Origin of the sequence: Chryseobacterium sp. YR221 (assembly GCF_900176315.1) — a bacterium.
Classification (GTDB): domain Bacteria; phylum Bacteroidota; class Bacteroidia; order Flavobacteriales; family Weeksellaceae; genus Chryseobacterium; species Chryseobacterium rhizosphaerae.
This window is the reverse complement of sequence record NZ_FWXM01000009.1, coordinates 57,672-115,342: the sequence shown is the minus strand read 5'-3', so window position 1 is coordinate 115,342 and position 57,671 is coordinate 57,672. Positions and strand designations below refer to the sequence as shown.

Genomic DNA, 57,671 nt, shown 5'->3' with positions numbered 1-57,671 from the left:
GATTTCTTTCTGCTGGTTTTGAATCTATATTTCCAAATCCAACTGAGGTATAAGAAGCATTTGCGTTAACTGTTGCAAAATCTCCCATATTGAAATTTAAGCTTGCATTCCCAGCATATCCTCCATCATTTTCAATTTCAGAAAGACGGATTTCGTTAACCCAAAGTACTCTGGTCATTGCTGCTTGTGTTCTATCAGCATTCCTTACCCCAATCATTATCGTTGTAATATTTCCTAAACTAGGGCGACCTTTAATATAAATATCTTTAAAACCTCCTTCATTAGCCTGCTTAAATACAGGGTCTGACGTTCTATCTGTCAATTTTATAGCTGAGTTCTTATCTCTTCTAATCTTTGCATCCACAAAATTCTGGATATCAAAATTTACTTCGTTTTCCATCGGCCAGATTTCCATTGGAGCTGTTGCAGAAACAGGAGTAATTTTTAGAGACGCTTCATATTCATAATAGTTATCTGTGGCATCACTTCCAAAACGGATGAAAAATTTAGTTCTAGGATCTATTGTTCCTTCAGCCTTATCTCTACCCCCAGGGATATGAGTATGAACAAAAAGTTTAAGCTTCTTATATCTTCTCATGTCCAATGTGGTGTTCTTAAACACCCCTCTCGCTTCAGCCTGAAGTTCGGTCGCTTTCATATACAAAGAAGCTTCATTCTGTCTTTGTGCTCCTGCATTTCCACTCAACACCTGTCTGTCGATCCCCGGAGGCAATACATAAGGAGGCTGGTTCAATGCATTCTCTTCAATATTAACACTTCCTACTTCAAAATTATCATTTAATGTAGTACTTCCTCCAGTTCCTTCATCTGGATTTTCTACAAGGGGGCTGGCAATTTTATTTGGATACTTTCTCCAGTCTGATCTTACAAGATCCATTGTCCCAAATCTTAATGTAGAAGTTTGCTCAAATCCTGTTAACATTAATCTGGCAAATCTTACATTATTTAAAACGGAGGTTTCATGTGCTCCTTCACTAGGATCAAATTTAGACACCGGAATTCTGAAAAGGTACCATTTTACATCCGAAGACTGTCCGTTCTGGAAGTTGGCTTTTACCGTCTTTACATCAACGATATTGTTATCTCCCAATGTAAGACTTGGCTTATCCAGTTTTACAACATATTGGTTATAGTTTTCAGTTTGATCAAGGTTATAATCTCTGTTGATATCTTCAGCATCCGGTGTTTGTGAAGCTACATTTAAAGAGTTTGCTTCAGAGTTTCCGTCCGGGTTTCTGAAATATTTATATCGCTGAACCAATGAAGCGGCCTGGCTTCCTGTAAACCGGTCAGACATAAAGAACACGAAGTCATCTAATGCTGGGTCAGATGCATTAGTTACCGGGTTCACAAATGTATTTCCAAATTTCATGGACTCCTGATCAGAACTTAATCCATCATATCCTACATCCTGTGCTTTTCTGTTTTCTCCTTCGGTAGAGAATGCATACAGAATAGGTGGCTGCTTTGGCTGTGTTCCCCAGTTTGAGTTGGTCGTTGTAGATGGAGTTGCCGGAGTCGGAAGTCCATTTTCATACTGCATTTTTCCATCTTTCAGTACATCTTCAGAAACATTTCCTAAATGCAGTAAAAGCTTGGGATTCGCTCCCAGTTGGTTACCATCTGCATAAGGATCCATCATCCAAAACTCAACATACTCAATATTTGAGTTTACAAAGTTAGAAACACTGATCGGTCTCATGATACCGGCCCATCTGTTTTGTGCCAGTTCAGTGGCCTGATTTACGTTATAAGGACCTCTTTCCTGAGGATAGTATGAGATATCAAAAGTATTTGTAAAGGTTTGTTCTCCTGCTACAAAATCCCTGTTATTATAGATCTCGGATAATTGAACTCTTCTTGAAGCGTGATTGGATACAGACTGTGGGGTAATCCCTGCAGGTGTTCTTCCCCCTACTCCCCAGAATCTCGGATCAATATTATACCAGGATAACAGACCTCTTCCGTAGCCGCTGGTCAGATCATCATTAAGAGGAGGATTGTTGAACGGAGCCACTGTATTTTTCTCTGGCCTTGAGGCTAAGCTCCATGCAGCAGGTTCTTTTAGGGATATTTTAGAAGTCGTTTGTTCAAAGTCATCAATATAGGATTGATCATTGGTTCCTTTATTTAATCCCGGAAGTAAATAAGCTCCCTCCATTCTAAAGTTTACGTTGGACGGTGCCTCTGTTTTCACCAATGGCAGTTTATCTGTAAGCCTTGTCAGGAATGGCACCTGATTGTTGTACATCAAGTTGATCCCCGCCATTGTATTATTAACAGCTTCCTGTCCGTAATTTACTTTCTGAGTAAGTGGTGATTCTGAATAATTGACAACTGTGGCTCCTAAAATAAAGTTTTCATTAAACCTTCTTTCTAAATTTAATCCTAAGAATCTTTTTCTTTGGGTATTAAATGTCAATTGGTTTTCTAATGAAATATTAATGGCCTGCCCGGACTGCTTCACATTTTCATTAATGATCGTCACAGTTCCCAGCATATAGTCTACGGTATAGTCTACTCCTTCATTCAACTGTACTCCATTGGCAGAAACTTTTACAGATCCTTGCGGAACATTGACTGCTCCTAAAGAAATACCCTGTCCCTGTGTTCCTTTGTAACGTCCTTCCATTGTATATCTCAATGCTAAGTTACTGGAAAGGGCATCCTGTTTCTGTTTATCATAAAGATCATGGAAAACATACTGAGGATCATTACTTCCGATCTTTGTTTGCATATAATCTCCAAACGGCTGTACTTTAGTAAAGATAATTCTTCCTGTTTCCGGTCGGATTGTAATGCCTGTTGCAAAGTCAAAAATACCATCACCTTTAGAACCGTCCTGATTATTCTGGACATCTCCGTTCATATTCAAACGGTCCCAGTTCATTAATTTCAGTAAGTTCTGATCCTGTACCTGGGTACCTGGAAGATAGTTTACTTTACCTCCTGTTTTAGGATCCCTGTAATATAAATTCAGAATAAATCCGTCCTGTGCAACCTGCCCTGCATCTAAAGAATAAATATTCTTCATCATCAGCTTCCACATTGGTGATTGGGTATTTACCTTATTGTTTGGTCTTAAAACCTTGGTAATCAAAACGGGGCTTTCTTCAGAAAATTCCCCTACTTTATATACTTTATTACTTCCTCCTACCGTATAGGAATAAGAAACCGCTAAAAGCTGGTTCTCGTTAAGTTTCTGGTTTAAGGAAACGTATCCTAATTGCGGTTGTAATGTATATTCATTGGTATTTAGTCTTCTCGCTTTTGTATTGAAAATAAATTCTTCACCATTGTCATAAGGTGCTGCACTTCCCGGGAAAACCTGCCCCTGAAAAATAGCACCATAATTTTTACCAGGTTCTCTGGTCCCTGCCGTAGTACTCACAGCATTATATAACCCATTCAGAGAGTTGTCTGGTAGGATTGCTCCACCAGCACCTTCTCCCAGGTCTCTGATCCCGATAATACTCTTTTGATAAGCCAGATTGCTATTTCCCTGATCCAATACCCAAACTTCCATTCTGGTAATATTGATCGTTGAATTAATCTGTGGGTAATTGGCTAATGCATCATCATACTTACCCAGGAAATAATGTCCTAAAAAGTAGTGTTGGTTATCTTCATAGTCGATGGCATTGACTTTAAAGTTATTCATTACTCCACCGCCCTGTACTACGATATTTCTGGCTTCACCTTGTTGCTGGGAAAGGACAACTGTTCCAAAGGTTTTACCCAGCTGAAATTCAGCCTTCACCCCAAATAAAGATTGTGACCCACGGATCAAACTTGTTGAAAGCGGCATATTTACGTTACCAAATTCAACCCTTTTGATGATTTTATCTTCGCCACCTGCATTAGGTTTATCCACATTTCCAAGGCCTTTGCTCTGAAGATCCTTCCAGTTTCCTTTAGCCTGCCATACAAGGTTCATCCTGTTTTCAAAAGCAAAACCACTTTGGGTATCATAATTGGCTTTTAACTGAAGGTTTTCTCCTACTTTACCCAATAATCCCAGCTGAATTCTCTGATTGATATCAAAAGTAAAACTGGTCCTGTTTTGAGGCAGAATCATCGGGTTATCTATTTTTTGGTAAAGGCCGGCAAAATCAAGGGAGGCGTATCCTGTAGGAATGATTTCAATCTTATTTCCTCCGAAAATAGTTTCAAAGAGTCTGTTATTGATCTGCACTGAAGGGATAAGCCCTTTCTTACGCGCGTCTGTTTTATCTTTTCTGAAAAGGAGATTGTATTTTTCAGATTTTTCCTTATAATATGCTCTGGTCTGAGTGGCCAGCATATATTCTTTATATTCTTCAGGAGACATAGCTGTGGGAGGTCCTGTAATGGTATTCCCAACTTTAGGATACACATAGTACATCCCGGTTTTTATGTCGTAATAGGCTTCATACCTTGTAGGGTCGGCCACTTCATATTCTTTTCTTATGATTGCTGTATCCTTCTTCTGCTGTTGTGCAAAGGCACTGACAGACATACAAAGAAACGACAGGAACAAAAATATGTTAAGATGCTTATTATTCGCCACCAAATGTTAAATGTTTTTTAAAATTTGTTTTACCAATTCTTCAACCGAGATGCTTGGATCTTGTTTTAATATTTTATCAGCAATCTTCTCGCTCATCCGCTTAGGAATCCCTAAAACTTCTAATGCAGATAACGCTTCTTCCTTAATTTTATTATCTACCCATGCAGAAATATTCTCTGCAGGATCACTGAATTTCTGGACTTTATCTTTAAGATCAACAATAATTCTTTCAGCCGTTTTTGCTCCGATACCTTTTGCTTTTTGGATCAAAGCACTGTTCTTTGAAAGTACCGCAGAAGCAATCTCATCAAGGCTCAATGTTGATAGCAGAATAAGGGCTGAAATAGCTCCTACTCCATTAACGCTTATTAACAGATTAAACATTTCTTTTTCTGAACGAGTGTTAAATCCAAAGAGGAGATGAGCATCTTCACGGATGATCTGCTGAATAAATAAGAAGGTCTGCTGATTCAAAACCAGCGTCTGTGAGGTCATTAAACTGATACCTACATAGTAACCAACTCCTTGTACATTAATTACTGCGTAGGTAGGCGTAAGTTCCTGAACGGTGCCTTGTAAAGAAAATATCATTATTAATTTTTAAAACTCCCAAATATAGCAATTTAAACTAATTAATATTTTCATTTCACGTACGAATGATTTTTAACTTAAATTTTGAAGTGGAATTCAATCATTTGTAAGAAAAACAAAAGATTTGAAAAAACGAAAACTTCACCTTAGCCTCTGCCATGATTTCCAGGCAGTCCTATCATGTTCAGCCCTAGTTATTTACCACCAAATCTCTAGTTGAAGTCCATAGGATATTCCATGATTTTTATTCAGAAGCCGGGTATTGAAGTCTGACACCCCTGTTATCCCCATGAAGCTATCAGACCAATGGGCATAGGTAATAAACGGTCTTACTACCGGTCTTGAATAATATCCGTAATCCCAGGAAATCTGAGGGGAAAATGTTACTTTCTGTAAACTTCCTTCTATTGCAGACCTGTTATCTTTCATATAATCATTTCCGGCTTCCACTGCCAGATTAAAATGTTTGTTAATATAATACAGATATCGAAAGCCTATGCTCACCCAGTTTTTTGCCACTTTATTATCGAGTACCACTCCATTTTCATTGGTATTGCCAATCCCAAAATCCTTGTACTGATAGGTAAGTGATGCCTGTATTGCATGTCTCCGTTTATCATCATAAACAAAATTATTAATGATATCCAATGAGTTGGCATGATCAAGATTATACATTCTTTTTCTGCCTGTAAAATCTGATACCGTTTTTCCTGTATAAAAATTATCTGTAATTGAACTTCCTTTTCTGAATATTATGGTAGAAGTATGGGTAATATTCTTTTTGGAATACGTCCACCATCCTCCAACTGCGTATCCAAAAGATTTTGGAGTATCCTCTATTTCATTTTCGGTTTTAATGCTATACTGGCCAAGGAGGTTAATTTTCGAGTGTTCTGAAACGGGAATATCCAAATACCTAAGATCAGTTACATAAGAATGAGAATCATTATTTCCATATTTAAATCTTATGAATGCAGCATTTAAGTTACCGGAATTTTTAATCTTATAATTCTCCATCCCAATACCTACCTGTGAATTTTGCGCTGAATTAAGCCAAAAATAATCCAATAATTCACTATTCCGACGATCGTAATATCGTTTTCCTATCCATAGATTGGCATTTCTAACTACGTTATTTATTTTTCCATATAACTGGGTGGTCTGAGGAAACTGTTTATAATCATCACCTCCATAAGGAATAAATTTCGCCATCATATAGGTTACTTCATACATATTTACAGAATCTTTATTTTTATACCGGTAATTAAACTGGAGTTCTCCATAATGATTGGCTTCATTACCCATTCTGAATTTATGTATATTTTCCGGAGTTGTAAAATTGACCATTTGATTTCCGTCAGTGCCTCCTATTCCTGTTCTTATGTACCCATTGATGGATAACTCATGAGGGTTGAAATTAAATTTTTGTGAATAGCACAGGGATCCGACCATCAGAAGCAGAGGTAACCCCAACGTTGTGAATGTCTTTTTTTTCATAGTGTTTCTTTACTAAAAAGAATCAACTAAAAACCATACAGATCTTTCAACAGCATAAGGCTAACTGTTGTCTTGTTTCATAAAAAAACAAAGAATTTTACCGGAAAGGATATGTCTAAATATCGGGATATTCCAAAACCAATCTTTGGTTCGGCAGTAATATTCTACCTTTCATGTATAATTCCGGAATCAAAAAGGGGATCTTTTTTCATGCATCTGTATTTGTTTTTAATCTCTCTTGTGTTTTTAATACCTCCTAAGATATTAAATAAACCCAACACTCCTCAAAAAACCAATGACAACTCATTAGAAAACTAATATCAATGAATATTTTGAACTATTTATCACAAAAACCGATACATAAATTAAGCTAACCACAAAAAACAGCAAAAAGACAAACTTACTTATCTGCGTAAATAATAAAAATCCATGCTCCTTAAATAGCAGAAATACTCATCTCGCACGCAAAAGCCAAACTTTATATTTCTTTCCATAAAAAAACCAGACGAATATTCGTCTGGTTCTATACCGGTTTTTATAAAAGCCTTAAATATCTTAATTATTACGCCTTCTTCTCTCTTCTCTGTGCATCAAGAACAGCAATGGTAGCAAGGTTCACAATCTCATCAACGCTTGAACGCATCTGAAGTACATGTACCGGTTGCTTTAATCCCATTAAGATAGGTCCTATTACCTGCGCTACCTTCATACCTCTCAGAATTTTATATGATAAGTTGGCACTTTCAAGATTCGGGAAGATGAATGTGTTGGCAGGTGTTGTTCCTAATTTGGAGAAAGGATAATCACTTAAATGATCTGCATTCATCGCAAAATCCGGCTGAATTTCACCATCTACAATCATCTTAGGATATTTCTCATGAAGGATACTCACAGCCTTAGCTACTTTCTTTGAAGTATCAGAAATTGCTGCGAAATTTTCGAATCCAAGCATTGCAATTCTAGGTTCGATAGCAAAAGATTTCACGGTAAATTCTGCCATTTTAGCAATATTCACAAGATCTTCTGCTGTAGGATTCTGGTTGATAGAAGTATCTGCAAAGAAAATAGGTTTCTTTTCAGAAAGAATCATCATCATTGCTGACACTTTATCTACTCCTTTATCTTTTTCAATAACTTCCAAAATAGGACGCAATACTGAAGTATAGTTTTTAGAGAATCCTACAATCAGACCATCGGTATCTCCATGCTTTAGCATTAGAGGTCCAAAATAGTCTCTCTGACGAACGTATCTTTTCGCTTTGTACTCATTCATCCCTTTTCTCTGACGAAGTTTCCAAAGTGTTTCTCTGTATTTCTTTCTGTTTTCTTTCTGATCATCATCACTTGGGTCAATGATTGGAATATCCAGGTTGATTCCAAAACGTTCCATTTGCTCCTTGATGTACTTTTTGTCTCCCAGAAGGCTTGGGTAAGCAATTCCTTCTTCATAAAGAATTTGGGCTGCTTTCAGTACATTATACTCTTCTGCATTTCCTAGAGTGATTCTTTTCGGATTAGATTTTGCACGGCTCTGCATCATTCTTACCAATCTCTCATCTCTTCCCATTCTGTCTAAAAGCTGGTGCTCATACTCTTCAAAATCAGTAATTGTTTTTCTTGCAACTCCACTTTCAATCGCAGCTTTTGCCACAGCGCTGGATACTTTTGTGATCAGTCTGTTATCAAAAGGTTTTGGAATGAAATAATCTCTTCCGAACTGCAGACTCTGAACGTTATACGCCAGAATAACAGCCTCAGGTACCGGCTCTTTCGCCAAATCAGCAATAGCGTGTACCGCTGCCAGTTTCATTTCTTCATTAATTCCTGTAGCCTGAACATCTAATGCTCCACGGAAAATATAAGGGAATCCCAGTACATTATTAACCTGGTTAGGATAGTCACTTCTTCCTGTAGCAAGAATAACATCTTTACGGGTCTCAATAGCAAGATCATAAGCAATCTCAGGATCCGGATTAGCCAATGCAAATACAATTGGATTTTCTCCCATACTCAATAACATTTCAGGGGTCATCACGTTTCCTTTAGACAAACCAACAAAAACATCAGATCCTTTTACAGCATCTTCCAATGTTTCGATATCTGTCTGAGCAATAAAGTCTAACTTTTCAGGAGTAAGATTTTCTCTTTTATGGTTGATAACTCCCTTACTGTCACACATCAGAACATTTTCTTTTTTCAGTCCTAATGAAATATAAAGCTTGGTGCAGGCAATAGCCGCTGCTCCAGCTCCATTCACCACCATTTTCACTTCATCAATCTTTTTATTGGCAATCTGCAAAGAGTTAATTAATGCAGCAGCAGAAATAATAGCTGTTCCGTGTTGGTCATCATGCATCAAAGGAATATTCAATTCCTCTTTCAGCTTTTGCTCTATATAAAATGCTTCCGGAGCTTTAATATCTTCAAGGTTGATCCCTCCAAAAGTAGGAGCAATACCCTTTACAATTTCAATAAATTTATCCGGGTCTTTCTCATTGATCTCAATATCAAAAACATTGATATCAGCAAAGATCTTAAACAAAAGACCTTTTCCCTCCATTACCGGTTTTGAAGCTTCTGCCCCAATATCTCCCAATCCAAGTACAGCAGTACCATTAGAAATTACAGCCACCAGGTTTCCTTTTCCTGTATAATCATAAACCGTTTCAGGTTTTTCGAAGATTTCCATACAAGGAACTGCTACTCCGGGAGAATATGCCAATGACAAATCTCTTTGAGAAGAGTGCGGTTTTGACGGGATCACTTCAATTTTCCCTTTAGGTTCTGCTTTATGATAGTCTAACGCGGCCTGACTAAAGTTCTTTTCGTCGCGATTATTGTTACTTGACATAGGTTTTATTTTTTGTTAGAGTATATATTTAATGTGGTAATCTACTAAGCTTTCAATTGGTTTCTGAACAACATGTCCCACATTTAAATTAAGTTCTGTAGCAACAGAACGTAGAATATTTTCGTAATAATAAGCAATGGAGCCAATAAAATTAATCTCAGCTTCATTCACTTCGTGATAAGGAAGAACCTGGTATTCGAAGAAATTTTTCATTTCTTCAAAAACCATATCCCTTAGATAAGGATGATCTTTTCTATCCACAACAAATTTATTGAAATGAGCCAAATAAGCATTTGGCCTTGGAGCATGATACATATTTTTCAATGCATCTTCTATGGTCAGCTGATAATCTGATTCAAATTCACGGTGAAGGTCTGCGGGCAGCTTTTTCATAAAATACCTGCGCACCAACTGTTTTCCAATAGCGCTTCCACTCCCCTCGTCCCCTATAAGGAAACCAAGAGACGGCAATTCAATTTTAAGATTTTCACCATCAAAAAAACAAGAGTTTGACCCCGTCCCCAGAATACATACAATTGCCGGTTTTCCGCTATATGCAGCATATGCAGCTGCCATCAGATCTTCCCTGACAATAATTTCTGCTTTTCCAAAGACTTTCTTGAGTTCGTTTTCAATGGTTTCACAGTTTTTCTGTACTCCACATCCGGAACCATAGAAAAAGATTCTGGTAATTGAATTTCTGACCGATATTAGATTGCTGTTTTTCTCTATTTCAGGAGCGATAAGTTCTTTGTTGATAAAATTCGGATTAAAGCCGATGGTTTCTGTTTTCAGAAAGACTTTTTTAAAGTCATCAAGTATTACCCAATCCGATTTGGTAGAACCACTATCTACAATAGCAACCATATTTTAGATTTTAATTTAAGGATGCTAAATTATGAATTTATCTTCAATTAGCGTTTAAAACAAGCTGGAAGCTGTCTAAAATCACTAATGTTTTATATCAGTTTTTTTTTCGTTGAATTGCAGAAGCCAGTCTTCGATCTCATCTTCCAGATAAGATGTCTGTAAAACCATTGCATTGATAAAATCATCGGGAACAGGCTCACCACTGGAATTTTCAAGATTCCAAAGCTCATTAGACATATTTTCATATTCGGAATACACTCTTTTGAAGCGGGAATTTTCTCTCTCAAGAGCCTCAATATTTTTCTGTTGAAGCTGGAATTTTCTGTATTTGTTTTGACGTTTCATACAAATATTATTAAAATTTGGGTCATTAAATATGGGAGTAGTATGCTTTCAACCACGCATTACAAGATAGAAAAAACCATCAACACAAGAAGTTGAAAATGAATTTATTATCAGGTTATTTTTACACTGTTTTGAATAATAAATTTAGAAATAAATTTTATTAAAAAAAATATTTTAACATCTTTTTTCAGTGTTTAACATATAGTTATAAATTTGCACTTCATATTGTGAAGCATTAAGATGATCAGCGGAAAAATCTTTCCCTGATAAGCAATATTATAGTAAATTACAGCCATAATATTCTAATAGCTAACACGATATATAAGTTTTTTTAAATGAAAGAAATACTCATACGTCAGAAACAGGTTTTGTTTTTCATCATAGCAGGAGGACTCAGTGCTATTGTAGAAATTGGCAGCTTTAAGGTGTTCAGTACCTATCTTCCACAATTTCTTGCCAGAGAAACCAATTTCCATGGCATCCATTATCCCTTAAGTAATATTTTTTCTACCAGCTGTGGAATCATTACCAATTACTTTCTCAGCATCTGGTTTGTTTTTGAAAGAGGAAAACACTCCAAGAAAAAAGAGTTTGCTTATTTCATGGTAGTTTCCTTTATCTCCACTTTATTCAGCTTAGGTTTTTTCCAGATATTTTACAACTTTGTATTTAAAGATAATATCAATTTAATTTTTTATACCTTAAGCCCTGAAATGATCAGTAAGATTGCTGCTATTCTGCTGGTTTCTATTCTCAATTATTCTGTAAAAAAGAAAGTAATTTTTAATGGTTAAACTGTGACAAAAATTTTAAATTATCTCTGGAGATTCTGGCTGCTGTTACTTGCATTTATCTTAACAGTTACGATGGGAATCCCTGTTTATATTTTATCATTCAATAAAAAGCATTATAAATATGCTTATAAATTTATAAGGATCTGGTGTTTCGGAATGTTCTACGGAATGGGGTTCAGATATGACCTCATAAAACTTTCTGAACAGAAGAAAGATAAAAACCAACAGTATGTTTTCATCTCGAACCACACTTCTATTATGGATATCATGCTCACCTGCATTCTTTTCCCGGATCATCCGGTTTGTTTTGTAGGAAAAAAAGAGCTTGTAAAGATTCCTATTTTTGGTACCATCTATAAAAGAATATGCGTCATGGTAGATAGAACCAGTGCAAAAAGCAGAGCAGATGTATACAGGAGGTGTGCTGAGAAAATGCAAGAAGGAAACAGCATTGCTATTTTTCCTGAAGGCGGGGTTCCTGATGATACCAGTATTATCCTGGACGAATTTAAGGATGGAGCATTTATGTTGTCTTCAAAATACCATTCTCCCATTGCCGTATACACCTTTATAGGCCTTAAAGAAATGTTTCCTTTTGACAGTTCTCAGGGCTACCCTGGAAGAGTAAAGGTCTATTTCAATGGAATTATACAACCCACAAATTCTCCAAAAGATTCAAAATCAGAAGCTTATCAAGAAATTAAAAAAACCTTATTGGAGCATTCTATTTAAAAGAAATAGTTATATTTGTTTGCGAAATTTTCAATAAAATATGTCAAAAACCAATCAGCCGACTAATTACCCGGCGCTGTACACACTTGTACTTGTATTTTTTTTCTGGGGTTTTATTGCTGCCGGCAATAGTATTTTTATCCCTTTCTGTAAAAACTATTTTTCTCTTGACCAATTTCAGTCTCAGTTAATAGATTTTGCATTTTATACCGCTTATTTCCTGGGAGCATTACTGCTCTTCATATTCAGTACTATAAAAGGTACGGATATAATTGGTAAATGGGGATATAAAAAGAGTATTGTTTATGGGCTTCTGCTCTCTGCCGTTGGTGCAGCCATCATGATTATTGCCGTTAAAAGCAATGTATACTACGGGATGCTTATAGGGCTTTTTGTGGTTGCATTAGGGTTTTCGATTCAGCAGACTGCTGCCAATCCTTTTGCCGTTCTGCTGGGAGATCCTAAAACCGGAGCAAGCAGACAGAACCTTGCGGGTGGGATCAATTCCTTTGGAACCTCTATAGGACCCATTATTGTAGGACTGGCACTGTTCGGAACGACAGCTACTGTAGATGATGACCAGATTAAACATTTGGCTCTCGATAAAGTTATTTTGCTATACACAGCAGTGGGAGCTCTTTTCTTAATAGCTGCCGGAATTTTCTATTTCTCAAAGAAACTTCCTGACGGAATCTCTACAGAACCTATGGAAAAAGCAGGAAAAGCCAGAAAAACATTGGTTGTGATGACTATACTGGTCATTCTTTTCTTCATTCCTGTGTTCAGCAGTTACAATTCTGAAGAAGCTAAAAACATTGAAATACTGGGTAATGAAATCACGGTATTGGATCAGACTGTAGAAAAAGAAACTGATGCTGCAAAAATCACAGCATTCAAAAAACAGATCAGTGATAAAAAAATAGAACTGGAAACCATCAAACACCCATTAGAAAAGAAGAGAATGCTTTATCTTGGAGGGGCTTTACTTGCCGTTGTGGTTTCTCTTTTATTTGCTAACAGCAGTGCCAAGAAAAATGCTGAAGGCTGGGGTGCCATGAAGTATCCACAGCTTGTATTGGGAATGATTGCTATTCTGGCCTATGTGGGTGTAGAAGTTGCCATTGGAAGTAACCTTGGAGAACTTTTAAGCATGCCTGAATTTGGCGGACATCAATCTTCTGATCTTGCCCCTTATATTTCTATGTACTGGGGAAGTTTAATGATCGGACGATGGACAGGTGCCATTGCTGTTTTCAACCTTAATAAACAACAACAGACTATTGCGACAATCATTGTTCCTTTTATTGCATTTTCAGTGATTATCGGAATCAATACGATTGCACAGAAAGATATGTCGCATTTATACTATTATGCAGTTTGTGTAGCCATTCAGGTAGTATTATTCCTGATCAGCAAAAACAAGCCTGCCGTGACCCTTATTATTTTCGGTCTATTCGGAACTGCGGCAATGATTACCGGATTACTTACAACAGGTAATTTTGCGATCTATGCATTCCTTTCCGGAGGCCTTGCCTGCAGTATTATGTGGCCTTCTATTTTTACCTTAGCCATTACCGGTTTAGGAAAATATACGGCTCAGGGTTCCGCATTCCTGGTCATGATGATTTTAGGAGGAGGTATTATTCCTCCGCTACAGGGGAAGCTTTCTGATATTATCGGGATTCACAGCTCGTACATTATTCCAGTATTATGTTTTGTTTACATTACAATATTTGCTTATTTGGCTAAAAAATCTTTATTTAGACAAGGAATTAATGTTGACGTTTTAGAATCCGAAGGTGGTCATTAAAAATATATACACATATAAGAAAAAGAGATTTTGGGCAGGTTTATTACTTGCCCAATTTCTTTTGTTTTACTGTTTTTCAAAATCGAAACTGATGATTTCTTTTTTTGAAAAATTTTTTGAACTTCAAAAGCCACTTCATCAGGTCCTTTTCAGCTGGCTTCCTTTCTCTGCAGGAGATATTATTTATGGGGTACTGGGTATATTTCTTCTGTATTACTTCGGTTCACTATTCAGGAAGAAAACCCGGAATAATTCCATGATCAAAATTCTGGGAATCATCAATATCTTTTATTTTACCTATCAAATATTCTGGGGAATGCTGTACTTCCAAACCCCTATTATTAAAAAGCTATCAAGCCAGGATACTCCGCAACTGAATAAAGCTAAAATACTGGCTTTAAAATACCTTGAGAAGTGTAAAGCAACCCGACAGCAGGTAAAAGAAGATCGTAAAGGAGTATTCATAATTACCGATCTGAAATCTCTGCAGCAGGAAATCCTCTTTCAGCAAACGAAACTCCCTACCTATATTTCAGATAAAAAAGCTCCTCAGATCCTCGATATTAAGCCCAGTCTGTTTAAAAATATAATGAGTTTTACAGGAATTCTGGGTTACTATAATCCTTTTACAGCTGAAGCTCAGTATAATTCTGAATTGCCCTCTACATTCATCCCCTTTACAACCGCCCATGAAAGCTCTCATCAACTTGGGTTTGCCAGAGAGCAGGAAGCCAATTTTGTGGGATATTTAATAGGAACACAGTCAGACAATACCGATTTGCGCTATAGCACCGAATATTTCACGTTAAAAAGCCTTTTAAGATTCATTGTAGAACAAGATCCTGATTTTGTAAAATCTGCTCTTCAAGGCTATTCTCCTGCGATGAAAAGAGATCGAGCCTATGAAAAGGCTTTTATCACCCGTCACCAGGGTTTGTTGGATGATTTTTTTGGACTTACCAACAATTTATTCCTGAAAAGTAATCAACAGGAAGGTTCGGTTACCTATTCTTATTTCATAGATCTCCTCTTAAATTACGAAAAATAATTACATAAAAAAAGAATCGTATCAGGCGATACGATTCTAAAAACACAAATGATGAAAAAAAATTTATTACCTTGACTTGTTCCCTCATTCAAGGCGATGTAAAAGTACAATATATTTTATAAATACAAAAACATTTACTCCCTTTTTTAAAACTTTATGAAAACTTTATGATTTTTTAAGTTTTTTTGAGTCCAATCTCACTTATTATTAATTAGAAATAATCCCCTTATCCGATAGCAAAACACCATTAAAAGCAGCCACAGACTGTAAAAAATCCACAAAATTAAACATTTGTTTAAAGATAAAATATTCGACTTATTACCTATTTTTCATACACGAAAAATTAGAGTTATTATCCAAAAACTGAAAGTATCTCAAAAAAAATGAAGCTATTTATCCTCGAAAATCTTAAACGGAAATTTAACTATTTTAACGTTTAATTCCCCGGAATCGTGTCATTATTAAAGATATTTTGCTGCATGTATAATTAAAATGATAATGATAAAAAATAAGTGCCGGAAGTCACGGATAAAACAAAAAATAACAAATCTGATAGCGTACAGACGCATTTAGAATTAAAAACAAGGTGTTGACAAGAGGGGAACCAATTCCACAAATAAGATAGTATGTTTTTCTGCCAACAAAATATTGAAAGTCAAACTAAATCCTATAACATTCGGTTATATCTCACTAATAAAAGAAAAATATTTTTGTTTATTTAAAACATCTATGTATTTTAGATAAAAATATTAATATGATTTTTGACAAACTAATTAACTATCTAAAACTCGATAAACAGGAGTTTATTTTCCAGTTCAATTCCCACCCTAACTACCCTTCAGCACTGGCTTTCAGTGATACTTTAAATTTCATGGGGGTAAAAAATGATGCTTATGAGCTGGATAAAGAATATTGGGACGAATTGCCTGAAGAATTTATTGCCATAGTCGAAAATTCTTTTTCGTTAGTGAAAAAGTCAGGAAATAGTTATTCAGTTTATTCAGAAAAATCAAAAACGATTGATAAAGACGAGCTTTACAAAAACTCTACTGACTTTGTACTTTTATTTGAAAAAACTGTAGCTGCAGAAAATAAGCTTACGTTTAATTTCAAACCTATCCTCTATTTTATTTTTGCAACGGTTCTTATTTACTCTTTTTTAAGTCAGACCATCTACGAGGCATTATTTAACCTGCTTTCTCTTGCCGGAGTATATATATCATTGGAAATCTTTGACCAGAAATTCGGAAACACCTCTGCTGTTATTGGAAGTATATGTGGTGGAGCGTCTACTGTACAGACCGCAAATTCATGTGATAAGATTATCAAACAGGATAAAACCAGTATTTTAGGACTAAAATTTTCTGATTTTTCATTAATCTATTTTGCAGGACTTGCCGTATTAGGTCTTTTTCTACCCGCCTCAGCCTATATTGTAAAAGGATTTACCTTTGTTTCAGTACTTGCCATAGCTTATTCACTGTATATACAAGCATTTGTAGAGAAAACATTTTGTAGGGTTTGTTTATTGATTATTTCTGTACTGGTTGGACAATTGGTGATCAGCAGTATATTTTTCCAAAATCTGTCTTTTGGAATTGGAGCACTTTTATTAACCGTTATATTATGGGTTCTTATTTTCTCCGCCGTTTTATACTTCAATAACCTTCTTGAACAAAAAGAAAATCTTCAAAAATCAAATGCTAAAAACCTTAGGTTCAAAAGAAATTATGACCTGTTTAAAAGCCAACTGCTGGAAAATGAAAAAGTAACATTTCAGGATACTCAAACTTTCTCGATAGGACAAAAAGATTCAAAACTTCGTATTTCCATAATTTCCAATCCTTATTGTGGCTTTTGTAAAGATGGTCATAAAATAATGGAAAGCCTTCTGAAAAAATATCCAAACGATATCTCTGTACAAATGAGGTTCAATTATACACCTGAAAGAGCCAATGAAAAATACACTCAGTTAATTTCGGACCTGACCCATATCTACCATAACAAATCGGAAAAAGAATTCCTTCATGCAGTGGAAGAATGGTTTGAAAGCAAAGATGAGAATAAGATCAATCTATTATCCGGAGGAGTTCCTACTTCTGAAAATCTGAATCCATTAATCGCGATGTCTGCAGAAAATAATAATGCAGGGTTGAACTTTACCCCTATTTTTCTTATCAATGGTTATCAATTCCCGGACAAATATGATCGTGAAGATATCTGGTTTTTCATTGATGAATTAATAGAGGATGAAGACTTTTAAACTAAGAAATACAATTGAATTAAAAATTTCACTATCTTAGGAAAAGAAAAATAACGTTCTAAAAGCTACATGAGAGCTGCAAAATTAAAACTAATAATATGAAACATATAAAGAAAAATCTAATACCTCCAGAACGAGGAATTGCCCTGGACTGTGCATTAACACAGGTTTTGGCATGCTATAACGGATCGAAAACAGACCCATCCAAAAAAGCTGCTACAGATACGTGCAACAAATGGTGCTATTTCTAGTGATCCATTTTATTGAGTTAAAACATTGAATAAAGTAAAAAATGTCGTCACCTTATGACGGCATTTTATAATGAGTATTAGTTTTGAAGAAATTTCCTTTTTATAAGCAACCAGATGCCAAAGACTGCGGCCCTACCTGCCTCAGGATTGTAAGCAAATATTATGGCAAAAGCATATCGTTACAGCAAATTCGTGCCCTTTCTGAAACCACCCGTGAAGGAAGTAGCCTTCTGGGGCTAAGCGATGCCGCAGAAAACTTAGGATTCCGTTCCTTAGGTGTACAAATAGATTTCAATACCCTTACACAGGAAGTTCCATTTCCCTGTATTGCCCATTGGAACAAAAATCACTTCGTTGTTATTTATAAAATTGATAAAAATAACAAGGTTTATATATCCGATCCCAGCTATGGGCTCATCACCTATGAGCGTGATGAGTTTATCAAATTCTGGATTGGTGAAAATGCGAATGAAAATACAGAAGAAGGTATTATCCTTATCCTAGAAACAACACCCACTTTTTTCCAGACTGAATTTGATATTGATCAGAGTAAGGCCAGCTTTTCTTTTCTTTCCAGGTATCTACTTAAATATAAATCACTGGTTATTCAGCTGGCAGTAGGTCTTCTCGCAGGAAGTTTATTATCACTGATTTTCCCGTTTCTTACCCAAAGTATTGTAGATGTTGGGATTCAAAATCAGGATATTAATTTTATTTATCTTGTACTTACCGCACAGATCATGCTTTTCCTCGGAAGAATGGGAATAGAGATGATCCGAAGCTGGATCCTGCTCCATCTCTCAGCCAGAATTAACATCTCCATTATCTCAGATTTCTTTATCAAACTGATGAGACTTCCTATAAGTTTCTTCGACACGAGAATGACTGGAGATATTATGCAGAGAATTAATGACCATCACAGGATAGAACAACTTCTTACAAGTTCTTCATTAAATACCCTGTTCTCATTAGTGAATCTTATCATCTTTAGTATAGTTTTACTTTTGTATGACTACAGATTATTTCTGGTTTATTTTGTAGGAGCTATATTATACATTGGCTGGATCAGCTTCTTCCTTAAAAAGAGAAAAGAGCTTGATTACAAACGATTTTCTCAGGTTTCTCAGGAACAGAGTAAAGTAATTGAGCTTATCAACGGTATGCAGGAGATTAAAATGCATAATGCCGAAAAACAGAAAAGATGGGATTGGGAGTTTTTACAGGTAAAACTCTTTAAAATAAGAATAAAATCTCTGAGTCTGGAACAGTGGCAGTCTGTAGGAGGAAACTTTATCAATCAGATAAAGGATATCCTGGTGAGCTTCCTTTCTGCAAAATTGGTTTTGAGCGGAAACCTTACTTTAGGGATGATGCTTTCTGTACAGTATATCATCGGACAGCTTAACAGCCCCCTGCTTCAGTTGATTGATTTTATAAAACAAACCCAGGACGCCAAGATCTCTCTGGAAAGATTGGGTGAAATTCATGATAAAGACGATGAAGAGGATAAAAATGAGCAGTATGCTACAGAAATTCCCCATAAGGATATTGAGGTAAAAGATATTTCCTTCAGATATATTGGTTCTGATGTTCCTGTTTTTGAAAATTTAAGCCTTCGCATCCCCTTCCAGAAAACTACTGCCATCGTAGGAGCCAGTGGAAGCGGAAAAACAACCCTGCTTAAATTATTAATGAAGTTTTATGATCCTGACCAGGGAGAAATCAGAATAGGAAGTACGAGTTTGAAAAATATCTCACCAAGACATTGGAGAGACCATTGCGGAGTGGTGATGCAGGAGGGATATGTTTTCAATGATACCATTGCTAACAATATCGCTGTAGGAGAAGATCATATTGACAAGAAAAAACTAAGACGTGCTGTAGAAATTGCAAATATCAAAGACTTTATAGAAAGTCTTCCTCTTAGCTACAATACAAAGATAGGAAATGAAGGAGTTGGGGTAAGTGGTGGCCAAAAGCAAAGGCTCTTTATCGCAAGAGCAGTATACAAGTCACCTGAATATATTTTATTTGATGAAGCAACATCAGCACTGGATGCCAATAATGAGAAGATTATTATGGAAAATCTTGAGCAGTTCTTCAAAGGTAAAACTGCAGTAGTGATAGCCCACCGACTGTCAACCGTAAAACATGCCGACAATATCATTGTTCTGGATAAAGGAAAGGTAGTAGAAGAAGGCAGCCATGCCGAGCTTGTAGATATGCGGGGAGAATATTACAGACTTGTTAAAAACCAACTGGAATTAGGAAATTAATAAAACCCTAAAAATTGTTTCTCTCGGAACATTGATGAAATTTTACTTTAAAACATGAAAGAAGACATTTTAGACAATATAGAACTTCGCTCAGAAAGCGTACAGGATATTCTGACCCAGCCGCCACATTGGATGATACGTTGGGGTAATACCATTATTTTTGTTATTCTCCTGCTCATTCTTGTGATGAGCTACATTATAAAATACCCGGAATTTGTTCCGGCTCCCATTATTGTAACTTCTCAAAATCCTCCGGAAAAATTAGAGGCAAGGACCAGTTCCAAAATTGAAAAAATCTTTATTAAAGATCATCAGGAAGTAAAGAAAAATGATCTTCTGATGGTGATGCAGTCAGCTGCTAATTATAAAGATGTACTGGAGCTGAAAAAGCTGGTAGATTCTACTGCCCCTAATCAACTCTACTCTTTTCCTCTTTCTGTAACTTCAAGATTTAAACTTGGAGAACTTCAAGGGGATTATAATAATTTTGCAAAAGCATTTCAAGATGAAGAGCTTTTTACAAGACTTCAGCCTTATGCACCGGAAAACCTGGCCGCTAATCAGAGTATTCTTGAAAACAGAGGAAGAATATCTACCCTGAAGCAACAAAAAAATCTGGAGCTAGCTAAATATGACCTTACTAAGAAAAACTTCCAGAGATCTCAAGAGCTTTTTAATCAAGGGGTAATTTCTTCTTTGGAGCTTGAAAATGAAAAAATAAAATATATTCAGGCCCAACAGAACATTGAAAACCTTAACATTTCCATATCTCAGATGGAAGAAGGCATCTCCAATCTTAATAAGACCAAAAGCGGTACTGCCATCAATACGGAAAAAGATAAGATCACCTATTCTTCTCAAACCCTACAATTATTTGAACAACTACGTAAATCTTTAAAACAATGGGAACAAAATTTTCTTGTGATCTCTTCTACGGATGGTATCGCCAGTTTCCAGCAGTTTTTCGGAGAAAATCAGTTTGTAAAGGTAGGAGACCCTATCCTATCTATTCTTCCGGAGAATAAGGAAAAATTAGTCGGTAGAATGTCTGTTCCTACAGTAAATTCCGGAAAAATCATTCCTGGAGAAAAGGTTCTCATTAAACTTGATAATTACCGTTTCCAGGAGTATGGTATTATAGAAGGTAAAGTTCAGAATATTTCCCTGATCCCTGATGATAAAGGTAACTACTACGTAGATGTGGTTTTGCCCAAAGGATTAAAAACAAGCTATAACAAAACGCTTACTTTTGATAAAGAGCTTAGAGGAAGTGCTGAAATTGTAACTCAGGATTTAAGACTTATTGAAAGGTTCTTCTACCAGATTAGAAAATTACTTGGCTACCAAAGCTAACCATAAAACTAAACCCGCAGATGTGCGGGTTTAATTTTTATAGACTGTGTAAATATTAAATTTATTTCTTAGGCTTCACTTTTAAAAAGATAAAACTATAATCTGTCGGTATACTGGTACCAATCACAGGAGCATTTTTATGACAGTCCATACATTGTTTGCTCTGGGCGTAGGTTTCCATAGTTGTATTTGAGATTTGGTTGGGTTTTACCCCTCCTTCCATAAGTGGAGTCTGCGTGTTATTATCTTTATCCGCAACCGGATTTTCCGGCCATTGGATATTGACAAGCTGATAGTATTGCCATACCGATTTCGGGTTACTGGCCCTGATCAGCTGTTGCATCTGGGCATTCAGTTTTTGAACACTCTGACTTATTCTATTGACCCTTACCACCTGAACCGGTTTATTTAAACTGTCTTTTCCGGGAACCGGAGACTGATTGGCCGGATCTTTACTGTTTGGATTGTAAAAGCTATACTTTACAGAAGGATCAGCAGGTCCGGGGCCGGGAGCATTATTGACGTGTTCAAAAGTCATCCAGTTCAGCTGTGGAGACTGTGGAGTTTTACGGATAATATGCAAACCGACCAATCCGAGATACTTTTGTGTATATTTCCCATAGATAGGTTTCTTCCCGTTAAATCCTTTAATTTCCGGCACCATAGCTTTGGATATTTTATAGTAATTTTTCAGGGAGTCCAATTGATCGTCAGGAATTACGCGCCATGCTGCTTTTAATTCTATAGATTCATTAGGCAGCCAGACTCCATTATTTTTTGTACCAAAAGCTTTCAGATTATCATAATCATAGAGTTTATTTTGCCGGATAAAATCACTTTCAAGGTTATTTATTTTAATTTCATACCAGACTATATTTCCATTCTGATCAGTAAGCCAGGCTCCTTCAGCCTGCATGATTTCATCTACATTGCTACTGCCTACTGCTGCTCTGAGGGTAGCCTTAGGAAGACTTGAAATGATATCCGTAAATTTATTGATCTCATTAATTCTCTTTATATAGCCTGTTTTACTTTTAAGATTCCATGCTAAAGGGGGCTTAGGAGCAAATACATCATCAATACTTAAAAAACTTTCCCATACTGTAGGGCTGTAATCCCCAGGCATCCCATAATTGGCAGCTGTTGCTGTAGTATCCGGAATACCGCGTTGGGCAGAAGCGATCCAGTTTAATGCTATAAAATTTTTCCAGGCAAAACAATTCAGCACTTCCTGGGAACTGTGGGCACAAGTAGAATCTGCAGCCAGTTCATAACTAATTGCAGGTGGATTACAATAAGCTCCACAGAAAATCGTTTCACTGGTTACTTTCTTCGAAAACCCCGTTGCAGAGTTTAGCTTTTTATCCTTTTTACTGGATTCACACGAGACTATACTCACTATGGCAAGTGACCATATTAAAATTAAAGCTTTCATTTTAATATCTTTTTAACCTGTTCTATTTGCTGGCTGGAAAGTAATGTACGGTTTGGAGTACTATCTGTTTTAGGTAACGAGCCTGCTGCCACCACTTCCAATACTCCTGATAATGCAAATCCAGGATCTGAAGCATTATTATACAGGGTAAGCGGTTTTTCTCCCAAAGCCACCCCACCATCTGTTGTTATACTAATGAGGAAAAGCTGTGTATCTTCATCCAGATTCTGGAAATCCGTTACTGCAACTGTAACCCCCGGGCCAAAATCAAAACTGGTTTGCTGAATGGCTCCGTTAGCCAGAACTGCAATTCCTTCTGTGGTCGTTCCAGCCTCAACCTGAGTAATGCAGGAAGTCAGGTTTGAGAAAGTGTTCAGTTTATTGTAAAGGCTGGCTTGTAGCAAATTATTATCCAACAGATATTGCACACTCGGAAATGTGGTGGCTGGTATTCCCACCGGAGGAAATTTTTCAGGCTGTTGCCCCTGTGCAGGACTCAATCCTGTACCGGCAAGCTGCACAAAAAAAGTATCTGCAATCTGGGAGCCCCATTTTAGCGGTTTCTTATTCACCAATATATCACTCAGTTTAAAGTTCGCATCAGCAGGTACAGAAAACCTTGTATGAAGCAACATATTATTAGGATAATAAGTAATTCCTTTATTCTTCAAAGCACCTCTTACTACAGTGTAACAGTCTTCAATTTTATAATTGGCTGTAGCTGGCATTTCAAATTGATCAAAATGAGGGATCTGTCCATACAATGCAATTGGGTTCGTTAAAGATACCTGTACATTATGGTTATACACCAATGAGTTTACGTTCTGCCCAATACGGGGATCACTGTTTCTGTAGATCTGTCCATACTGAGCTGCACAAATCAATGTATTCGCATCTGTTATTACCTTTCCATTTACCACTCTAAGTATGGTAGCTGCTGCCCCAAGATATATTTCTGCTCCTAATGAATTGGGAGGGCTCGTAAGATGCACTGCCCCACCTCCTGAAGAAGTAGCATCCGGTCCATTATTCCATTTATTGATCGGGTTATAAGCAGGAAGCCCGGTTTCTCTTACAATAACAGGATTTCCATGACTGTCCAGCAGATAGAGATCTTCTTTCTGAACATTTTCATTATTAAGAATTTCCTGATACAGGGACACTACCGTATCCGGAGAGATTTTCCACATGTGGAACCAATATTCCGGATTCTCATGTGTAAAATTAACAGCAATGATATCTCCACTCTCGTCTCTTGTTACAGACCATTCGCAATATTCATCCTGCCATCCTCTGGGTCCCGAAGGTCCGAAAGCTTTAGTTCCTGTATCAGTAGGATCACACGGGTTTCTAGGAACCGTAAGCTTCATATTATATTTTTGCCCAAAAGCAATAGGACCAATATCTGCCAGTTCATGTAATTTATCCTCATAATCCTGCTTTCCAAATTTATCGGTAAAAAGAGTGGTAAAATAGTGATTGATTCTGTTTGGGAAAGCATTCCATTGTATAGGAACCGTATTATTTTCATTAGGTATCGAAGGAGTGACCAATGGATTGTAATACCAGCTTCTGGGATGATCATACGTGCTTGACCATGGATTTCCCATTATCGAATTTACTGTACAGTATTTAACGTAATTACTCCATGCATTATGAAGCTTTTCTCTCAAAGCCGGATTGTCTTTAAAATCTTTTTCTGCCTGATAGGCTGGGGTGTCAAATGTTTTCATGGTGTTAAGTTTTATTATAGTTTTTATCTTGAATAAATTATTTTAATCTAAAATATGCAGATAGTACATGACGAGTAAAACCTGAGATTGGTTTTCGGAGGATCAATAAAAATGATTATTGATATTTCAAAGCTAGAAATTATCTGTGGAAATAGATTACGTATTTCTACCCATTTTCTCCAATCCGTGAAAAATACGATGCCCGAAAAAATAAATCAGTTTACTATTTTACGAGCCCTGAAAACATGTTTGAAATAATTGAGACTGACAGCCAAAGTGGCAATGATAAGATTCCTGAAAGTTGTATGGAGAAGTATTCGGTGAAATGATGAATTAATCAGTAAGCAAATTGGATTTCGTTGGTATGTGCTATGCCTTTAAAAATAGAAAGCATCTCCATACAGCAACATTTTGCACTATCCCCAACTTTTGTGTCTGATCTCAAATACTGAGAAAAAAAAGAAGAAAGTATATATAAAAGAAAAACGGAAAAGTAATGATTACTTTTCCGTTTATTGTAGCGAAGACGGGAATTGAACCCGTGACCTCAGGGTTATGAATCCTGCGCTCTAACCGACTGAGCTACCTCGCCTTTTTGGTGGTGCAAATATAGAAAATATTTCTTTACCTCCAAAATTATTTTAGCTTAAAATATTCTAAAACATCGCCAACATGGTCTGGTTTGTTGATTATCTTATTGTTAGCATCTAAAATAAAATACGTTGGTGTTGCATGAATATTGTAAGTATCTACATAAGTACTGTTCCATCCTCTCAATTCTGTATCATTGATCCAAGGAAAAGCAGCAATCTTTGTGGAATAAGAATTCTTATCAACATCTAAAGATAATGCTACAACCTGAATATTTTTTGATTTCAGATCATTGTATTTTTCCAATAGCTTTGGAAGTTCACTTTCACAGTGAGAACATGTGGACGACCAGAAGATAATAATTTTCTTATCAGCTTTTACGTCATAAAGTGACTTAGCATTGGTATTGGCCGGTGCCTGGAATTTATAGTTAGGGAAAGCAGCTCCTATTTGAACATTCGCATTAGATTTTAATGTAGAAGCCAGCCTGTCATTGATGGTACATTTAAGATTTTTGGCAAGTCCCAGGTACTTATCCTTAAACTCATCCATTTGGTATACATCGAAGATATCTATCAATTCTGATAAAACAGTCTGCCCTCTCGGAGTTTCTACCTTTAAACGATCTAAAAGCTTGTCTACAGATCCGCCAACATTTGTGTTACCCCCTGAGTTCAGATAGGCAACCAATACAGGTCTCAGTAAAGAAGAACTTTCAAGCATATCATTGGATTTATCCAGGAAATTGATGATATCATCCGGATTAACCTTTTTAGCAGGATCGGATGAATTGGACAAGAACTTACTATAATTGCTGTTGTAATAAGAAATAAACGGGTGATTTGCTGCATCAACAGAAGATGAAGTACCCGTAAGTCTACCGATCTCTGCATTTAAAGCTTTTCCAAACTCAGTATTATCCTTATAATATTCTTTAATCTGAGTTAAAGCAGGAAGAATAAGCTCTTTCTTTTGTGAACCTTCCTGTTGTTTGCTCATCAGCTCATTGGCTTCATCCAGATAGAAAACATCTTTGATTTTATTATTCTGGATATCCAGTTTTACACTGATATTTTTATTTTCAGAAATGAAATTGACCGCATTATTACTACCTGGGAAATAAACTTTCATCATCCCCATATAATTACTGGGATATTTAAAAGTCCACGTATTATTCTTACTTTGTTCTTTGGTAACAATAATATCCTTTGAACCGTTTAATGTATATAGAATAGCATCCTGATCTTTAAAATCTGCCGATGCCTGTACTGTAACAGTAAATTGAGCCTGCAGAGAAAATGCGGCTAATACCGCAGATAATATATAAACCTTTTTCATATAGTAAAAATAAAAAAACTCTCTGACTAATCAGAGAGTTTAATATTATTTTAATAAAATTTTATGCTTTTTGATTTTTGTACTTCTTTGTAAAGAATACAATAAATGTAATTGCTATAGCAGAAAGTACATATACATACATATCGATTGGTGAGGATGGCGCTCCTGTACCATTTCCTCCATTTCCTCCTCCTCCTGGTATCGGGGGAGCAGCATTCACCAATAATATGGCGAAGAGAAAAAAAGCGGATGCTAGTTTACTAATAGTTTTCATATTGATTATTTTAAGATTTTTGTGTTAACAGTTTCACCCTTGTCAGAGACAATTTTTACTATGTAAGAATTTTTAATAGAGTTATTAAGCTCGATTACAAAATCCCTAGATGCATCAACCGCTTTTTTAGAGATTACCAGTTTACCGCTCATATCATAAACTTCAATATCTGCTTTTTTCCACTGTGGATCAAATCTAACAATATAATTTGTAATTGACGGATCGTATACCACCAATGTTCTTGATGTTGATACCGCTTTCTTATCTTTATCTATAGCTAAAGTAGCATCGTTAGGCTGCCCGTAATATAAATTTGCTTCTTCATTGGTAACAGGAACAATATCTCCCTGCTTAGCCTGTAGTATACTTCCGTTTTCTGCTTTATAGTAGAAACCGATACCTGAAGATAACTGGTGAGCTCCTGCAGGAATTAATTCTGCATTTTCTCTTACCTCAAATTTATAATACTTAACTTTATCCTGATAGTAGTTTACTAACTTAACATTTTTACCTTTGAAAGTATCTTCGTTCGCTTCATTGATATACAACCAATAGTTTGTATTGTTATTATCATACCCTCCAGTTAATGCTTCTTCAAAAGTACCGATGATATTCTTACCGGCTGAAGCCTGTACTGTAGTTGCTGTAGAAACCTGATGACCTGTTGTAAATTCCGGAGAAACTACATAATACGTTCTTGCAATTTCATTTTGATTCGCATCAAGACCGATAACTCCAAGTTGTTTAATAGTTCCTCTGTCGTTAGCATGTCTTGCAGCTCCTACACTATAATCAGTACCCGCTGCTCTTGCTGTTTCTTTAAATCTTCTTAAAGTATTAAAGTTTAAAGTCTGAGCAGTGTTGTTTCTTAACTTCATTTTGAATGACTGCATAGGTTTGATAACCACCAAATCTACGTCTCCAACTGCCGGAGCTACACCGTCACCTGTAGGGAAGAAGGTAACCACTCTGGAATTGGTAGCATAAGTTGAACCATTCGGAAGTGTGTTAATTGTACCCGGGTTATATTCAACACCCCAGATATTTGTCACAGCATTCCCGTCAGAACCCGTAGGACTCTCGGTATATCCTATTCTGGATAAATCGATATTAGTTAAGAATGGATTTCCGAACTGGTAGAAATTTTTTCCAAATGTTCCCGTCCATGCAGAAGTAGTAAATTCAAATGAATCGTCCAAATACGTATAGTACTTTTCACTATACGCGTTGTTATTACTTCCGTTTGGTCCGAAGTTCACATTCGCTGCAGCATTTTGCAGCGGAGTAGCACTTGCAAACTGGGCATAAGGTACTCCGTTGATGGTGTACACATTCCCTGTTGCAGGAGCACTTGCACTCCAGTCATTGTTGGTCACTTTCAACATATAGTAACCCAAACCGTCAGTGGTAGTTGTTGCTAAGTTGGTGAAGTGATTGGACACAGCTGTTGTGTTATCCCATTTAAGAATAGGATTACCATATCTTGCTGTATTAAAGGTTTTACCAAGTTCAGTAGATAATGTACTCAACGCTTTACCATAAAAAGGCAATGCTACTTGTTGAAAATAACTTGGATTAGTAGAACCACCATGATTTGTAGTTCTATACTCTTTACTTACAACACCTGTAATATTGGATTGGGATAGTCCATCAATGTACAGCTGTCCATAAGTAGAAGTTGCAAAGGAAGCTGGAGTGTTCAATCTTAAAACAATATTTCCACCATCGGTTTTAGCTCCGCCGGCAGCATCAATCGTTTTAAAAGCGTCTCCGGTTGCTCCTACAACCATAATATTCCCGTGTACATCCAAAAGGCCATTACCTCTGGTTTGTACACCACCACCGCTATATACTAGGGTGCCTTCGCTCACATACATATTAGCGTTAGTGTCTACGTGACATAAAACATTCTGCGCCTGAACAGAATAGCTAACGGCTAAAAGACCTATAGCAAATAAACTTTTTCTCATTGTATAAATTATTTGTGTGTTAATACAATCTTCACCCGCAAAGGTATATTTTTTTTCTTAAAAAAAAAAACATTTTATCTATTAATCAAAATATTATCTCCTGTTAACACAATATTTTTCTCTTCTCCAATCGAGAACATATAGTCCTCCAAAACCTTTTCAGTTGTTCCTCGAAGCCCTCTCGCTCCCAAGCCTTTTTCCATGGTTTCCTCTACAATTTTTTCAATTGCGCCTTCTGTGAAAACCAAATCCGTGCCATCCATCTTAAAAAGCTCCACAAATTGATTCACAATTGAATTTTTTGGCTCATTCATAATTCTTACCAACGTCTCTTTTGTGAGTTTATCGAGATAAGTGATGATTGGAAATCTTCCTAAAAGTTCGGGAATTAATCCGAAAGATCGAAGATCGACAGCATTAATATTTGTTAATACATACTCATCTTCATCTACCTTATTGATTTTTTCAGAGCTGAAACCTATGGCCTGCTTATTCATTCTTCTTTCGATGATCTCTTTGATCCCGTCAAAAGCTCCTCCGGCAATAAATAATATATTCTGGGTATTCACCTGGATATATTTCTGGTCAGGATGCTTTCTTCCTCCCTGTGGTGGAACATTGACAATACTTCCCTCCAGCAGCTTTAGTAATCCCTGCTGTACTCCTTCTCCTGAAACATCTCTTGTAATACTAGGATTATCTGATTTTCTTGCAATTTTATCAATCTCATCGATAAATACAATTCCTTTTTCTGCCTTTTCCACATCATAATCTGCCACCATCAGCAGTCTTGATAAGATGCTTTCCACATCTTCCCCTACATATCCTGCTTCTGTAAGAATGGTAGCATCTACGATACAAAACGGAACATTAAGTTCTCTTGCAATGGTTTTTGCAAGAAGCGTCTTTCCTGTACCCGTCTCCCCTATCATAATAATATTGGACTTTTCAAGCTCTACTTCTCTGTTTTCATCCTTAGCATGAAGGAGTCTCTTATAATGGTTGTATACGGCTATGGAAAGCTGTTTTTTTGCCTGATCCTGTCCAATTACATACTGATCCAGAAATACTTTGATTTCTTTCGGCTTTTTAAGCTCCTCCATATTATCTGCAGGTGAATATTCTGTTTTGGAAGCACCGTCTTTTACGATAGTGTGCGCCTGCTCTATACAATTTTCACAAATAAAACCGTTCTGCCCAGAAATCAGCATCTGTACTTCATTTCTTTTTCTACCGCAGAAAGAACATTGGTTTGAATTCATAATATATATATAATGTATATGTTAAAGAAAATCGTAAAAAATTTCTTTTTTACGATTTTATGTTTTTAAGAATTAATAATTGAGTTTTGAATCTCTGTATATTCTTCGTTCGTTAATTTTAATCTCTCATTTCTAAAGTTCATATCCTCCATCTTATTTAAAGGGATGAGATGGATGTGGGCATGAGGTACTTCTAATCCTACTACTGCTACTCCTACTCTTACACATGGAACTGCAGTTTTGATCTTCTTGGCTACCTCCTGGGCAAATCCCCATAGGTTTTTGTATTCTTCACTTTCAAGATCAAAAATCAAATCCACTTCTTTTTTAGGAACTACTAAAGTATGTCCCTTCACCAAAGGCATTGCGTCTAAGAATGCTATAAAATTTTCATCCTCTGCAATTTTATAAGAGGGAATTTCGCCGTTGATGATTTTTGTGAATATAGTGCTCATTTTGTACGAAGTTAGCGTTAGATATTAGAAGTTTAGAAATAGAAATTTTATATCAGACTATAGAGAAATGTCTAATACTTCAAAAGACAGTTTGTTTCCGTTTGGTAAAGTAATTTCTGCAGTTTCGCCTATTACTTTTCCTAACAGACCTTTTGCGATAGGTGTGTTTACAGAGATTTTTCCTGTTTTAAGATCGCTTTCATTATCAGGCACTAATTTAAATACCTGCTCTTGTTTTGTAGCGTTGTTCTTAAGCTTCACTGTTGTTAAAATGGAAACTTTTGATGTATCTAGTTGACTTTCGTCTATAATTTTAGAAGTTGCAACAGCATCTTTCAGCTTTGAAATTCTCATTTCAAGCATTCCTTGCGCCTCTTTAGCCGCATCATATTCAGCATTTTCAGACAAATCTCCTTTATCTCTTGCTTCTGCGATCTGCTGAGTTATTTTTGGTCTTTCCACAGTTTCCAACTGTTCCAGCTCAGCTTTCATTTTCCCTAGTCCCTCCTTGGTTACATAGCTTGCCATAATTTTCGAAATTTAGTTTTAGTATAAAAAAATAATCCGACATTTGCCGGACAATGTTTTACGTGTTATAATCGTTTAACTTTTACAAATATATAAAAATTTAAATTGAAATGAAAAAAACTTTCTCAATAATATCTATTTTCACCTTATTGATTTTCAGTATTTTATCTATAAACTCATGCGGAAGCAGAGAAGATACGGTAAGCTGCTTTCCCAATAATCCAATCAATGTCAGTTTGAATTTAAACCTGCCGGCTTATAATAATTTGAACTACGATAATGGCTGGATTTATGTAAATGAACAACAATCCGGAACCAGAGGACTCATCGTTGTTCGTGTGGGAAATTCCTTCAAAGCATATGATAGAAATGCCCCTCATATATGCCCGGATAATAACACCACTCTTGAGGTAAAAGACAATATTGCTATTGTATGTCCAAAAGATAATAGCAGATGGATTTTAAGAAACGGTCAGCCTGAATCGGGTTCTAAAACCTCACTTCCTCCCAAAACGTATCCTTTTAATTATGATACTGCCACTAAAGTTTTAAATATTTACTACTAAATAAAAACCGCAATCTCTTGTTGCGGTTTTTTATTTAATCCGGATATTTCACGGCTTTATCCAATTCTACCGGATTATTAAAAGACCTCATCTTTTCTCTTTCTCTTTTCTCGGCAGGTTTTAATTCTTCTTTGCTTAAGATCGTTCCGTCATCGAGTAACAGCTTTTTCCCTTCCGGAATGCTTAGTTTTCCGTTAAAAACATATTTAAAAGGATCCTGATACAATTCTAATTTTAAATGACCCAGTTTTTTGTAATTTGTTTTTATAGCGTTACTCTTACGTCCTTTCAATGTATGGCTTTGGTAATTATCCGCAATTTTTTCACTTTTAATCAGTTGAAAAAAATAATTTTTACGGGTATCATATATTTCTATAATCAGCCCCGGTAAACCATTGAATTTATAAGGCCCATAGGACAATGGAATTTCCGGAGTAAACCAGGCAATCCATTTTCTTCCGCCAAAGTTGGTTTCTGCCTGTTGTACCTTTAATTCATTGATCTGTTTTGTATGATCGGTAATTTTCCAGTCAAGGGTAACAGCCTCTTCTATTTTATAAAAATTGACGTCTCCTATGTATTCATAATTTTCATACAGAGGATTATTTAGTTTTTTAGTAAAAAATGGAGTCAGCTTAAATCCTTTAAAACCATCTTTTCCGGTACTTGCGAATACTGAATCATTAATATAATCAATCCGGTTATAATAAGCAAGATCTTCTTTGGTAATATCTAAAATATAATTCTCTCGGGTCATTTCCTGAGAGGTGGAGTCTTTTTTGTAGTCAACCGCATAAATAAACCGATCATTCTGGGCATACAACCAACATTGAGTACCGAATAACAGTAATGCAATAATCTTTTTCATAAATAATTCAAATGTTTAAAAAAATTCACTCTTGTCAATAGTTTTTTTATCTCATAAGGCCACCTGTCATCTGGTGCTTGTTTTATTGATTCAGCTCTTGATTCCCGCGGGAATATGTTCCTTAAATTGATAATGAAAGGCAATGATATGAATAAAATCCAGTATTTTTACAGATAATATTAAAAAAAGAAGAGAGAAGATTTTGACATACTGAAGTTAAATCTGTAATTTAGGATTTTACAAAAAAAGTGATTAAGATCGGGAATATTTCATTCCTATCTTTTTTAGCAAAACACAATTATAATTAAAAATGAAGATCGTTATACAAAGAGTTTCTGAGGCCCGTGTAAAAGTAGATGGAAAAACCGTTGGAGAAATAGGAAAAGGATTAATGCTTTTGGTGGGCATTGATGAAAATGATGAAAAAAAAGACGCCGACTGGCTTGTACAAAAAATCCTAAATCTCAGGATCTTTGGTGATGAAGAAGACAAACTTAATCTTTCTGTAAAAGATATTTCAGGAGAAATCCTCTGCATCAGCCAATTTACACTGATCGCAGATTATAAAAAAGGAAACCGCCCTTCTTTTATCAAAGCAGCCAAACCGGATAAGGCCATTCCTCTATTTGATTATTTTAAAGAAGAAATAGCAAAATCAGGATTAAAAACGGAAAGCGGAATCTTTGGTGCTGATATGAAAGTTTCACTGATCAACGATGGTCCCGTTACCATTGTTATGGATTCAATCACAAAAAACTAATGACCTTGATGAAAAGTAAACACCTACCTATTATTTACCTGGCCATTACTGTTTTATTTGTCATTGAAATCATTTTAAGCTGGAAGCAATATAGTTTCGCTGGTTATTATACTGATAAATTGATTAATTGGGCCTGGCTTGCGATGACTGTATTTATGATCATAAGATTCTGGAAGAGAAAAACAGCAAAAGCTTATTTTACACTGCTTGTTTCTGTCATTATTTTAAGCATACTACCTATGATGATTCCTTTCTTTGGGATCGTCTATTATTTTTCAACTATCGATGATTATCAACAGATTGAGCTTAATGACAGCTACAGAATTGAGAGAACAAGGCCTGGAGCTTTAAACAAGCCCCAAATTTATATTTACAAAAAAGAAGGTATCCTTGAAAAAAAAATCTACAAAACCCCTTATTTAGAAGTTGTAGAACATGTTATTCAAAACCCTCTCAAACGTGAACCCGGCCAAAAAGATCCTCAGATCCAACAGGCAAAATTAATCAGCAGCAATAAAGACAGTATTGGAATTGAGTATCAGATTATGGGTAAAAAGCACATATTTTATCATAAAAATCAAGAAGACGATGAGTTTTATAATTGATCACATTATATCGGGAATCTGAGTATTTTGCTTTGATTTACCAATCTAAAAAACACCTTTCGGCTAGGTCGAAAGGTGTTTTTTTTATTATATAATTTTTATAAACTCTGTTATATACTCTAGTATAGCCTGAAGAGCCTAATCATCTATTTAAAATAAAATTTTCTTTTAAATAAATTCACAATACTGTGATTTTGTTTTTATTTTATTATTATTTTTACCATAAACAAACTTAATTCACAACCATTTAACAAATATTTTATGAAAACAAAAATTAGTCTTTTAGCATTACTGCTCTCCTGCTCTGTTTCTTTCGGTCAGCATTCTTCAGATCGGGGTACTCATCTTAATTCAAATATTTATGTATGCTTTTCAAAAGGTATTACCTCAGAGAAAGTGGCATTTGATAAGAATCCGGATTTGGAAAAATTCATCACTGAAAATAAAATTTCCTTTACGTATGATCTTGGTTTCAGCGATACGAAATTGGATGAAATGGCAAAAAACAGCAGAATGAATGGTTTTTCCGGGGAGTCTGTGGAAAAACTGAAAAGGATTTTTAAAGCCGATGTTCCGGTTCAAAATGGAGATACAGCTAAAAAGCTCATTCAGATTCTTGAAAGGTTCCCTGAAATAGAATATGTATCGGTAATGAGTAGTGAGCCTATTGAGCCTCCATTGGTTAATACATTTGTAACCACTCCCAATTTAGAAAGCTTGCAGACTTATCTGACCGATAATCCGGGAATCAACGCCACCTATGCATGGTCCAGAGGAATTACAGGGCAAAATATCCGAATTCGTGATGTTGAATATGGTTTTTATAAAACACACGAAATGCTGGCTAATCAAAACGCTATACAACTGGAGCCCGGATACAGTCCCAACTCCGGTTTATCAAATAATAACTACCGTGATCACGGAACGGCTGTGGTAAGTATTTTAGGATCTGTAAAAGATAATATCGGACTTTCCGGAGCGGCCTACAGCGCCTCTGAAATAAAGGGATATATGGAATGGACTACTGTAGGCTACAACAGAGCTTCAGCAGTAAGCAGATCGATCAATGCGTCTCAGGCCGGTGATATTATTTTATATGAAATGCAGACAGGAGGAAAAGATAATCAATATTGTCCTGCAGAATATGATAGCGTTATCTGGGATCTGACAAAAGCAGCGACCGATTCCGGAATTATCATTATTGCAGCAGCAGGAAATGGAAATCAAAACCTTGATGATCCCTTCTATGCAGCTTATAATGCAAGAGGAAACAGTGGGGCCATTATTGTAGGTGCAGGCTCTCCTAATACTACCCACTCGAAACTAAGTTTCAGTACCTACGGAAACAGAGTGGATGTACAGGGTTGGGGAAGCAATGTACTGGCAGCAGGATATGGCTCATATCAAAAATATGACAACGACAATAACAGGACTTATACTTATTTTAATGGAACAAGTTCCGCAACTCCTGTAGTGGCTTCGGCAGCAACACTGATCCAGTCTTATTACTACCAGAATACGGGCCAGTACCTAAGCCCTTCAGCTATGAAAAACCTTTTAATAAGCACAGGAATTCCTCAGGGAGGGACAGTTGTCAACCAAAAAATAGGTCCTTTACCTAATGTAAAAAATGCTATACTGCAATTGGAAAGTACCCTGCGGGGCACAATTAAAAGCCAGCTTCCTTTAGAAATTAAAATTTATCCAAATCCAACAACAAGCTATATAGCAGTTCAAAGCAAAGAAAATAAAAAGCTTGATTTTGAAATTATCAATATGAATGGACGAACTGTGAACAAAGGGTCCATTATTCCTGATGAAAAAATCAATGTTTCACAACTTCCACAAGGTCAGTATATCATCAATTTCAATGATGGCCAACGGAGAGCAGTAGAAAAATTTTCAAAATTATAATATAAACAAAAACGTCTTTCAAGAATTTTGAAAGACGTTTTTTACTCTGTTATTATACTCTTATTTTGCAGGAACGCTGCTGAAATTTAGAGCTACTTTGATGTTCATGTCTGAAGTGGTTTGATTTTTCAGCTCATAAACAGTTCTTACGGTAAGTCCCGAACTTTTTACTATTTCGTCAAGAAACCCCGTATCATTCAGATCTAAATTTAAGCTGGATGAGTTTGTGGATATATTTGAACGAGAAGCAATAAGCCTTTCATTGGTTCCTGTAGAAGAAACATATATCTTCACGGATTTGAATGCACTCAAATTACCTCCGGCAGGAGATACTATAGATACTTTAGCGTCAGAAATCCTTACATCTTTAATCTTGGCATTATTATTTCCCCCAAACCAGGTTTGAACATTGGTAGCCGTCGCCGTAGAAGAAACTTCTTTATCTGCAGGCACTCCTGTAGAAACTAAAACATTCGTTGTGTATGGGAAGGTATTCTGAACCAGCGATTGTACGGTTCCGCAGCTTACAAGTACAGCCGAAGCAGCCATTGCGGTTAGAACTATATTTTTCATAATATTAAATTTAAATTTTAAAGTTTAGTTTGCAGAAACTGTACCAAATTCGTTTACCTTAGTCAATACTTACTGTAAAATTTCCTTTCGTATTTCCAGAAGCCATATTACTTTTTCCAATGATCAGCCAAACTTCACCTTTCCCGGAAACTTCATGAGTAATTTCTCTTCCGAAAGGTCCGTCATAATCTCCGTTTGGAAGCTTAATCTGGTTAAAGCGGATATTAAAATCTTTTTGCTTGGTTGTAATTGCAGCTTTGATAGAAGGCTTCTCATAATTAGTAATTTTTAAGACCAATTCCTGACCCTCTTTTGTAAACTCTTCTCCCAAGGTAAAAGGAAGCTGGGAAGCATCTGCTGTTCTAATGATCTGTCCGTCTTTCTCATCTCTCATGACACCTTTACGTAGAACTTCTTTTGTAGCAGGAGCATTGTTAATGATTGAATCTTTTTTTCTCAATGCTGCAGAATCCGGTTTCATCACAGAATCCGGCATCTCTGTTACCACCGCAGAATCTTTATCGGATACTGCCGGTACGTTAGCTTCTTTTTTACAGGAAATAATAATCAATGGTATTAACAATAAGCTTTTTTTCATAATAATTAATTTTACGAATGTATAAAATCAACATTCTGTTTGATATTGTCCATTATAAATGCTAAAATTGTTCCAACTCTTATAAATTGTTCACATTTCCCGGTTGTATAATTCTTTCATTATTGTTTCTCACCAGTTTAAAGGTGAAGTACATAAAATTAAGCAGAACACCCATTAGAATGGTAACACCCCAGGTTTTTGTATACTCCAGCGGGTAAATAAATCTTACCACAATATCATTGAATAATCCAAAAGGATTATGGAGAACATCCCAACTGTTCCATCTGAGAAATCTTCCCAGGTAAACCCCAAAACTGCTCATAAAAAGAAAGCTGATAACAATAGCATTGAGCATAGTTCCCTGACAGTACTCTGAAAGTCGTTTTTCAATATCGCTAAGGCTTATAAAACCACAAACCAACCCTGTCCAGGCATATGACAGAATAACAATAAGATCATACCAGATAGGAACCGTATTTCTCGCTTTTAGATGAAAAAGATCGGTCAGAATATATGGAGAATTGGGGAAAAATAAGATCCATACCACTATAATCACGGATAAAGAAACTTTACTTCTAACCGTAAAGGCGACAAGAAAGGTACTTAGTGCTAAAGGAATCCATGCCAGGAATAAGTTCCAGTTCAGGAAAAAAAACACTTTAGTTTCGGTGATGTAATATCTGAAAACAGACAGACTAACACAAAACAAAGTCATGAGTATAAGCAACATATTCATTTTAAATCGTGGAGACTCAATCAATTGTTTCATACTGGATTATTCTATAGTTTGATAATACATGATCTTTGAAAGAAAAGTTTTTGACCTTTCATTTTTCGTTTTTTCCTCCAGCTTTTTTTGAAGCTGGCTATCATTCTTGTCTTTTGCATATTTCCATAATCCTTTCTCACTGAAATTGACAGACCCCAAGTGGTAATTAACGGCAAAATCTTTGCGCTTCATATTCTGAGAAGTGATAAAACCTCCCCAATTGATATAGCTGCACACCAAAATGGTTCCGTACATATACCAAACCATGGTATTGAACAGGAAAGCATTTCTTTTTTTCTTCTGGATTTTGATAAAGGTTAAAGCCAGCCCAATTAGTGACAAAAGCAGAAAGGCAAAGACCCCCAATCTTTTATAGGTAAAGGCATAATTCACAATATATTCATAGTTTTTTACCGCAGCAGACAGTACCAGAACAGCATTGAGGAAGATCCATATTTTGGCCAAAATCTTCAACAGACCGGCTTTAGGATCAAAATTAAAACCACCTTTAAAGTAAAACATAATCACCAAAATAGCCATAACAATGGACATGATCACCGCATTCACCCTCTCATGGGTTTCTTCTGAAAGCTGTACGGGTGTTTTGGTAACTTCATAAAATTGCTCGTAATTGTAAGTAATGATAAAAAAGACCAGTAAGATATTAAGCAAAAGGAAAGACATCACGCCGCTTATCCTTTCGGAATTAAGATCCAGGAAAGAATAGGTAGATGTTGGAACCTGAGAGTCTTTCTGAAATTCATCATTCAGGATATGATGGTTTTTATAGATCAATCTTTCCACGGCATAGTTCCAGTAATTAAAGGCTATAAAAAAACCTAAAGCTGAAAGACAGAATATCTGCCAAAGGTTAATATCCAATTCATAGTCTGTAAAAAGAGCAGCAAAATGATCACTTCCAGCAGAGTAAATTCCAAAAAATACAGAAAGTAATATAAGAGGAATCAGAACAAAAGACAATATCTTCTGCCATAAACCGGAAATATTTCTTTGAGGCAGCCAGGCGTCAAAACTAAAAAACCGGCAGAATGAGGTACAGCTGTTCACAATAAAAACAGGAATGAGAAAAAGGATTTTCATAGTTCTGTTTTTCGACTTATATGATAACAGAAGCAGTGAACTTACAACTGCCAGGAAAGACGGAAAATCTCCATACCATGCAAAAGCTATGCTTGAAAGAATACTTGTTCCGAACAGAAGATACAAAGTTCTGGTTTTATTTTTTTCTGCAGTTTTAAACAGAGTTAAGACAGCATATACTGCTCCCAGAATTCCGAGGTTCAGCCCCATGTCCTGATCGTAAAATACAAAGACAAATAAGGCAGTTGTAAGAAATATATAATGATGTGTTTTCATGATAATAAATATATAAGGGTTAAAAGGGTCATCAATAATTACAAGGATTCGCAGACTATAAAAAAATATCCTATCGCAACTGGGATATTGACTAATAATAACAGCACAGCGTTTCCGGAATTTTTATTTTCAGATGCATTATTGGCATATTCTATCAATTCATACAGAAGAATAAGCAGGTTGATGATTGCTGCACCGATCACATAATAAAAGCCTGTTATGAGCAGAAAATCTAATCTGGTGAGCAGAAAAGATAAGAGTAAAAAGGTGCCACAAAGGAAGGATATAAGGAATGTTCGTCTTCCCAGCTGGCTGAATACTCTGTTTTTCATAAGAATAATATTTAGTGAAGAACAACATGATCTTTCTGGTGAATAAAATCTTTCAGATGGTCAAAATTTTGCCATAGGAGGCCTTCAAAGTCCCATTCATGAAAGGCTCTCATATCCTGTCCTTTCTTATAGGCTTTGATATAAATTTTCACATATTCCGGCAAAATAAATGTTCCCAATACGATTGCTGCCAAAAGATGGGCATTGAGTTTACCATTTCCCAGCAAAAGATACTGCATGGCGATTTCATCTTCGAAATTGGTTCCGCAGCCTGTGATCAGATGATGAACATCGTGATTCTCCATTTTAGGGATCATAGAAAACCCATATTTTTTATAAAATTCTCCAAGTTTTCTCCCCAAAGAATCTTCTTGAAATTCCAGCAGTTGTTTTTCCGTAAACTGCCACTGTCTTTTTTTCTTTTTAAAATATTTCCTGTACAGCTTTTGGGTTTTATCATATACAAAAAGCAGAAATTGGACACGTATTTTTTTCATAATATATTGTTTGTTTATTTTAAATGGGTAATTCCTATCATGGTATAGATAATGGCAAACGGGATATTGATCAGAAGGATGCCGGCAGATTGGAAGCACGTTTTACGTTTAGCTTTCCTGATACCTCCATAGATCAATAATCCCAATACGATAATGAGGTTAATAAGGGTTCCATAAACCAGCAATAAGAATCCTGAATCAGCAAACCAGAAATTCTTCGTAATCACATATCCGAACAAACAGATATTCCCTGCCAGAAAAGACATTCCGAATACCATTTTTCCAAGGTTTAAAATGTTTTGATCTTCCATTATTTATTTTGAGCTAAAATTTCATACAAAGAACTTTGAATTACAAAGTAAAATTTCAAAAAAATATAGGATCAACGTCCCAATAATTTTTCCAGTGCGTCCAGATGTTCGGTAAAAGCCTGTCTGCCATTCTGTGTAACACGGTAAGATGTCTTCGGTTTTTTTCCTACAAATTCTTTTTTCACTTCAATGTAACCGCTTTTTTCCAAAGCACTACTATGACTGGCCAGATTACCGTCTGTAATCTCCAGTAAACCTTTCATTTCAGAAAAATCAACCCAGTCATTAACCATAAGAACAGACATAATGCCCAATCTTACACGACTTTCAAATTCTTTATTGAGTTGATTTATTTTTATCATGATACGGTAATAGGTTGCAGATGGCAGAACTCACATCCGACGAGCTGCAAATTTAGTTTTTATTTATATTTTTTGTGCATAATAAGGCCATAAACAATATGTAGAATACCAAAGCCCACAGACCAGAAGACTAATCCCCAGCCTAGAAAAAATAATGAAAACAAACCTAAAATGATTTCACAGTATCCCAGGTATTTCACATCTGTCAAAGTATATCTTTCTGCACTTACCAATGCCAAACCATAAAAGATAAGCGTAGTAGGAGCAATCCAAACAAAAAGATGGTGAAAAAGCAGTGCTAAGCAGAAAACTCCGCCAGCCAATAATGGTACTGCAAAAGTCATTAAAAGCCTTTTGGTCGTAGCATCCCAGATCTTCAGCCCTTTCTTTTTGCTTTTATGAGCTGTAAAAATATAGCCACTAAAAACCGCTACCAATAAAATAACTGTTCCAATAAAGGTCAGTTCTTTCACCAGTGCCGGAGCAAAAAAGTTTCTCTCTCCTTCAAAGTAATCAATCCCTTCTCTTTTAAAAACAAAGTAAACATACGCTGCACCAATAAGAGCAGCAAGCCCTGCTACAACACCAGAAAGCCCGCTTAGTGAAATGAATCTGGAAGACCGCTCCATCATGGAACGGATATGAGATAAGTCTTCGTGATAGTTTTTTGTCTCCATAAAAAGAACTTTGAATTACAAAGTTATAATTTATTTTGAATGTGCAAAATAATTTTTAAAAATTAATACCTTTTTCTAATCAGGTCATTTAATACCTTATCTTTAAAAAAGCTGAGATAAACTTAATAATATTGAATCCTTATGGAAAAAGTAGTAGTTGATTATTCACAGATTCATTTACAGGAGAACATTCCATTACATGAGGACGAGATCAGCAATATAGCAAGTCAAAAAAAAGATTTTTTCAAAAATGTCCCAGCTTCCCTATTAGTAGCTCTCATTATGCTTGTGCTTATTGCCTGCTACTTTCTACAGAATGATTTTAAGAATTTCAAGTACTACCATTATATTTTATTTATCGGCGTTGTAGTAGCATTATACGCTTTCTTTTATGCTCTCATCTGGCTGATCTATCAGTATTTTCTTCGAAACTGGAAAAAAGATATTGAAAATGGGAAAAATCAGCTGACCAGTATTGTTACATCCCGCCATAAAACTGAAAATGATGAATACATTATGACTTTTGCCGGGCGTAACAAGCATGAGAAAATAAGGCTCCCGGCCGAAAGAGAAGATTACCACCGGTATGAGGCTGGGACAAAAGTAGTGGTAACCTATTTAAAATACAGTAAAGTGATTCTTTCGATTCACAAGCTGGATACATAAGATCCGGAAAACAATTTATGAGTACAAAAAAAGCCACTGAATTAATCAATGGCCTTTTGTTTTGTTTATTTATTTGGCTCTTAATCTTTCTTTAATGGCTTCAATATTTTTCTTTGCAGAATCTTCCAAAATAAGGCTTGCACTCATATGGATTCTTGCCGGCATCAATTCATTAAAATGATCTGTTCCTTCCCAGGAAACCTTTTTGATTAAAGCTAAGGCATCGCTGTTTCTTGAAGCTAATGTCTGTAAAAATTTCTCCAGTTTTTCGTCCATTTCCTGAATAGTATTGGAAACAGAATGGTAAACATTATGCTGTTCTGCCCAGTCAGCAGACCTGAAATCTGCATCAATTGCCATAGCAGAGAACTGTGACTTCCCTATTTTTCTTTCTACATAGGGGCCTATCACAAAAGGTCCTATTCCTAAATTAATTTCGGTGAGGGCCAATGCAGAATCTTTTGTAGCAAAACAATAATCTGCTCCGCACGCAATTCCTACTCCACCGCCTGTTGTTTTTCCCTGAACTCTTACCACAACAATTTTACCACAGTTTCTCATTGCATTTAAAACCTTAGCAAACCCACCAAAAAATTGCGTAGAAGCTTCCAGTTCTTCAATAGCCAATAATTCATCAAAGCTTGCTCCTGCACAAAAGGCTTTTTCTCCTTCACTCTTTACTAAAATAGCCTTTACCTCATCTTTTGCGGCTTCCTCTAAAATAGTTTGAGCCAGCTTTTCTAAAATAGCACCGGGAAGTGCATTACTTTTTGGAGTTCCGAATGTAATTTCGGCAATATTGTTTTTAATTTCTGACGCTACGAATTCGTTCATTTTTACTTTTATTGGATTCTTACAAAAATACTAAATAGAAGGCTTTTAAAGAAAATTAAATGATAGAAATTCTGCATTAAATCCTCATTTTAAATTATAAAGTTTCTCTATAGCAACCAACCCAAATTACGTATAAATACGGACTGTGAAATTTGGTATTTTATACTCTAGTCTTGCCTTATCATTAGTTGTTCCTTTGGCTTAAGAAAATAAACAATCAAAGGCCGAATCCGAAAAGCCGGGAAGAGAGTAGGAAAATTTAAAACTGAAAAACTATTATTATGGAAGAATACATGGGAATTGTAAAACTATTTGCAGGAAGTTTTGTGCCTAGAGGCTGGATGCTTTGTGATGGCAGACTCCTGAGTATCGCCCAGAATTCAGCTCTGTTTTCTTTATTGGGAACAATATACGGCGGTGATGGGATTAGCACTTTTGCATTGCCTAACCTCATTGGGCGTATGGCTTTGGGAGCAGGATCACAAACCGGAAAATCATATCCGATAGGTATGGTGGCAGGAACGGATCAAAATACACTTCTCCAATCCAATTTACCAAGCTTTGGAGGCCTTCAGCTCAAGGTATCCAAATCAAACGCTACTACTTCCGTACCTAGTTCAGCATCTTCTTTTGCTGTCACTGGTACACAAAGCGGAAGAGACTTTACAGCGGTTCCCAGCTATATAAATGCAGCTCCGGACACAGTGATCAATACACAATCGATCTCTTATATAGGACAGAACCTTCCTGTAAACAATATGCCGCCTTTTTCGGCTTTAAACTACATTATCTGTGTTGCAGGAATTTACCCTCCAAGAGATTAATACTTTGACATTATAAACAAACTTAAAAAATTACATCATGAAAAGGACTATACTTTTTGCGATCTGCAGTCTTTTCATAGCGATTACTTCATTTGGACAGACGAGTACAGAACAGTTTGAAACAGAATCACATGGAAGCACCAGCTTCACTGATAACGGTGTGATTTTCAATATCATTTCCCACACTATGATTTTTGATATTCAGGCCAATTATCCGCAAACAGGATGGAATGGTACTGCCAATGACAATCGATATATTGACAATTCAGGAACAGGAAATCAATCGGAAGCTGCGTCATTCAGCATAAAAACAACATCCAATTTATTTAAAGTAAACAAATTTTGGGCATATGTTTCTGCTGCAAATTTAGACCTGACCGTTGCAGGAACATTAACTGTTACAGGGAAATTAAATGGTGTAACAAAATTTACTCAGACTAAAAGTTCAGGTTTCACAACTTCTATCTCCCCAACAAACGGATATACGTTGATTGACCTTACGAACCTCAACGGGCAGAATTACAGCAATATTATTGTTGATGAGATTCAGCTGACTTTAGGAGGGTCTTACCAATATATAGCCCTCGATGCTTTCACCTGGGTAAAAGATAGTGGTATTGTACTTGCTGTCAGCGAGGTCAAATCCTCTAAAAAAGAAATCAGTATTTACCCTAATCCTACAAGTGGTCCTCTTTCCATTAAAACAGAGAAAGCCACAGATGCTCAGGTTTATGGTATGGACGGGAAACTGGTAAAAACACTCCCTATCACAAAAGGAATTAATAACATCGATATTTCAGAGCTTCCAAAAGGAACTTATATACTCAAAACATCCACAGAAAGCTCTAAAATTATTAAAAATTAATAGCTCAGACACAGTCATCCCCCGATAAAGATTCTAATACATGAATGACGATCCCTTGATCAATTGATCAAGGGATTTTTTATTTTTTCAGAGCCAGGATGTATTTGTCAATATACAGTTGTTTCTCTTTTGATTTATACTGTTGGATATACCTGGGATGTTCCAGGACAGTCATTCTATCAAACAGCTTTGCTTCTTTATTTAATGATGAAATAAAATCGGCATTCTTTTTTCCTAAGATAAAAACCTCTGAGGGATCGAGATTCAGACTCATATGCTTCTTCAGTGAGTCTATCATAAAGTCTTTTACTGCTTCAAACAGTTTTTTATCATCATAATAATTGGCATTAACCCACCCTTTTTTGGCCTTCTTTACAATAGCCAGGGGAAATGGGGAATTGATATACATCTCTTTATAGAATATATCTGCTCCGCCGTAGTCTTCAATCATATCATATATAAAAACTGAAGATACTTCATGAGTACGGGCCGATTCCATTTTTATTCCACATACAGCCTCCAGACGTTTGGTATCTGTAAATGGAACTCCTGTCACTCCTGCTCCGTAACGACTGGGATTAATCCCTATGATAAACTTTCTTTTGTGGGAGTCATTATAATATTTGTGATAAAACTTTTGCATAACCTCCATAGTTTCAGGATTATCAAGATACGGATTCAAAACTACAAACCCTTCCGGAAGTTCTCCGGAATAAGTAAGGTATTCATTGAATGCAATAACCTGCTCTGCAAAAGTTTTATTCATTGGAAAACTATTTTAAAAACACGAAATTATCTGGCTGCTCTGAAATTTCATCATCATCGTCCTCGTCCTCTTCTACTTCGGATAATTCCATTTCGATATCGATAAAGTGAATATAAAGACTGCAGATCTCTTCTTTAGCATCATACCCAAAGTAAACAGGATATACCCCATCTCCTAAACCACTTGCAAATATTGGAATCTGATATTCTGTATTGGGCACTTTCCAATTGATCCAATCTCCTAAATCTCTCTGATTTGTTGGATTTTCTCTGTAATTTTCGGCAAAAAGCTCTGCAAAATAATCATCATAAATATTCTCCACGTCAAGTTCTGAAATAAACTTATCCACGTAAGGTACGACCTGTGAATCCGTAATACATGCCAACCCCGCGTCTACTACAAAGCCAAAATAATCTTCTTCCTCAGAATCTCCAAGTTCCTCTTCTCCTATTAATGCCTCTCTGTATACAACAGCCTCTTCTTTTGTAAATTCTACTTTTACAGCAGCATAACGATCTCCCCAATCTTCTAGTTTTGCAACAGCAATCTTAACAGGAAAATTACCTTTGGGTACTTCAACAAAATAGGGTTTCTCCTTTGCATTTAAATAGACTAAAGGATCTCTTACAATTACTTTTCCGGAAGGCAGGGAAACATTTCCTATTTCCATCACTTCCATTTTCTGATCCATAATTTCATCAGCAGTGAAATAGGTTTCAATATCTACAGGAGATATAAGTCTATCTTTTACCTCTTCCCATTTTTGCATCCAGGCCTCATTCATAATTTTATATTTATAGTTTATATTAGGATTTAAAAGTACTTCTTTATTTCATCAATTGTCAAAATCATCTTCATCTTTCAGCCCTTTAATAAAGGTCTCAAAGTCTTTAGCAAGAAATGTTTTTCTGTAATCATCTTCCTGATCAACGTGTACAACTTCCGGCTCCCCCGTTTTTCCACACTTTGTATAATCGAGAAGAATCATATCATGTCCTGCCGAAGGGCAGTCTCCGATATAAACTCCATCATTAGGATAGCCCCATTCTTCCATCATAAACCGACTTCCCAATTCTCCACATACAGAATAGGTCTTTTCTCTTCCAATTCCCATAATTCCGGTAAGAGCGATATGATCATCAGCCCAGGAATTAGGCTCTGTAGTGGGAAAACAACATCTGTCTACCATGCCTCCATTCTGAATTTTCATCAATTCGATATAAGAAGCAGGAAGTTTATAACCAAGTTCTTCTTCTACTGAAGCAATTATTTCGTCTTTTGGAAAATCTTCGATATAATCTCTTTGTGAATAAGTACTCTGATCCCAGAAACCTGTAAAGTCAAAGTCTTTGAAAAATTGTAATTCCATATTGTTTCAATAAATGATATTGTAATATAAAGATAAGGTATTATCCGTGTAAAGATTTAAAACTTTGACACGGATAAAAAACTAAAACTCATCTTTAAGGTTAATTGTTCTTAGATGAGACAGTTTAAAATTTTCTACACCACCAAATAATTCAATAACCTCATCCCTTTTTAAAAGAGTGCGTGACTTACTCAAAATGGATTGATAAGAGGAAAAATTATATTTTGAAAACTGATGCGCGATAGAGTGATTTTGCGGATTTTGATGAATATAAATTATCATATTAATTAAATATTTATCCGAAGTAATCAATTTTCTTTTAAATGGAGATTCAATAAGAGCACCATGTCTTTTGTATTCCTTATTAAAAGATTGGGAGTAAGAATTGAAAAGTCGGGCAAATTGTTTTGAGAAAATATTCTGAGGAGAATGAAGTCCTGTTTGAGTAGCCTTGTCAAGGTTTTGAACCTTGACAAGGCTACTCAATTCAAGATCAGATTTAATCTTAACTAAAAGATGAAAATGATTAGGCATAAGGCAATATGCATATACATCACAGACAGGAGTAAGAAATTCAACTACTTTATTTAAAAAGAATGAATAATTTCGATCTGATTTAAAAATAAGTTCTCCGTTAATACCACGATTATAAATATGGTAAAAACAGTCTGCTTCAATTGAAGTAGTTCTGATATCTGCCATCTTTGTGTTTTTAATTTACTCTTAGAAAGATAAAAAAAACTTTTAAATTTAACCGTGTCAAGGTTTTGAACCTTGACACGGTTAAAAAAATCCCTTTAAGTAAAAACCTAAAGGGACTATAAATTTATATTTTGAATTAAATTAATCCAAACTGTTCAAAATGATGGGTAAAATGTTTTTTATGCATCAGTTCCCACATTTCCTTGTTCAGTTTTCCGAATACAAAGTTCATGTGCTCTGCCTGTGGATTTTCTTTATAATAAATTACAAATCGCTTCAGGTTATCAATGAATGACTGTTTTGCTGCATCCAGATTCTTGTGTATTGGTGCAGGAAGTGAGCCATCCTGTGGTAAAAATGGAGCAATAAATTCTTTTGGCATTGCTCTGTGATTGTAAAGAGAATCCTGATATTTCTCAATATTCTCTTCCGGAGTATAGCATTTTTCGGCCTCCGGTTCTCCAAGGCTTACTAAGACTCCTTGTTCGAGATGTTCTATCATCTGTTGTGGAGACATTTTCCCCCATTGGGATGGAGTAGTTTCGGTTAAGCCATTTAATATTTTCTGAACATTTTTCACATTCAGATCGATGAAAGGAGATTGTTTCGCTACTAATGTCAAAATTGTAGCAACACATACGATCTCATCTCTTTGGTTTACGACCTCAACCAGCCATTTAACAACACCTGAAGGAATGTTTCTGCCTTTTACTCCCCTGTTAATTTTTTCTTTTGCTGTTAAATATACGGTAATGGTATCACCGGCATATACAGGTTTAAAGAAGCTGCATTCTTCTAATCCGTAGTTGGCAATCACAGGACCTTTTTTACCGGATACAAACAATCCCGCAGCTGCTGAAAGGATAAAATATCCATGAGCAACAGTTTTATCAAAAATAGTTCCCGTTAAGCTTGTTGCATCCGTATGAGCATAGAAATGATCCCATGAAACGTTAGAGAAGTTAACGATATCTGCATCGGTAACGGTCCTTCCTGCTGTTTCTAAAGAATCACCAACCTCAACTTCCTCAAAATATTTCTGGAAAGGATGTTTGTCCGAGAATTTCTTCTCTGCACCTTGTTGATAAATCTTGGTAATTGCTTTCAATACATCCGGAGATCCCTGAATTGCTGTTTTCTGTAAGAAGAAATGAAGACCGCTCAGACCTCCCATTTCCTCACCTCCACCCGCTCTACCAGGTCCCCCGTGCATCAATGTAGGAAGTGGTGAACCGTGTCCTGTGCTTTCTTTGGCATTATCCCTGTTCAGGACAAAGATTCTTCCATGCTGGGAAGCCATTTTCCATGACGTTTCCGCAATAAAATTCTCATCATGAGAAATGATGGATCCCACTAAACTTCCTTTTCCTCTCTTTGCCAATGCAGCTGCTTCTTCAGCATCTTTGTATGGCATTAACGTAGATACCGGCCCGAAAGCTTCTACATCATGAGAGATATTTTTTTCGAAAGGCTTATCATTCAGGAATAGTTTAGGACTCATAAATGCACCTTTTTCATAATCTGCATCTACCAGTTCATGCTTTCCGTCATACACAAGCTCTGTTTCTGTTTTTAAAATATTTACTTTTCTTACTACCTCTTCGTATTGCTGTCTTCCTACCAAAGAACCCATTTTGGTTTCTCTGCTTAAAGGATTTCCTATTTTTGTCTGATCCAAAGCTTTAGACAAAGCACTCTGAACGTCACCCATCAAATGCTCAGGAACAATAATTCTTCTGATCGCCGTACATTTCTGTCCTGCTTTCGTTGTCATTTCATTACGGACTTCTTTGATAAATAAATCAAATTCAGGAGTTCCTGGTTTTGCTTCCAATCCAAGGATTGAACAGTTCAGAGAATCCGCCTCCATATTGAAACGCACTGCATTTCCGGCAATTGAAGGGAGGGATTTTAATTTTCGGCCTGTATGAGCTGAGCCTGTAAACAATACGGAATCGCCATCTTTAATATAATCCAGGATATTTCCCGGTTCCCCACATACCAGCTGAATGGCTCCTTCAGGCAGTACTCCGCTTTCAATCATATCCTGAAAAACAGCGTTTGTCAAATAAGAACCAAAAGGAGAAGGTTTTACAATAGAAGGAACACCTGCCAATAATGACGTTGATAATTTCTCCAGCATTCCCCAAACAGGAAAGTTATAAGCATTGATCTGTACGGAAACTCCTTCACTTGGAGTCAGAATATGAGTTCCCAGGAAAGTTCCGTTTGCAGAAATTTTCTGTGTATCTCCGTCTACCCAAAATGGAGTATTGGGAAGCATTCTTTTTGCCAATCCCGAATAGGTAAAGAAAGTACCGAAACCTCCTTCAATATCTACCCATGAATCTACATGGGTAGCTCCTGTTTTATATGATAATTCGTAATATTTTTTCTTTCTCTCCAATAGATACAGTGCCACTTTTTTCAGCATTTCCCCACGATCATAGAAAGTCATGGAAGAAAGGTTTTTGTATCCTACTGTTCTTCCATAATCAAGAGCCTGCTCAAAATTAAGCCCTTCCGTATCGGAAACAGCCACCTGCTCTCCTGTAACGGCATTGTATAAAGGGACTCCGTTTCCGGATCCTTCTACCCATTCTCCGTAGATATAGTTTTTTAGTTTTTCCATATAGTTTTTTACTTTTTACTTAAATTATTTTTAACAAAGCTTTCTAAACCTTATAGGTCTTAAAGACCTATAAGGTTTGAACCTGTAATCAATCTGTTACTTCGGTTCCTGGTACGGAAACATTTTCACCAATCCTTCATATAAACTTCTGTGAAGAATAGTTGCGTGATTGTCTGTTTCCATCATTTTATATTCCAATGTCCAGTTTTTCTTTCCTGCTTTTTTCAAAACATCATAGAAAGCTTCAGCATCTTTTATCATCACCGGATGCTCTCCTTTTCCTACAGAAACATAAACGAATTTTTTAGTATCCGGAGATTTTGAAAGTAGTTGTGGAGCCTGTTTTAAAAGGCTTTCATCATCCCACCATAAGCTTGGACTAATGATAAAATAGTTATTGAACATTTCCGGTTTCTTCAAAAGAATTTCTGTTGCTAAAAGTCCACCTAATGACTGTCCGAACAGATATTTGTCCGTCGTTTTAAACTGACTTTCAACATAGGGCTTTAGTTCTTTTTCAAGGAAAGCAATAAACTTATCAGAATGTCCTGTCGTAGGATAATCTTTCTGTAAATCTTTTAAATCCGTATGAAAGGTAAAATCTCTTTTTCTGTCAATATTAGCAATTCCTATTACAATTGTTTCCGGCATGGAATACATTTGATTAAAGAACTGTACTAATCCTGAAACGTGGATAAAGTCTTCATTCATACTTCCATCCAGCAGATAGATCACCGGGTAGGATTTAGTTTTATCAAAACCTTGAGGCAGGTAGATATTTAAAGTTCTTTCTTCATTTAGAGTTTTAGACTTAATGGTCCTTACCTCTCCCACAGTAAGCGGTTTTACTGTTGCAGTCTGTGCTGATACCGTAAAGTTGGCAGCAAGCAGGATACTGCAGATAATAAAAGCTTTTTTAATCATATTTAATTTCGAATAGTTATTATTTCACATCATCCCAAATGCTGTAATCAACAATTTTTGTAGGGATTTGCTGTACATATTCTGTAAAAGGTTCACAAGGTAAAATGGCTTCTTTCCCCTCCCTTGCCAGTTCCTGATACAGCTTTGTTCCTTCTGTTTTCCAGTGGATCATTTCATCAGAAACATCACGGATGATCTTTGCGGGGCTTCCGACAATCAGTTTTCTGGGTTCACATCTGAAATTGGCAGGCACAAAAGCCAAAGCACCGACAATACTTTCGTCACCAATATAAGCTTTATCCATGATCACAGAATTCATCCCTATTAAACAATTCTTTCCGATATGTCCGGAATGAACAATAGCGCCATGGCCGATATGTGCAGATTCTTCTAAGATGGTTTCTATATTTGGGAAAACATGAAGGGTACAGTTTTCCTGTACATTAGCCCCATCTTTAATGATAATTTTTCCCCAGTCACCACGAATGACCGCATTAGGACCGATATATACTTCTTCACCGATTTCCACATTCCCGATAATCACCGCCTGTGGATGGATATAAGCAGAAGCTTTTATAATGGGACGGATACCATGGTATGAATAGATGTTCATATTTATTAATTTGAAAATTTGAAAATGGGATAATTTGAAAATGAATTAAATAATGTTTCTGTTTTTCGATGTTTGTCTTTTGACTATACTATCTAAAGTCCTACAAAGCAGCTACTCTTTCCGGAGTATTTTCCAATAAACATTTTCACATTCTCAGATTATCCCATTTTCAAATTGATTATACTTTTTCAATGATCATTGCATAGCCTTGTCCAACACCAATACAAAGGGTACACAACGCATATTTTTTATCTTGTTTGTGAAGTTCCATCGCTGCAGAACCAATAATTCTTGCTCCGGAAACCCCCAGTGGATGTCCAATAGCGATTGCTCCACCATTAGGGTTTATCCTTGCATCATCATCTTGTAATCCTAAACTTCTTGTCACCGCCAGGGCTTGTGCAGCAAATGCTTCATTCAGTTCAATGATATCTATATCCTCCAAAGAAAGATTCAGTCTTTTCAATAGTTTCTGAGTAGCTTCTACCGGTCCTATTCCCATAATTCTTGGTTCAACACCTGCTACAGAAGATCCCAATATTTTTGCTTTTGGTTTTAATCCATATTTTTTAACAGCTTCTTCGCTTGCCAAAATAAGTGCAGCAGCCCCGTCATTCATCCCTGAAGCGTTTCCTGCCGTTACTGTTCCTTCTTTCCTGAAAGCCGGACGAAGTTTTGCCAACCCTTCCATGGATGATGTAGGCTTAATGAATTCATCTTTTTCAAAAACGATTGGATCACCTTTTCTCTGAGGAATTTCAACTTTTACAATTTCTTCTGCCAGTCTACCGCTTTCCTGAGCTTTCGTAGCTTTCTGCTGAGACCAAAGAGCAAATTTATCCTGATCTTCTCTGTTGATCTGATGCATATCTGCTAAATTTTCTGCAGTTTCTCCCATTCCGTCAACCCCGTATAATTCTTTCATTTTAGGATTGATGAAACGCCATCCGAAAGTAGTATCAAACATCTGGCTGTCTCTTCCGAAAGCCGCACTTGGCTTTGACATTACATATGGAGAACGTGTCATATGTTCTACTCCTCCTGCAATATAGATTTCACCCTCTCCTGCTGCAATGGAACGGAATGCATTTGCTACAGCAGACATCCCTGAAGCACATAGCCTGTTAACGGTTTCCCCTCCAATTTTGTAAGGAAGACCTGCCAGTAAAAGTCCCATTCTTGCCACATTTCTGTTATCTTCTCCCGCCTGATTGGCACATCCGAAAATAACGTCTTCAATTTCCTCCACAGGAACTTCAGGATTTCTTGCTACGACTTCTTTAATAACAATAGCAGCCAAATCATCTGCTCTTACTTCTGATAATCCTCCCTGTAGTTTTGAGATAGGAGTTCTGACATAGTCTATGATGTATACGTTGTTCATATTTTTAATTTGAAAATGAGTCAATTTGAGAATTTGAAAATTTCAGGTAAGTAAAATTAAAGGTGTTCGATAATTTTCAAATTCTTTATAATTCTGTTACTTTTTTTCCGATTTTGTAAACTGTTCCTACAAATTTTGCTATCAGCTCCTGATTTTGATTGGTAATCTGAATATCATAAACAGCTGTTTTTCTGGTATCGTTTACCAAGATACTTTCGGCTCTGAAAATGTCGCCTTCTTTTCCAGCTTTGGTAAAACTGATGATACAATTCAAAGCTACAGCAGCATCCCCCGTATTATTGGACGAAAATGCCAGCGCTGAATCAGCAAAAGCAAATGTAACCCCACCATGAACTGTTTTAAGCCCATTGATCATATCTTTCTTAATGGGCATTTCTATTAAACAATAATTTTCTTTTACCTCAATCATTTTGATATTCATCCACTGGGAAAAATAATCCTGATTGAACATATAATCTGCTATCTGTCTTGGATTCATTTTACTGTATGTTTGTTATTTCTTCATATAATTCGTCAGATAATCTATCGTAAACACTCATCGTTCTACCAAGAATTATTTGCTCATATGAGAGATTTGATGAATCTGATGAATTTTCATTTTGATAAGAAGCATTTAAATCAATTCCGTTTTCATTGGCCAATCTTTTGATCAGCTCTTTATATTTCTCATTAAACTTCCCCAATAATTCCAGCCTTTCCTGATCTTCAATAGAAGAAGCTTCCTGGATCAAATAGTCTTTCTCGATTGAAAGCCTCACTTCCAATTCGGCTCTGAATTCATCTATATTCATTAATTCATTACTATCATAATTGAACAAAGTATCGGTTGTCTCTTTAGATACAACCGATACTTTGCCGTATTTCTTTATATTTTACGAAGCAAAGGACTCTGTCTGTACCTTTCTTCCTGGTATTCTTCGTAAAGGTTCTGTAGGATTTCTGAAACTTTTGCATATCCAATTTCTTTCCCCCAGCTTAACAGTCCTTTCGGATAATTAACTCCTTTCTGCATAGCTAATTCAAGATCATCATCATTGGCAACACCTAATCTTTTTGCTTCAACAGCCTCATTGATCAGCATTGAAATAATTCTTAAGAAGATCTGCTCATACAATGCCTCATCTTTCTGCGCAACCGGTTTTTGCGCCCCCTCAGTATAATCATAGAACCCTTTTCCGGTTTTTCGGCCATGGAGTTTGGCTTCAGACATTCTTTGCTGAAGTAAAGAAGGCTTATATTTCGGATCATAGAAATAATCTTTGTAAACCGTTGTCGTTACTGAAAAATTAACATCAACACCGATAAGATCCATGAGTTCAAAAGGTCCCATTTTGAAGTTACCCAATGTTTTCATTGCCTCATCTACCTGTTCCGGTGTGGCTATATTTTCTTCAACGATTCTTAACCCTTCCCCATAATAGGGACGGGCAATTCTGTTCACAATGAACCCCGGAATATCTTTAGCAATAACAGGTGTTTTGCCCCACTCTTTCATGAGGTTATATATTTTTTCCGCTAATGTTTGTTCTGTTAATAGAGAAGGGATAACTTCCACTAAAGGCATCAAGGGAGCCGGATTGAAAAAGTGAATTCCGATGAAACGCTCCGGTTTCTTGAGCTCTGCCCCAAGGGAAGTGATGGAAATAGATGAAGTATTGGAACCGATGATACAGTCTTCTGAAACATAGTTTTCAAGCTCTGTAAAAACCTTGGTTTTAATCTCTTTGTTTTCAATAATTGCTTCAATAACCAGGTTTGAATCTTTTAAATCCTGAAGCACTTCACCTTTTATGATATTGTTTCTGATTTCAGAGGCTTTTTCCTGAGAAATTTTACCTTTTTCAACCAGTTTTTGAAGTGTATTTTCTAAGCCTGAAAGAGCTTTATCTATTTGCGGAGCATTAGCGTCGAATAAAACGACTTTGCATCCTGCTGTGGCAGCTACCTGAGCTATTCCTACGCCCATGGTTCCTGCCCCAATAATTCCAATATTTTTCATTTTTGTACAATGTAAAATGTACAATGTAAAAAGTATTTAACCGTACGTTGTACATTTTACTTTCTACATTGTACATATTCTTTATTTTCCTTTATAATTAGGTTTTCTTTTCTGTAAAAAGGCATTTACTCCTTCAATGAAATCTTCTGTTTCTGCAGCTTCCTGCTGTAAATCTCCTTCTAACTCCAATTGTTCTTTCAAAGTATTATTGTAAGACTGTGCAAAAGCTTTTTTAGTCAGTTTAAGTGCTGCTGTTGGCATATTTGACATTTTTTCAAGAATTTCCATGGATTTTGGAGCAAATTCTTCTTCATTGAAAACCTCAGCAACAAGACCGTACGATTTAGATTCTTCAGCAGATAGTTTTTTACCGGTGAACGCTAAATAGTTAGCCAATTGTCTACCTAAAAGTTTCGGTAAGAAATAAGTTCCTCCTGTATCAGGAATCAATCCGATATTGGAGAATGCCTGAGCAAAATATGATTTATCTACAGCCAACACAAAGTCACAAATTAGGGCCAGCATTGCTCCGGCTCCTACTGCAGGACCATTTACCAATGCTACCACCGGTTTTTTGCAATGTGTAATTTCTGTAACCAAAGGATTATAGTAATCTACTACAATTTTTCTGATGATGTCGTTATCATGGTGTTCATTACCTTGTACAAAGGCATCATCTAAATTTTGACCTGAGCAGAACGCTCTTCCTCTACCTGAGATCGCTACACATCTTACAGTATGATCTTCATTACATTCTTTAATGAAATCTTTCAAATCCGATAAAGAAGGTTTTGTAAGGGCATTCATTGTTTCAGGTTGATTAAGATAGGCGATTTTAAGCTTCCCGTCAAAATGCGTTTCAATATCAAGTTGTGTATACATAGTTTTTTTATTTATTATTTAACAATGCTCTAATTTAACAATATAAATTAATCTAACAATCTAGTATCACGTAACAATCTAACAGTTTAACAATGCAACAAATAAAATAGTTCTGACAAAACTGATCACACCTTATAAACTACGATGCACAAAGCATTTTTATGGGTTAATTGATTGCTAAATTGAATCATTAATTAATGACATTTAAAATAATCAAAAGGTTCCAGACAGTCTAAACACTGGTAAGAAGCCTTACACAGGGTAGACCCGAATCTGCTGATCTGTTTGGTATGCTCGGAGCCACAACGCGGACATTTTTTCGGCTTTCCGATATGATGTTCATCTGCTCCTTTTTCAGGAGGTGTGATTCCGTAAACCCGGAGTTTTTCTCTCGCTTCATCTGTTATCCAGTCTGTTGTCCATATTGGAAACATTTTGGTAACCACCTTCGCATCCCAGCCGTTTTCCTTCATCATTTTAATGATATCCTCTTCAATGGTAAACATTGCAGGGCAAGCAGAATAAGTAGGTGTGATGGTCACCTCACAAGTATTTTCGCCTGTGATGCTGGCCTCCCTCACAATTCCTAATTCCACAATATCAATGACCGGAATTTCCGGATCGGGGATTGTTTTTAATAAGTTTAATAAATCGTTCATTATTAATTTTGAGAATTGCCTCATTGTTTTCTACCACGTACATCCCGGATACGCGCGCTGCATATACTGAAGTTCACAAAGAATATATCCAAAGTATTCCGTATGATATCCTGTTCTTGATTTTGGCTGCATGAAAGGATTCGTAGGATATTCTAAACCATATTCTGCAAAATCTTTTTGTGTAATGGAAAGAAATTCATCATAAAGTACATCAACATTGGGAACAATATTTAAAATAACTAAATCATCCTCTCCTTCCACTTTTGCAAATAATCCTTTTGAATATTCCCAGATATTTCCAATCGCTTTTTCTAAACGGGTTTTACTTTCTTCGGTTCCCTGAGCAAAAATTTTCATCCATGAAGCAGCGTGGGTATAATGATACCTTACTTCTTTCAAAGATTTCTGAGCAATTGCAGAAAGCTCTTCATCTGCAGAATGAGACAGAGCCTCATACATCAGTTTTTGATATACGGCGAACACGTAAACTTTAAGAATGGTCTGAGCATAATCTTCATTAGGAAGTTCAGTCCAGTGGGCATTTAGATATTCATGCTCATATCTTAAGAATGCCAGATCATCTTCACTTTTACCGTTATCAATCACTCTTGAAGCGTAAACATAAAAGTTATTCGCCTGACCTAGTTCATCCAATGCAATATTTGTCAATGCAATATCTTCCTCTAAATAAGGACCTTCACCACACCATGCAGACAACCTCTGCCCCATGATGAAACTGTCGTCTGCCAGTTTTAATAAATAATTATATAATGGGTTCATTGTTTTTTCTTTTTGTAAAATGTAAAATGTCGGTTGTACAATGTACTTTTTACAGCTGACATTTTACAGAAAATTACATATTCTTTACATCATTAGGAATGTCATAAAAAGTCGGATGACGGTATAATTTGTCGTCAGCCGGATCGAAGAAGGCTTCCTTATCCACCCCTTCAGAAGTGACAATATATTTGCTTGGAACTACCCAAACAGAAGTTCCTTCCTTTCTTCTTGTATAAACGTCTCTTGCATTCTGCAAAGCCATTTCTGCTGTTGGTGCCTGTACTATTCCAACGTGTTTGTGAGATAATCCCGGTTTAGTCTGAATAAACACTTCCCACATATCTAAATTTGCCATAGTCAAATAAAAAATTTGAAAATTTGAAAATTCGTTAATGCGTTAATTAATTTTTCAATTAGCACATCTTCAAATTCTCTCATTATATTATAATATTTTGTTTTCCTGTTTTTCTGCAAAAGCTGCCGCTGCTTCTTTTACCCAAAGGTTTTCCTGCTGAGCTTTTACTTTGGTATCCAGCCTCTTTCTGTTGCAAGGGCCATTTCCTTTTAAGATTTCCATGAATTCACCCCAGGGAAGCTCTCCGAAATCGTAATGTTGTCTTTCCTCATTCCATTTCAGATCTTTATCAGGAATAGTTAATCCTAAGAATTCAGCCTGAGAAACGGTAACATCAATAAATCTCTGAC

At 36.2% G+C, this 57,671-nt stretch carries 56 protein-coding genes and 1 tRNA gene (2 of these 57 cut by a window edge); 15 read left to right on the top strand and 42 right to left on the bottom strand.

Annotated features, from left to right (window positions below; all coding sequences use genetic code 11):
- The 6 genes from sprA to B8967_RS21525 form a co-directional block, all read right to left on the bottom strand.
- Positions 1–4,519, bottom strand: partial view of a T9SS outer membrane translocon Sov/SprA gene (gene sprA / locus B8967_RS21550; RefSeq protein WP_084087827.1) — the 5' portion only. Its footprint begins 2,510 nt before the window's first position; the window shows 4,519 of its 7,029 coding nt (coding positions 1–4,519); its start codon is at positions 4,517–4,519; its stop codon lies off the left edge, out of view.
- Between the two features lie 57 nt (positions 4,520–4,576).
- Positions 4,577–5,161, bottom strand: coding sequence for a Holliday junction branch migration protein RuvA (gene ruvA / locus B8967_RS21545; protein WP_047496615.1), 585 nt, complete (start codon positions 5,159–5,161; stop codon positions 4,577–4,579).
- A gap of 198 nt (positions 5,162–5,359) precedes the next feature.
- Positions 5,360–6,658, bottom strand: a complete 1,299-nt coding sequence (locus B8967_RS21540) for a carbohydrate porin (RefSeq protein WP_084087826.1) — start codon at positions 6,656–6,658, stop codon at positions 5,360–5,362.
- 562 nt (positions 6,659–7,220) lie between these two features.
- A complete protein-coding gene (locus B8967_RS21535) occupies positions 7,221–9,509 on the bottom strand; it encodes an NADP-dependent malic enzyme (protein WP_047496621.1) in 2,289 nt (762 codons plus the stop codon).
- Positions 9,510–9,524: 15 nt separating this feature from the next.
- Positions 9,525–10,376, bottom strand: a complete 852-nt coding sequence (locus B8967_RS21530; protein ID WP_047496627.1) for an ATPase — start codon at positions 10,374–10,376, stop codon at positions 9,525–9,527.
- An 84-nt stretch (positions 10,377–10,460) separates the two neighbouring features.
- Positions 10,461–10,724 carry a hypothetical protein gene (locus B8967_RS21525; protein ID WP_047496631.1) on the bottom strand — a complete coding sequence of 88 codons (264 nt, stop codon included), beginning with the start codon at positions 10,722–10,724 and terminating at the stop codon, positions 10,461–10,463.
- A gap of 335 nt (positions 10,725–11,059) precedes the next feature.
- Between B8967_RS21525 and B8967_RS21520 the strand changes: the two genes are divergently transcribed.
- From B8967_RS21520 to B8967_RS21490, 8 genes are all read left to right on the top strand, one after another.
- The gene (locus B8967_RS21520; RefSeq protein WP_084087825.1) at positions 11,060–11,518 is read left to right on the top strand and encodes a GtrA family protein; all 459 of its coding nucleotides are present in this window, start codon (positions 11,060–11,062) and stop codon (positions 11,516–11,518) included.
- Positions 11,519–11,521: 3 nt separating this feature from the next.
- Positions 11,522–12,250, top strand: a complete 729-nt coding sequence (locus tag B8967_RS21515; protein WP_179140102.1) for a lysophospholipid acyltransferase family protein — start codon at positions 11,522–11,524, stop codon at positions 12,248–12,250.
- A 40-nt stretch (positions 12,251–12,290) separates the two neighbouring features.
- Entirely contained in the window at positions 12,291–14,060 is a 1,770-nt protein-coding gene (locus B8967_RS21510; protein ID WP_084087824.1) for an MFS transporter, read from the top strand.
- A gap of 91 nt (positions 14,061–14,151) precedes the next feature.
- Positions 14,152–15,108 carry a DUF3810 domain-containing protein gene (locus tag B8967_RS21505; RefSeq protein WP_228406278.1) on the top strand — a complete coding sequence of 319 codons (957 nt, stop codon included), beginning with the start codon at positions 14,152–14,154 and terminating at the stop codon, positions 15,106–15,108.
- Positions 15,109–15,862: 754 nt separating this feature from the next.
- On the top strand, positions 15,863–17,371 hold the full coding sequence (locus tag B8967_RS21500) for a vitamin K epoxide reductase family protein (protein ID WP_084087823.1): 1,509 nt from the start codon (positions 15,863–15,865) through the stop codon (positions 17,369–17,371).
- Positions 17,372–17,469: 98 nt separating this feature from the next.
- Positions 17,470–17,622: a hypothetical protein gene (locus B8967_RS22625; RefSeq protein ID WP_179140101.1), complete on the top strand. Its 153-nt coding sequence runs from the start codon at positions 17,470–17,472 to the stop codon at positions 17,620–17,622.
- An 83-nt stretch (positions 17,623–17,705) separates the two neighbouring features.
- Positions 17,706–19,898, top strand: a complete 2,193-nt coding sequence (locus tag B8967_RS21495; protein WP_047496643.1) for a peptidase domain-containing ABC transporter — start codon at positions 17,706–17,708, stop codon at positions 19,896–19,898.
- A gap of 54 nt (positions 19,899–19,952) precedes the next feature.
- Positions 19,953–21,251, top strand: a complete 1,299-nt coding sequence (locus B8967_RS21490) for an HlyD family secretion protein (protein WP_084087822.1) — start codon at positions 19,953–19,955, stop codon at positions 21,249–21,251.
- 61 nt (positions 21,252–21,312) lie between these two features.
- On the opposite strand, the gene B8967_RS21485 is transcribed toward B8967_RS21490, so the two are convergent.
- The 9 genes from B8967_RS21485 to greA all read right to left on the bottom strand — a co-directional run bounded on the left by B8967_RS21485 (position 21,313) and on the right by greA (position 30,837).
- Complete coding sequence (locus tag B8967_RS21485) at positions 21,313–22,686, bottom strand: hypothetical protein (protein WP_084087821.1); 1,374 nt, start codon at positions 22,684–22,686, stop codon at positions 21,313–21,315.
- The gene (locus tag B8967_RS21480; RefSeq protein WP_084087820.1) at positions 22,683–24,419 is read right to left on the bottom strand and encodes a hypothetical protein; all 1,737 of its coding nucleotides are present in this window, start codon (positions 24,417–24,419) and stop codon (positions 22,683–22,685) included. The genes B8967_RS21485 and B8967_RS21480 overlap by 4 nt, the downstream gene beginning before the upstream one ends.
- A gap of 518 nt (positions 24,420–24,937) precedes the next feature.
- Positions 24,938–25,011, bottom strand: a tRNA-Met gene (locus B8967_RS21475).
- Between the two features lie 44 nt (positions 25,012–25,055).
- Entirely contained in the window at positions 25,056–26,348 is a 1,293-nt protein-coding gene (locus B8967_RS21470; RefSeq protein ID WP_084087819.1) for a TlpA family protein disulfide reductase, read from the bottom strand.
- Positions 26,349–26,409: 61 nt separating this feature from the next.
- Positions 26,410–26,622 (bottom strand): hypothetical protein, encoded by a 213-nt coding sequence (locus B8967_RS21465; protein ID WP_047496688.1) that lies wholly within the window; start codon positions 26,620–26,622, stop codon positions 26,410–26,412.
- A gap of 5 nt (positions 26,623–26,627) precedes the next feature.
- Positions 26,628–28,592 (bottom strand): T9SS type A sorting domain-containing protein, encoded by a 1,965-nt coding sequence (locus B8967_RS21460; protein WP_084087818.1) that lies wholly within the window; start codon positions 28,590–28,592, stop codon positions 26,628–26,630.
- Positions 28,593–28,666: 74 nt separating this feature from the next.
- On the bottom strand, positions 28,667–29,854 hold the full coding sequence (gene clpX / locus B8967_RS21455; protein WP_047496693.1) for an ATP-dependent Clp protease ATP-binding subunit ClpX: 1,188 nt from the start codon (positions 29,852–29,854) through the stop codon (positions 28,667–28,669).
- 65 nt (positions 29,855–29,919) lie between these two features.
- Positions 29,920–30,309: an HIT family protein gene (locus tag B8967_RS21450; protein ID WP_047496696.1), complete on the bottom strand. Its 390-nt coding sequence runs from the start codon at positions 30,307–30,309 to the stop codon at positions 29,920–29,922.
- 57 nt (positions 30,310–30,366) lie between these two features.
- Complete coding sequence (greA, locus tag B8967_RS21445) at positions 30,367–30,837, bottom strand: transcription elongation factor GreA (protein WP_047496698.1); 471 nt, start codon at positions 30,835–30,837, stop codon at positions 30,367–30,369.
- Between the two features lie 110 nt (positions 30,838–30,947).
- Here greA and B8967_RS21440 point away from each other — a divergent pair, with 110 nt between their 5' ends.
- A complete protein-coding gene (locus tag B8967_RS21440) occupies positions 30,948–31,403 on the top strand; it encodes a Rieske (2Fe-2S) protein (RefSeq protein ID WP_047496701.1) in 456 nt (151 codons plus the stop codon).
- Between the two features lie 34 nt (positions 31,404–31,437).
- On the opposite strand, the gene B8967_RS21435 is transcribed toward B8967_RS21440, so the two are convergent.
- The gene (locus B8967_RS21435; protein ID WP_084087817.1) at positions 31,438–32,271 is read right to left on the bottom strand and encodes a GLPGLI family protein; all 834 of its coding nucleotides are present in this window, start codon (positions 32,269–32,271) and stop codon (positions 31,438–31,440) included.
- Between the two features lie 310 nt (positions 32,272–32,581).
- Between B8967_RS21435 and dtd the strand changes: the two genes are divergently transcribed.
- From dtd to B8967_RS21420, 3 genes are all read left to right on the top strand, one after another.
- Complete coding sequence (gene dtd, locus B8967_RS21430; protein ID WP_084087816.1) at positions 32,582–33,031, top strand: D-aminoacyl-tRNA deacylase; 450 nt, start codon at positions 32,582–32,584, stop codon at positions 33,029–33,031.
- An 8-nt stretch (positions 33,032–33,039) separates the two neighbouring features.
- Positions 33,040–33,636 carry a hypothetical protein gene (locus B8967_RS21425; protein WP_123863362.1) on the top strand — a complete coding sequence of 199 codons (597 nt, stop codon included), beginning with the start codon at positions 33,040–33,042 and terminating at the stop codon, positions 33,634–33,636.
- Between the two features lie 261 nt (positions 33,637–33,897).
- Complete coding sequence (locus tag B8967_RS21420; RefSeq protein ID WP_084087814.1) at positions 33,898–35,550, top strand: S8 family peptidase; 1,653 nt, start codon at positions 33,898–33,900, stop codon at positions 35,548–35,550.
- Positions 35,551–35,610: 60 nt separating this feature from the next.
- Here the strand turns inward: B8967_RS21420 and B8967_RS21415 are convergent, their stop codons facing one another.
- The 9 genes from B8967_RS21415 to B8967_RS21375 form a co-directional block, all read right to left on the bottom strand.
- Positions 35,611–36,123 (bottom strand): hypothetical protein, encoded by a 513-nt coding sequence (locus B8967_RS21415; RefSeq protein ID WP_047496711.1) that lies wholly within the window; start codon positions 36,121–36,123, stop codon positions 35,611–35,613.
- Positions 36,124–36,181: 58 nt separating this feature from the next.
- Positions 36,182–36,721 carry a hypothetical protein gene (locus tag B8967_RS21410; protein ID WP_047496714.1) on the bottom strand — a complete coding sequence of 180 codons (540 nt, stop codon included), beginning with the start codon at positions 36,719–36,721 and terminating at the stop codon, positions 36,182–36,184.
- A gap of 79 nt (positions 36,722–36,800) precedes the next feature.
- Complete coding sequence (locus B8967_RS21405; protein WP_084087813.1) at positions 36,801–37,490, bottom strand: DUF1361 domain-containing protein; 690 nt, start codon at positions 37,488–37,490, stop codon at positions 36,801–36,803.
- 6 nt (positions 37,491–37,496) lie between these two features.
- Entirely contained in the window at positions 37,497–38,867 is a 1,371-nt protein-coding gene (locus B8967_RS21400; protein WP_084087812.1) for a DUF4153 domain-containing protein, read from the bottom strand.
- A 38-nt stretch (positions 38,868–38,905) separates the two neighbouring features.
- Positions 38,906–39,199 carry a hypothetical protein gene (locus B8967_RS21395; RefSeq protein WP_047496726.1) on the bottom strand — a complete coding sequence of 98 codons (294 nt, stop codon included), beginning with the start codon at positions 39,197–39,199 and terminating at the stop codon, positions 38,906–38,908.
- Positions 39,200–39,210: 11 nt separating this feature from the next.
- Positions 39,211–39,696 carry a Coq4 family protein gene (locus tag B8967_RS21390; RefSeq protein WP_084087811.1) on the bottom strand — a complete coding sequence of 162 codons (486 nt, stop codon included), beginning with the start codon at positions 39,694–39,696 and terminating at the stop codon, positions 39,211–39,213.
- Positions 39,697–39,710: 14 nt separating this feature from the next.
- Positions 39,711–40,007, bottom strand: a complete 297-nt coding sequence (locus B8967_RS21385; RefSeq protein WP_084087810.1) for a hypothetical protein — start codon at positions 40,005–40,007, stop codon at positions 39,711–39,713.
- A 71-nt stretch (positions 40,008–40,078) separates the two neighbouring features.
- On the bottom strand, positions 40,079–40,369 hold the full coding sequence (locus B8967_RS21380; protein WP_047496737.1) for a winged helix-turn-helix domain-containing protein: 291 nt from the start codon (positions 40,367–40,369) through the stop codon (positions 40,079–40,081).
- Between the two features lie 59 nt (positions 40,370–40,428).
- Positions 40,429–41,046 carry a hypothetical protein gene (locus B8967_RS21375; protein WP_084087809.1) on the bottom strand — a complete coding sequence of 206 codons (618 nt, stop codon included), beginning with the start codon at positions 41,044–41,046 and terminating at the stop codon, positions 40,429–40,431.
- A gap of 141 nt (positions 41,047–41,187) precedes the next feature.
- Here B8967_RS21375 and B8967_RS21370 point away from each other — a divergent pair, with 141 nt between their 5' ends.
- Positions 41,188–41,712 carry a hypothetical protein gene (locus B8967_RS21370; protein WP_084087808.1) on the top strand — a complete coding sequence of 175 codons (525 nt, stop codon included), beginning with the start codon at positions 41,188–41,190 and terminating at the stop codon, positions 41,710–41,712.
- 69 nt (positions 41,713–41,781) lie between these two features.
- Here B8967_RS21370 and B8967_RS21365 read toward each other — a convergent pair whose 3' ends face one another.
- Positions 41,782–42,546: an enoyl-CoA hydratase/isomerase family protein gene (locus B8967_RS21365; RefSeq protein WP_084087807.1), complete on the bottom strand. Its 765-nt coding sequence runs from the start codon at positions 42,544–42,546 to the stop codon at positions 41,782–41,784.
- 281 nt (positions 42,547–42,827) lie between these two features.
- On the opposite strand from B8967_RS21365, the gene B8967_RS21360 reads away from it, so the two are divergent.
- Positions 42,828–43,370, top strand: coding sequence for a phage tail protein (locus tag B8967_RS21360; RefSeq protein WP_047496748.1), 543 nt, complete (start codon positions 42,828–42,830; stop codon positions 43,368–43,370).
- A gap of 37 nt (positions 43,371–43,407) precedes the next feature.
- Entirely contained in the window at positions 43,408–44,235 is an 828-nt protein-coding gene (locus B8967_RS21355) for a T9SS type A sorting domain-containing protein (protein ID WP_084087806.1), read from the top strand.
- Positions 44,236–44,314: 79 nt separating this feature from the next.
- On the opposite strand, the gene B8967_RS21350 is transcribed toward B8967_RS21355, so the two are convergent.
- From B8967_RS21350 to paaA, 16 genes are all read right to left on the bottom strand, one after another.
- Positions 44,315–45,001: an SMUG2 DNA glycosylase family protein gene (locus B8967_RS21350; RefSeq protein WP_084087805.1), complete on the bottom strand. Its 687-nt coding sequence runs from the start codon at positions 44,999–45,001 to the stop codon at positions 44,315–44,317.
- Between the two features lie 7 nt (positions 45,002–45,008).
- Positions 45,009–45,785, bottom strand: coding sequence for a DUF4241 domain-containing protein (locus B8967_RS21345; protein WP_084087804.1), 777 nt, complete (start codon positions 45,783–45,785; stop codon positions 45,009–45,011).
- Between the two features lie 51 nt (positions 45,786–45,836).
- Complete coding sequence (locus B8967_RS21340; protein WP_084087803.1) at positions 45,837–46,370, bottom strand: SMI1/KNR4 family protein; 534 nt, start codon at positions 46,368–46,370, stop codon at positions 45,837–45,839.
- Positions 46,371–46,451: 81 nt separating this feature from the next.
- Entirely contained in the window at positions 46,452–47,072 is a 621-nt protein-coding gene (locus B8967_RS21335; RefSeq protein WP_084087802.1) for a transposase, read from the bottom strand.
- Between the two features lie 136 nt (positions 47,073–47,208).
- Positions 47,209–49,704, bottom strand: coding sequence for a phenylacetic acid degradation bifunctional protein PaaZ (gene paaZ / locus B8967_RS21330; RefSeq protein ID WP_084087801.1), 2,496 nt, complete (start codon positions 49,702–49,704; stop codon positions 47,209–47,211).
- A gap of 96 nt (positions 49,705–49,800) precedes the next feature.
- The gene (locus B8967_RS21325) at positions 49,801–50,628 is read right to left on the bottom strand and encodes an alpha/beta hydrolase (RefSeq protein WP_084087800.1); all 828 of its coding nucleotides are present in this window, start codon (positions 50,626–50,628) and stop codon (positions 49,801–49,803) included.
- 19 nt (positions 50,629–50,647) lie between these two features.
- Complete coding sequence (locus B8967_RS21320) at positions 50,648–51,241, bottom strand: acyltransferase (protein WP_047496769.1); 594 nt, start codon at positions 51,239–51,241, stop codon at positions 50,648–50,650.
- Positions 51,242–51,419: 178 nt separating this feature from the next.
- A complete protein-coding gene (gene pcaF / locus B8967_RS21315; protein ID WP_084087799.1) occupies positions 51,420–52,625 on the bottom strand; it encodes a 3-oxoadipyl-CoA thiolase in 1,206 nt (401 codons plus the stop codon).
- An 85-nt stretch (positions 52,626–52,710) separates the two neighbouring features.
- Complete coding sequence (locus tag B8967_RS21310) at positions 52,711–53,124, bottom strand: PaaI family thioesterase (protein WP_084087798.1); 414 nt, start codon at positions 53,122–53,124, stop codon at positions 52,711–52,713.
- A gap of 1 nt (position 53,125) precedes the next feature.
- On the bottom strand, positions 53,126–53,437 hold the full coding sequence (locus B8967_RS21305) for a hypothetical protein (protein WP_084087797.1): 312 nt from the start codon (positions 53,435–53,437) through the stop codon (positions 53,126–53,128).
- A gap of 74 nt (positions 53,438–53,511) precedes the next feature.
- Positions 53,512–54,645 (bottom strand): 3-hydroxyacyl-CoA dehydrogenase NAD-binding domain-containing protein, encoded by a 1,134-nt coding sequence (locus B8967_RS21300; RefSeq protein ID WP_084087796.1) that lies wholly within the window; start codon positions 54,643–54,645, stop codon positions 53,512–53,514.
- 81 nt (positions 54,646–54,726) lie between these two features.
- Entirely contained in the window at positions 54,727–55,527 is an 801-nt protein-coding gene (locus B8967_RS21295; protein WP_084087795.1) for an enoyl-CoA hydratase/isomerase family protein, read from the bottom strand.
- A gap of 194 nt (positions 55,528–55,721) precedes the next feature.
- Positions 55,722–56,186, bottom strand: a complete 465-nt coding sequence (paaD, locus tag B8967_RS21290) for a 1,2-phenylacetyl-CoA epoxidase subunit PaaD (protein WP_047496790.1) — start codon at positions 56,184–56,186, stop codon at positions 55,722–55,724.
- 30 nt (positions 56,187–56,216) lie between these two features.
- Complete coding sequence (gene paaC, locus B8967_RS21285) at positions 56,217–56,966, bottom strand: 1,2-phenylacetyl-CoA epoxidase subunit PaaC (protein WP_047496794.1); 750 nt, start codon at positions 56,964–56,966, stop codon at positions 56,217–56,219.
- Between the two features lie 73 nt (positions 56,967–57,039).
- A complete protein-coding gene (gene paaB, locus B8967_RS21280) occupies positions 57,040–57,321 on the bottom strand; it encodes a 1,2-phenylacetyl-CoA epoxidase subunit PaaB (RefSeq protein ID WP_039364405.1) in 282 nt (93 codons plus the stop codon).
- A gap of 87 nt (positions 57,322–57,408) precedes the next feature.
- A protein-coding gene (paaA, locus tag B8967_RS21275; RefSeq protein WP_084087794.1) for a 1,2-phenylacetyl-CoA epoxidase subunit PaaA crosses the window boundary here: on the bottom strand, positions 57,409–57,671 show its end. It continues 676 nt past the right edge of the window; the window shows 263 of its 939 coding nt (coding positions 677–939); its start codon lies off the right edge, out of view; its stop codon occupies positions 57,409–57,411.

Coding starts and splice junctions, on each gene's coding strand:
- B8967_RS21410 (WP_047496714.1), bottom strand. CDS start 36,721: ATGAAAAAAAGCTTATTGTTAATACCATTGATTATTATTTCCTGTAAA.
- B8967_RS21485 (WP_084087821.1), bottom strand. CDS start 22,686: ATGAAAGCTTTAATTTTAATATGGTCACTTGCCATAGTGAGTATAGTC.
- B8967_RS21305 (WP_084087797.1), bottom strand. CDS start 53,437: ATGAATATAGATGAATTCAGAGCCGAATTGGAAGTGAGGCTTTCAATC.
- B8967_RS21520 (WP_084087825.1), top strand. CDS start 11,060: ATGAAAGAAATACTCATACGTCAGAAACAGGTTTTGTTTTTCATCATA.
- B8967_RS21425 (WP_123863362.1), top strand. CDS start 33,040: ATGAAAAGTAAACACCTACCTATTATTTACCTGGCCATTACTGTTTTA.
- B8967_RS21530 (WP_047496627.1), bottom strand. CDS start 10,376: ATGGTTGCTATTGTAGATAGTGGTTCTACCAAATCGGATTGGGTAATA.
- B8967_RS21510 (WP_084087824.1), top strand. CDS start 12,291: ATGTCAAAAACCAATCAGCCGACTAATTACCCGGCGCTGTACACACTT.
- B8967_RS21375 (WP_084087809.1), bottom strand. CDS start 41,046: ATGGAGACAAAAAACTATCACGAAGACTTATCTCATATCCGTTCCATG.
- dtd (WP_084087816.1), top strand. CDS start 32,582: ATGAAGATCGTTATACAAAGAGTTTCTGAGGCCCGTGTAAAAGTAGAT.
- B8967_RS21395 (WP_047496726.1), bottom strand. CDS start 39,199: ATGAAAAACAGAGTATTCAGCCAGCTGGGAAGACGAACATTCCTTATA.
- B8967_RS21370 (WP_084087808.1), top strand. CDS start 41,188: ATGGAAAAAGTAGTAGTTGATTATTCACAGATTCATTTACAGGAGAAC.
- B8967_RS21480 (WP_084087820.1), bottom strand. CDS start 24,419: ATGAAAACATTTGACACCCCAGCCTATCAGGCAGAAAAAGATTTTAAA.
- paaB (WP_039364405.1), bottom strand. CDS start 57,321: ATGGCAAATTTAGATATGTGGGAAGTGTTTATTCAGACTAAACCGGGA.
- B8967_RS21360 (WP_047496748.1), top strand. CDS start 42,828: ATGGAAGAATACATGGGAATTGTAAAACTATTTGCAGGAAGTTTTGTG.
- B8967_RS21340 (WP_084087803.1), bottom strand. CDS start 46,370: ATGGAATTACAATTTTTCAAAGACTTTGACTTTACAGGTTTCTGGGAT.
- B8967_RS21535 (WP_047496621.1), bottom strand. CDS start 9,509: ATGTCAAGTAACAATAATCGCGACGAAAAGAACTTTAGTCAGGCCGCG.
- pcaF (WP_084087799.1), bottom strand. CDS start 52,625: ATGAACAACGTATACATCATAGACTATGTCAGAACTCCTATCTCAAAA.
- B8967_RS21525 (WP_047496631.1), bottom strand. CDS start 10,724: ATGAAACGTCAAAACAAATACAGAAAATTCCAGCTTCAACAGAAAAAT.
- paaD (WP_047496790.1), bottom strand. CDS start 56,186: ATGAACGATTTATTAAACTTATTAAAAACAATCCCCGATCCGGAAATT.
- clpX (WP_047496693.1), bottom strand. CDS start 29,854: ATGAATTCAAACCAATGTTCTTTCTGCGGTAGAAAAAGAAATGAAGTA.
- B8967_RS21295 (WP_084087795.1), bottom strand. CDS start 55,527: ATGTATACACAACTTGATATTGAAACGCATTTTGACGGGAAGCTTAAA.
- B8967_RS21390 (WP_084087811.1), bottom strand. CDS start 39,696: ATGAAAAAAATACGTGTCCAATTTCTGCTTTTTGTATATGATAAAACC.
- B8967_RS21300 (WP_084087796.1), bottom strand. CDS start 54,645: ATGAAAAATATTGGAATTATTGGGGCAGGAACCATGGGCGTAGGAATA.
- ruvA (WP_047496615.1), bottom strand. CDS start 5,161: ATGATATTTTCTTTACAAGGCACCGTTCAGGAACTTACGCCTACCTAC.
- B8967_RS21325 (WP_084087800.1), bottom strand. CDS start 50,628: ATGATTAAAAAAGCTTTTATTATCTGCAGTATCCTGCTTGCTGCCAAC.
- paaZ (WP_084087801.1), bottom strand. CDS start 49,704: ATGGAAAAACTAAAAAACTATATCTACGGAGAATGGGTAGAAGGATCC.
- B8967_RS21450 (WP_047496696.1), bottom strand. CDS start 30,309: ATGAGCACTATATTCACAAAAATCATCAACGGCGAAATTCCCTCTTAT.
- B8967_RS21505 (WP_228406278.1), top strand. CDS start 14,152: ATGATTTCTTTTTTTGAAAAATTTTTTGAACTTCAAAAGCCACTTCAT.
- B8967_RS21320 (WP_047496769.1), bottom strand. CDS start 51,241: ATGAACATCTATTCATACCATGGTATCCGTCCCATTATAAAAGCTTCT.
- B8967_RS21335 (WP_084087802.1), bottom strand. CDS start 47,072: ATGGCAGATATCAGAACTACTTCAATTGAAGCAGACTGTTTTTACCAT.
- B8967_RS22625 (WP_179140101.1), top strand. CDS start 17,470: ATGAAACATATAAAGAAAAATCTAATACCTCCAGAACGAGGAATTGCC.
- B8967_RS21350 (WP_084087805.1), bottom strand. CDS start 45,001: ATGAATAAAACTTTTGCAGAGCAGGTTATTGCATTCAATGAATACCTT.
- B8967_RS21380 (WP_047496737.1), bottom strand. CDS start 40,369: ATGATAAAAATAAATCAACTCAATAAAGAATTTGAAAGTCGTGTAAGA.
- B8967_RS21345 (WP_084087804.1), bottom strand. CDS start 45,785: ATGAATGAGGCCTGGATGCAAAAATGGGAAGAGGTAAAAGATAGACTT.
- paaC (WP_047496794.1), bottom strand. CDS start 56,966: ATGAACCCATTATATAATTATTTATTAAAACTGGCAGACGACAGTTTC.
- B8967_RS21385 (WP_084087810.1), bottom strand. CDS start 40,007: ATGGAAGATCAAAACATTTTAAACCTTGGAAAAATGGTATTCGGAATG.
- B8967_RS21500 (WP_084087823.1), top strand. CDS start 15,863: ATGATTTTTGACAAACTAATTAACTATCTAAAACTCGATAAACAGGAG.
- B8967_RS21365 (WP_084087807.1), bottom strand. CDS start 42,546: ATGAACGAATTCGTAGCGTCAGAAATTAAAAACAATATTGCCGAAATT.
- B8967_RS21465 (WP_047496688.1), bottom strand. CDS start 26,622: ATGAAAACTATTAGTAAACTAGCATCCGCTTTTTTTCTCTTCGCCATA.
- B8967_RS21540 (WP_084087826.1), bottom strand. CDS start 6,658: ATGAAAAAAAAGACATTCACAACGTTGGGGTTACCTCTGCTTCTGATG.
- B8967_RS21415 (WP_047496711.1), bottom strand. CDS start 36,123: ATGAAAAATATAGTTCTAACCGCAATGGCTGCTTCGGCTGTACTTGTA.
- B8967_RS21490 (WP_084087822.1), top strand. CDS start 19,953: ATGAAAGAAGACATTTTAGACAATATAGAACTTCGCTCAGAAAGCGTA.
- B8967_RS21460 (WP_084087818.1), bottom strand. CDS start 28,592: ATGAGAAAAAGTTTATTTGCTATAGGTCTTTTAGCCGTTAGCTATTCT.
- B8967_RS21440 (WP_047496701.1), top strand. CDS start 30,948: ATGAAAAAAACTTTCTCAATAATATCTATTTTCACCTTATTGATTTTC.
- B8967_RS21435 (WP_084087817.1), bottom strand. CDS start 32,271: ATGAAAAAGATTATTGCATTACTGTTATTCGGTACTCAATGTTGGTTG.
- B8967_RS21355 (WP_084087806.1), top strand. CDS start 43,408: ATGAAAAGGACTATACTTTTTGCGATCTGCAGTCTTTTCATAGCGATT.
- B8967_RS21400 (WP_084087812.1), bottom strand. CDS start 38,867: ATGAAAACACATCATTATATATTTCTTACAACTGCCTTATTTGTCTTT.
- greA (WP_047496698.1), bottom strand. CDS start 30,837: ATGGCAAGCTATGTAACCAAGGAGGGACTAGGGAAAATGAAAGCTGAG.
- B8967_RS21470 (WP_084087819.1), bottom strand. CDS start 26,348: ATGAAAAAGGTTTATATATTATCTGCGGTATTAGCCGCATTTTCTCTG.
- B8967_RS21420 (WP_084087814.1), top strand. CDS start 33,898: ATGAAAACAAAAATTAGTCTTTTAGCATTACTGCTCTCCTGCTCTGTT.
- B8967_RS21405 (WP_084087813.1), bottom strand. CDS start 37,490: ATGAAACAATTGATTGAGTCTCCACGATTTAAAATGAATATGTTGCTT.
- B8967_RS21310 (WP_084087798.1), bottom strand. CDS start 53,124: ATGAATCCAAGACAGATAGCAGATTATATGTTCAATCAGGATTATTTT.